This window comes from Sulfuricella sp. T08, from assembly GCF_000971475.1.
Taxonomy (GTDB): domain Bacteria; phylum Pseudomonadota; class Gammaproteobacteria; order Burkholderiales; family Sulfuricellaceae; genus Sulfuricella.
This window is the reverse complement of the sequence record NZ_DF967522.1, coordinates 258173-308314: the sequence shown is the minus strand read 5'-3', so window position 1 is coordinate 308314 and position 50142 is coordinate 258173. Positions and strand designations below refer to the sequence as shown.

Here is a 50142-nt window from a genome sequence, read left to right as displayed (position 1 = left end):
CGGGCTGTTTCAGGCTAATTCCGGTGGAAAAAAGCCTGATGCCGCAATATGTTTAATTCGAGGTCCTGAATGATGACTTGTTCAGGGCTTCCCTTATGAATAAGCTAAATACAGCCAAGTTAATCAGAATTTAGCTTATTCCTAGTCTTTTATCGGTAATAGATTATGAGTTTAGTGCCTGTTTATTAAAAGAATTCTAATTGGATAAATTTTGCTCACATGCGGAAAATTAGCCTATTCAAGCTATGACCTATACTGAAAATAGCCTCGTCGAACAACCCGCCATCCAGCTCTTCGCTGAATTGGGCTGGGAGACGTTATCGGCTTCGGAAGAGGTATTGGGTAATGCGCCCTCTCCCCCAGCCCCTCTCCCGCAAGCGGGCGAGGGGAGCTATTTAGGCCGTGAGACGAAATCCGAGGTGGTGCTGGCCGCACGATTGCGCCATGCGCTGACGCGGCAAAACCCTTCCCTGCCACCCGAGGCAATCAGCGCTGCCGTGGACGAGTTGTCACGCGACCGTTCGGCAATGGCGCCTACCGCTGCAAACCGCGAGCTGTGGCAATTGATGCGCGACGGGGTAAAGGTATCCGTGCCTGATCTGGCAAAAGGCGGAGTAAAGACCGAGCGGGTGCGGGTGGTGGATTGGGCAAATCCCGCTGCCAACGATTTCCTGCTGGTCAGCCAGATGACCATTGTCGGCCAGCTTTATACCTGCCGCCCGGATTTAATTGGTTTTGTGAATGGCTTGCCGTGGGTGGTGATCGAGCTGAAGAAACCGGGCGTACCTGCCAAACAAGCCTTCGACGGCAATCTCGCCAGCTACAAGCACGCGCAGAATGGCGTCCCTGCGCTGTTCTGGCCGAATGCTTTGCTGATTGCTTCCAACGGCACGGATAGCCGCGTCGGTTCACTGACCGCAGATTGGGAGCGGTTCTTCGAGTGGAAGCGCATCGAGAGCGAGGACGAACCGCGCCGCGTGTCGCTGGAAGTGATGCTGCGCGGGCTGTGCGAGCCAGCACGCTTGCTGGATATGGTGGAGAACTACACGCTGTTTTCCGAGCACAAGAGCGGGTTGGCCAAGATTATCGGGCAGAACCATCAGTTCATCGGCGTGAACAATGCCATCCGCGCCATGCTCAAAGCGCGCGAGGAAGGCCACGGGCGCGGCGGCGTGTTCTGGCAGACGCAGGGTTCCGGCAAGAGTTTTTCGATGGTGTTCTTCGCGCAGAAGGTGCTGCGCAAGATGCCGGGCAACTGGACATTCGTAGTTGTCACCGACCGTGTGGAGCTGGACGAGCAGATTGCCAAGACTTTCGCCGCTTGCGGCGCGGTGAGCGATGCGCAGGTCAGCCATGCACAAAGCGGCGCACAGTTGCGCGAGCTGCTTTCCGGCAACAACCGCTACGTTTTTACGCTCATCCACAAATTCCAGACCGCCGAATTGCTGTGCGACCGGCGCGATGTAATCGTGTTGACCGACGAGGCGCACCGCAGCCAATACGACACGCTGGCCATGAACATGCGCGCGGCACTCCCTAATGCCATGTTTGTCGCGTTCACCGGCACGCCGCTGATTGCTGGCGAAGAGCGCACCCGCGAAGTGTTCGGTGATTATGTGTCCATCTACGACTTCCAGCAGTCCGTTGAGGATGGCGCGACCGTGCCGCTGTTCTACGAGAACCGCACGCCGGAACTGCATCTCGACAATCCCGACCTGAACGATAACATCTACGAGTTGATCGAGAACGCTGACCTTTCCGATGAGGCCGAGAAGAAGCTGGAGCGCGAGCTGGGACGGCAGTATCACCTCATCACCCGTGACGACCGGCTGGATACGGTGGCGCAGGACATTGTGAGGCACTTCCTCGGGCGCGGCTTTCAGGGCAAGGCGATGGTGGTTTCCATCGACAAGGCGACTGCGTTGCGCATGTATGACAAGGTACGCAAATACTGGCCGAAAGATGACAACACCGATATGGCGGTGGTGGTCTCGCCGGGGCAGAACGAGATCGAACAGATGGCGGGGTTGGGCATCGACATTGTGCCGCACCGCAAGCGCATGAACGAAGAGAAGCTGGACGAGAAATTCAAGGACACCGCCGACCCACTCCGGCTGGTGTTCGTCTGCGCAATGTGGCTGACCGGCTTTGATGCGCCGAGCTGTTCGACCATCTACCTCGACAAGCCAATGCGCAACCATACGCTGATGCAAACCATCGCCCGCGCTAACCGTGTGTACCCCGGCAAGCACAGCGGCTTGATTGTGGACTACGCCAACGTGTTCGCCTCACTGGAAAAAGCGCTGGCGATCTATGGCAAGGGCGGTGGCGGAGAAATGCCAGTGCGCGACAAGAAGGCATTGGCGGACGAATTACGCTATGCGGTGAATGACGCGAATGTATTTTGTTTGGAACAGGGTGTAGCACTGGCCGAAATCGAATCCATTTCGACGGCCAATTTTGCTCAAGCCGGTGCAATCAGCGCTGCCGCAGACCGACTGATGGCACCAGAGGCAGTCAAACGCGACTTCCTTGCGTTGGAGACATTGGTCAGCAGCTTGTATCGGGCGGTAAAGCCAGACCCGGCAGCAATCGAGTTTTCGCAACGCTGCGGCTGCCTGGCGGCGATTGCCACTTGTATCCGCACCGTGACCGAACCACCGGATATTTCGCACATCATGCAGGGCATTCAGGATTTGCTGGATGAATCCATTGCAGCCGAACCGTTCAAGATTCGCCAGACTACCCAGGACTACGGCCAGATTGATTTATCGAAAATCAATTTTGAGGCGTTACGCAAACGCTTTGAGGACAAAAAACCGAGCAACACCGATGTCGAGCGGCTAAAAGCAGCCGTGCGCGCACAACTGGAGCGCATGGTGCGCCTCAACCCGACACGTGCTGATTATCTGGAAAAATTCCAGGCACTGATCGAAAGCTACAATTCGGGCAGCCGCAATATTGATGAAATTTTCAAGGAGCTGCTAGCGCTATCCACCGTCCTGACGGAAGAGCAGACTCGCCATGTACGCGAGAACCTGAGCGAAGAAGAACTCACAATCCTGGATATCCTCACCCGGCCTGCGCCGGAGCTATCCACCGAAGAGCGCGAAGAGGTGAAGAAGGTCGCGCACCACTTATTGGAGAAACTACGAAAATTACTGGTGCTGGGCTGGCGGCAAAAGATTTCGACTCGCGCCCGTGTGAAAATCGAGATCGAGAACGCGCTTGATGAAGGCTTGCCGCGCGCTTATTCCAAGGAAATTTACGAAGCCAAATGTGCTGCTGTTTTCGAGCATGTGTATCAGAGCTATCAGGGCGAAGGGCAGAGTGTTTATGCTTCGTGACTGGTCAAACAAAATTCAAGCAAAATCGCATTGATTTCGTGCATAGGCTTTCTCAGAAAGTCAGCATTGCGATGCATTTCAGCTTCTATCAAATAGATCATCGATTTCGTCTATCGCAAACATTGCTGGACCTTCTGAGTCCTGATCTGCACCATCTTCAATCGCCCTCGAATTCGCACAACGCAAAAACTTTGTGCCCCTGCTTTTCCAGGCGGGCACGCCCCCCAAGATCCGGCAAATCGATGACAAAGCAACATTCCACAATCTTGCCACCCATGCTCGCTATGAGTTTGCATGCCGCTCCTGCTGTACCGCCAGTCGCAATCAGATCATCCACAAGCAGCACCCGTTCGCCTTTAGATACTGCATCCACATGCATCTCAATGCGATCAGCGCCGTATTCAAGTTCATAGTCGTGGCCAACCGTTTCTGCCGGCAACTTGCCCTTCTTGCGGATGGGCACAAAGCCCAAGCCCAGTTGATAAGCCAGTGCCGAGCCAACAATGAAACCGCGTGCCTCGATACCAGCAACCCGGTCAATTTTTACACCCGTATAGCGTTTAACCAATTCATTGATGGTGACACGGAAACCCACCGGGTCTTTCAACAGCGTTGTGATATCCCGAAACATCACCCCTTGCCTGGGATAATGGGGGACGGTACGAATGCGTGACTTTATTGGCATAATAAATCCCAAAAAACAAACTTTGTTTTGAAATGCCCTTACTCCACCGACCACGAATCAACAGGGCCAGATTCGATTGATCCAGTGTTTATACATGAAAATGTCGGGGTCAGGCCAGGCCCCGAGGGGTCCTCATAGCAAGCTGCCGCCAGCAATAATTCAGGCCGAAGTCCAACGCCTCCCCCGGAAACCAGCCATCATTTTCTGTCACACTATAGTTTTTCCCTGATCGCCATGCTTCCAATGAATCAAGACACCCCGCAAACCATTAACCTGGCCGACTACGCGCAGCCCTCTTTTTTGATTGACACGGTCGATGTTGACGTCAATTTCCAGCGCGGTGAAGCGCTGGTGACTGCGCAGCTCTCGGTGCGCCGCAACCCGGCGGTGAATACGCCCAATGACCCGCTGGTGCTCGATGGCGAGGACCTGGAGCTGATCTCCCTCCGCCTCAATGGCGTGCCCATGGCGCCCGACAGCTACCGCTTGGGCGCCGGACATCTGACGCTGGCCGACTTGCCGGATGCCTTCTGCCTGGAGACGGTGACGCGGATTCACCCTGACGGCAATACCCGTCTTTCCGGCCTTTACCTCTCGGCTAACGGCTATTTCACCCAGTGCGAGGCGCAGGGCTTTCGCCGCATCACCTGGTTTCTGGACAGGCCGGACGTGATGTCACGCTATACCGTTACCCTGCATGCCGACAAAGCGGCGTTCCCGCAACTGCTAGCCAACGGCAATCCCGTCGCCAGCGGTGACGAGGAGGGCGGGCGGCACTGGACGAAGTGGCAGGACCCCTTTCCCAAGCCCTGCTATCTGTTTGCTATGGTTGCCGCCAGGCTCGACGTTCTGCGCGACAGCTATCGAACCACGTCGGGCCGCGAGGTCCAGCTGGCGATCTTTGTCGAGCCGGGCAAGCTGGACCAGTGTGCGCACGCCATGTCGGCCCTTAAAAAGTCGATGCACTGGGATGAGCAGACCTTTGGCCTGGAATGCGACCTCGACCATTACATGATCGTCGCCGTCGGCGACTTCAACATGGGGGCGATGGAGAACAAGGGCCTGAACATTTTCAACACGAAATACCTGCTGGCCCGGCAGGATGTGGCCACCGATATTGATTACGAAAACATCGACCGGGTGGTGGCGCACGAGTATTTCCACAACTGGACCGGCAACCGCGTGACCTGCCGCGACTGGTTCCAGCTGTCGCTCAAGGAGGGGCTGACCGTCTTTCGTGACCAGGAATTCGGCGCCGATGTGCATCACCGTTCGGTGGCCCGTATCCGCGAGGTACGCAGCCTGCGTGCCGCCCAGTTCCCCGAGGATGGCGGCCCGATGGCGCACCCGGTGCGGCCGGCCTCATACATCGAGATCAACAATTTCTACACCGCTACCGTGTATCAAAAGGGGGCTGAGGTGGTGCGCATGATCCAGACCCTGATCGGCAAGCAAGCCTTCCGTCGCGGCATGGATCTGTACTTCGCCCGCCACGATGGGCAGGCGGTGACCTGCGATGATTTCGTCGCCGCCATGGCCGATGCATCAGGCGCCGATTTCAGCCAGTTCATGCGCTGGTACGAGCAAGCCGGTACGCCACACGTTGCTGCGACTGGCCGATATGATGCCGCCAATCATCGCTACATACTGAGATTGAGCCAGTCCTGCGCCACTACGCCCGGTCAACCCGCCAAACAGCTCTACCATATTCCCGTCACCATCGGCCTGGTTGGTCCGGACGGACAGGACCTGCCCATACGTCTGGTCGGAGATAATTCCGGCACCCGTGTCAGCCAGCTAGTGCTGTCGCTGTGCAGCGAGACGCAGGAATTCATCTTCGAAGACGTCCTGGTCGCTCCCGTACCCTCGCTACTGCGTGATTTCTCGGCCCCCGTCGTACTCGATTATGCTTACAGTGACGCAGATCTCGCTCACCTGATGGCGCACGACAGTGATCCATTCAACCGCTGGGAAGCGGGGCAGCGTCTAGCCAATCGCCTGATTATTGCTGCAACCGCCACCCTCAGTGCGGGAGGCACGCCAATCTGGCCAGTCAGTTTCGCCCAGGCAGCGGCGCGGGTGCTGGCGGATGCCGATACGGATCCCGCTTTTGCCGCCGAAGCCCTGTCATTACCGAGCGAAGCAACGCTGGCCGAACAACTGGACGTGGTTGACCCCGATGCCCTGCACGCTGCACGCAACGGCTTGCGCCGCTTCCTCACCGAGCATCTCGGCGCAGAATTTCAGGCTTGCTATGAGCGTTTTGCGCCGAGAGATGGTTATCATCTTGATCTGATCGATGTTGGCCGCCGTGCGCTGCGCAACGTCTGCCTTGGTTACCTGTGCGAAGCGGATAGCCCATCCACCCGTGCGCTGGCGCTGCAACAGTTCGATACCGCTGACAACATGACCGACCAGTTTGCCAGTCTGTCGGCCTTGGCCCAGAGCGAAGGCGAGGAACGACAGCAATCACTGGATGCCTTTTACCAGCAGTGGCAAGGCGAGGCGCTGGTCGTCGACAAGTGGCTTCAGGTACAAGCCACCAGTCGTCGCTCGAGCGTTCTGAATGAGGTCAAGCGGCTAGTCGAACATCCCGCATTCGACTTGCGCAACCCGAACAAGGTCTACGCGCTTCTGCGCGCTTTCGGCAGTAACCATGTGCATTTTCATGCAGCCGATGGCAGCGGTTACCACTTTCTTGCCGAGCAGACGTGTAAGCTCGATGCCGTCAATCCGCAGGTCGCTTCCCGAGTCGCCCGTTGTTTTGACCGATGGAGAAAGTTTGATGCCAGTCGCCAGGCACATGCCCGTGCTGCCCTGGAGACTCTGCGCAAGCATGCCGGTTTGTCGCGTGATTTGTTCGAGATTGTGGATAAACAGCTAGGATGATCCATCTTTCAGAAAGCGGGATGGAATTGGAACAATGTGGCGATTGTCACTCTTGACGGTTTGCATTGTAACCCAGCATTGCTGTGACCTAAAGTGCAACGATATGATTCCCATTGGGTGCAACAATATGGGTTCAGTCCCAAGTCTGGCCTTTTTCATGCCGCCGCACCAAGATCAGTTGCTTGGTCGTTATTTCTTGCGTGCGCGGCACTCGAGCGGCAAGAAGGTATTCGGGATGCTGGTCTGGTTGCCACCCCTGATCGTCATTTTCCCCGGCCCCTCTGCATTGCCGCAGACCCATGTGACAGGCACCACGGGTGCATCGTCCACCACCGCAGGGCGCAGAGTAAGCGTTTTGCCGTTTATTGCCTGATGCGCACGATTGCCGAAGGTAATATGAATGGCGCCGTTTTGCACTGAAAGTGCGCTAACGGTGTTGTTGACGATCTTTTCGCTGGAGGGCAATCCGGCGGCGGCGTTGTCGGGTGGAAAGACTTGCATGGCGGCCCACGATGCAGCGATGGGCTTTTTTGCAATATCGGCCAATGGCAGGGCGGCCTCGATCTGCTGCCGAATGATGCGGCCCTGGTACGATGGAATTGCGAGCAGCGACAGGATGGCGATTACCGCAATGACTACCATCATTTCAACCATGGTGAAACCGCGGCGCCATTTTGCCGCTTTTCCGTCTTGCTGGCTTGCCAATAACGGAATCATCGGGCTCAGCCCCCTTTGTTTGATGTGATGCCCGTCCAGAAATCGTGGTCCTTGCGGAGGAACTCATCGTAAGGGAGGTAATGGGAGCCATCGCAAGAGAAGGTCAGGCCGACGAGGCCGTTAAAAATGTTCAGCGTGCCGGAGCGCAGGTAGAACATCTCGTCCATGAGGCGCAGCGTGCGAAAAGCATCCAGCACGCCGCGGACTTGCTCGGGTGGAACCTGCGCCCCCGTCGGATAGGGGATGCGCGGGTAGGCAAGACAGATGTCCGGATCGATCAGGGCTTCGATATCCAGCAGACGATAACGGTAGGGATCCTCCATTACCCAGACGACGGCGCGGCTGCTGGAGAAGTGCAGCATCACGTGAAACACCCCGTGATAGAGCATGAGTTCGGCCACCACGCCCAGCACCGTGTCGACATGCTGGTCCATCTCGCTTTCAGAGCGGGTCTGGTGGAATACCGTGCCGCGGATAGATGGGTCGCCCTTGATCTGGCGCCAGTATCTCGGCTCTTCATAGAGCTCGCGCGTCAGCGGCAGGTCGCGCAGACCGAAATAGGCGCCGACAAATCCCAATGCCTCGCCTGTAGCGTTGCGCACGATCTGGGTAGCCGTGAGGGATGGGCGCCGCTCGCGCAAGCTGATGTAGGCATCCGAAAGGAAAAAATCGGTGCTGGTCGTGATTTCGCGCAGGTAGGGCCGCCTGGCACGATCCCGGCCAAAGCCTTCTAGCAGCCCTTCATGACTGACGTTATCGCTGATCTGGATAAAGTTGGCGTCCAGCGCATAGAGATGCTTGCAGTAAGGCAATTCCTTCAGCGCCACGCGCAGCAACGCATCCAATTTTTCCCGATCGCCCCATACCGGAACGCATTCTGCCGCTAGCCGTCGCATAGGCTCCTGCAACAGGCTCACCAGTGATTCACGCTGGTGGGCTATGCTTTCCTGCAATGTTTCTTTCGGGGGCTTCATGTCCACGCTATCAACAATTTGGTTTCTTCGAGTCATTCGGTTGCTTAGCTGTATTCTAGGTGATTCTGCTAAACTTGATCAGGAAAATATTCATTAACGCTTACTGCCATCAGGGCACACTACATGGAGTCAATTATGACCACCACCCAAAAAATTCGCAGCATGGCGCTATTCTGCGATTTCGAGAATATCGCCTTGGGCGTGCGCGATGCCAAGTACGAAAAATTCGATATCAGCAAGGTTCTGGAACGCCTGCTGCTCAAGGGCAGCATCGTTGTGAAAAAAGCCTATTGCGACTGGGACCGGTATAAGGAATTCAAGGCCCCCATGCACGAGGCCTCGTTCGAGCTGATCGAGATTCCCCATGTGCGCCAGTCGGGAAAAAACTCGGCCGACATCCGCATGGTGGTCGACGCTCTCGACCTGTGCTACACCAAATCCCATGTGGACACCTTCGTCATCATCAGCGGCGATTCGGATTTTTCGCCCCTGGTGAGCAAGCTACGCGAGAACAACAAGACCGTGATCGGTGTCGGGGTCAAGAACTCCACCTCCGATCTGCTGATCGCCAACTGCGACGAGTTTATCTACTACGATGATCTGGCACGCGAAAACGCCGAAAAGGCGGAAAAAGCCAGGAAGCGTACCACCAAGAAAAAGCCTGCCGCCAAAGGCGCCACGGAGATGGCTCCTAAAACCGCAACCCCGGAAGAGGGCAGCAAGTCACAGGAAGCTCTGGACCTGATGATGGAGACGGTAGAGGCCCTGTTTGCAGAGCGCGGCGAAGAGGAAAAAATCTGGGGGTCAATGGTCAAGCAGGCTCTGAAGCGGCGCAAACCGGGCTTCAATGAAAGCTACTACGGCTTTCGCTCGTTCAGCAAACTACTTGAAGAGGCGGCCGCACGCAAACTGCTGGAGGTGGAGCAGGACGAGAAGTCGGGGGGCGTTATCATCAAGAATTTCAACCCGGAATATTAGGCCGCATTAAAGGCAAAGCCGCATCACAGCTCGATCTGCGTTCCCAGTTCCACCACCCGGTTGGTCGGAATCTTGAAGTAGGCGGAGACGCTGCCGGCGTTGCGAGCCATGCTGATGAACACCTTTTCGCGCCACAGCGCCATCCCCGGAGCTATCGTCGCAATCAGGGTTTCCCTGCTGATGAAAAAAGAGGTTTCCATCATCTGGAATTCCAGTCCGCATTCCTTGCATTGCTCCAGTGTTTTAGGGATGTCTGGCTCGTCCTTGAAGCCGTAACGCACGATAATCCGATAAAAATTGTTGCCCAGCGACTGCACCTCGGCATGGTCGATTTCCGGTACATGGGGCACGTCTTCGGTGATGACCGTCAGCAGCGCCACCCTTTCGTGCAGCACCTTGTTATGAATTAGATTATGGAGCATGGCGTGGGGCACGCCATCGAGATTGGCGGTAAGGAAAACGGCCGTGCCCGGCACGCGTAGTGGCGGGTGAGCGGCTATTCCGGCAAGAAATGGCTCCAGGGCAATCGCGCCATCCCGCAGTCGCTCGAACAGCAACGCCCGCCCTCGCTTCCAGGTAGACAGCAGGGTAAATACCGCGACTCCGACAACCAGGGGGAACCAGCCCCCCTGCGGAATCTTCATGGCGTTGGCGCTGAAGAATGACAGGTCGATGAACAGGAAAAAAGCGGCTACCACCCCACATGTCAACCAGCCCCATCCCCACATCGCACGTGCCACCACTACCGCCAGGATGGTATCGATAGCCATGGTGCCGGTGACCGCAATGCCATAAGCGGCAGCGAGGTTGCTGGAGGAACGAAAACCCAGCACCAGCGCAATGATCGCCACGAGCAGTGTCCAGTTAATTGCCGGCAGGTAGACCTGGCCGATTTCCCGTTCCGAAGTATGCTGCACCTCCAGTCGTGGGCAGTAACCCAACTGCATCGCCTGACGGGTGACAGAGAAGGCGCCCGAAATCACGGCCTGGGAGGCGATCACCGTGGCCATGGTGGATAAGGCCACCATGGGGTAGAGCGCCCACGACGGTGCGAGCAAATAGAAGGGGTTTTCCACCGCGGCGGGATTGTGGATCATCAGCGCGCCCTGGCCGAAGTAGTTGAGAAGCAGTGCAGGCAGAACGAAGAAGAACCATGCCGTCTTGATCGGCATGCGGCCGAAATGGCCCATGTCGGCGTAAAGCGCCTCGCCCCCGGTTACTGCCAGCACCACCGCGCCCAAGGCCAGAAAGCCATGCCACCTGTGTTCCACGAAGAACTGGAAGCCATAAAGCGGGTTCACGGCCTGCAATACCGCCGGTTCGTCGAGGATGTTGCTAATGCCGAGCAATGCCAGGGTGCCAAACCAGACTATCATCACCGGCCCGAACAGTGCGCCCACGCTGGCGGTACCCTTGCGTTGGAACAGGAACAGCCCCGCCAGCACGATCAGGGTGATCGGGATAACATAGGGCTCAAGCGCGGGGGTGGCGATCTTCAGTCCCTCCACGGCGGAAAGCACCGAGATCGCCGGGGTAATCACGCCATCGCCATAGAACAGCGCGGCGCCGAAAATCCCCATCGACATCAACAACCAACGGCTGCGCGTGTCGCCAGGCGAGCTTTTAAGCGTCAGCGCCAGCAACGCCATAATGCCGCCCTCGCCTTTGTTGTCGGCGCGCATGATGAAAATCACGTACTTCAGCGAAACCACGATCAGCAGCGCCCAGAGCACCAGCGACAGCGCCCCGAGCACATTGTCGTGGCTGGTTGCAATGCCGTGGGCGCCGTGAAACACTTCTTTCAGGGTGTAAAGCGGGCTGGTGCCGATGTCCCCGAATACCACGCCGATAGCGGCAAGCATCAGGCCGGAGGATTTGCTCTTACCGCTTACGCCCGTTGAAGCATGGCCGGAATTTTTTTCGTCGGTTGTATTCATCGCTTGCTATTCCTTCTCCACCGGCTGCCGCAGCTTGTTTCGCCACTTTCCAAGGAGAGGAATTCTATTCCTTTTTTGGTCGGCTTAAACCATTTCCCGGAAAAATAGGGCCCATCAGCTCCCATTTTCCACCTTGCCGACGGATATGCCGAGTTGTTTCAGTTTGCGGTAGAGATGGGTACGCTCCAGCCCGACACTTTCCGCCAGGCGGCTCATGTTGCCGCCGACCTTCTTGAGCTGATGCTCGAAATAAATACGCTCGAACTCGTCGCGCGCCTCACGTAACGGCTGATCAAGGGGCAGCGAGTACTGGGCCGCAGATGGCAGAGCGGGGGGGGGGAATTGCCCCAAGACCCGGCTGACATCCTCAGCAGTAATCTCCTTAGACAGGGCTGTCAGTGCCAGTGTTTTCACCGCGTTACCAAGCTGCGGCAAATTGCCGGGCCAGTTTTCATTGCGCAAAAGATTCAGCGCAGCAGCGCTGAAATGGCGCGGGAGCGATTGCCCGGTTTCGATCAGTCGCGCCAGTGCCTGCCTGGCGAGATCGGGAATATCTTCGCTGTGTTCGCGCAGGCTGGGCACCGCCAGTGCCAAGCCATTGATCGCCTGAAACAGCCGGGCATCGAACGCACCCTCATCGACCAGTTGGGGCAGGGGCATGGACGTGGTACACACCAGGCGTACACCATACTTTTCCAGCCTGTTCAGGATCAGCGCCAGACCCTTCTGTTCCAGCTTGCCCAAATTTCCGATCTCATCCAGGTAGAGCAGGCCATCACGCGCCTGTTCCAGCAGGCTCATCGGGTCGTCCGCCAGAACGGACAGGGTTTCCGGCGCAACCCAGGGGGTGTTCGGTCGATGCAGGTAGCGCGCGCACAATTCCATGCCGGATCCGGCTTCCCCGGTCAACAGCAGGGGAGTTATCTGATTGGCCACCTGCGCCAGGCGTATCTTCAGTTCGCTGACGGCGGCACCCGTACCCAGACCAGCCAGCGCCTCTCCATTGCAGGGTAGCGGCTCGCCTTTCTTGAGTGCGCGCTCTATGGTGCTGAGCAGCTTTTGCAGAGCAATGGGCTTTTCCAAAAAGTCTGCGGCGCCGATGCGCGTTGCCTCCACCGCAGTATCGATGGTGCCGTGGCCGGACATCATGATCACCGGCATAGTCAACAGTCCGTGGCTTTCCCACTCCTTGAGCAGTGTAATGCCGTCGGTGTCCGGCATCCAGATGTCGAGTAGCACCAGGTCAGGGCGTTTCTGGCTGCGATAACTGCGCGCTGCACCGGCATTTTCCGCCAGCGCGACAATATAGCCCTCGTCATGCAGGATTTCCCTCAGCAGTTCGCGGATGCCGACCTCATCATCCACTACCAGTATTTCATTCGCTGCCATCTTAAGCTGCTTCCCCGCATGGCAAATAAATGCAGACGCTTGCCCCGTGAGGCTGGCTATTTTCTATTTTCATCTTGCCGTGATGCTCCTCGATGATCTTTTTGACGACGGCCAAGCCCAGCCCGGTGCCTTTCGGCTTGGTCGTGACATAAGGCTCAAACAAGCGCGCCATGAGCGCTTCGGGAAAACCGCAACCGTTATCCCGGACGGTCAGTCTGACCGCGTTTTCTTCCACGGCGGTTTCCACCGTGATTTTGGGCTCTTCCGTTTCGGCCAGAGCATCCTGGGCATTTTGCAGCAAGTTATGCACCACTTGGCGCAACAGGGTCGGATCCCCTGTCACTAGCGGCAACACCGGCGCGAGACGGGTCGAAATCTGCGCATCGGAGTGCTCGTACAATGCCAGGATTTCATACACCAGCTGATTGAGGTCCACCGCCTCCAGATTCAGACTGGGAGCGCGGGCGTATTCGCCAAAAGCGTTCACCATGCTCTTCAACGCCGTTACCTGATTGACGATAGTCTGCGTCGCCCGCTTCAGCACCTCTGCATCCGGCGCGCTGAGTTTGTCCGCAAGCTTGTGCTCGAGCCGCTCGGCCGAAAGCTGAATCGGTGTAAGCGGATTTTTGATTTCATGTGCCAGGCGGCGTGCCACCTCGCCCCAGGCAGCATCACGCTGAGCCTGGAGCAAATGGGTGATATCGTCGAAGACCACGATGAAGTCATTACCCACTGCCGCCGGCAATCTTGTGCCGCGCACCAGCAAAACCTGATTGCCGTTCTTGCCGGCATACTCCATCTGGGTTTGCCATTCTTTTTCTTCATTGTGTCGGAACAGATCTTCGACTGCCACAACGAGCGCCTTCAATGCTTCGTCATTAAGCGCCCACTTGTAGAATCGGCGCTTGCTCAGGACGGACAAATCCACACCCAGGATTTCAGCGGCGGCAGGGTTCATGGTCTTGAGGCTGAGATTTTCATCAAATGCCAGCACCCCGCTCGACAGGTGCGCCAGGAGGCTTTCCAGATAAGCTTTCGCCGTCTCCAGCTGACGCTGGTTGAGCTCGACCACTGCGCGCGCGTCCGCCAGCTGCCGGGTCATGTCGTTGAACGACTGCATCAATGAACCCAGCTCGTCCCGGCTGTGCACAGCCGGCATAATGCTGAAGTCTCCCGAGGCGACAGCCTGAGTCCCCTTCGCCAACAAACCGAGCGGCGCAGAAAGCCGCGCGCTCAACAGGAAGGCCAGGGCGATCGAGGAAAGCAGCGCCAGCAGCAACGCCAGGGTCAGGGTCAGGCCGTAGACCCGTTTCATTCCCAACCGCGACACGGACAGCTCCTGGTAATCGCGATACACCTCCTGCACCGTCTCCGCGTCCTTGGCCAGCCGCTCTGGAACTGGCTGGAACAGCTGTAATACCCGAATATTTTCATTCAGGCCCAGCACATTGACCGGAACAACCACGCGCAAATACAACCCTTTTCCAGGAATTGATTCGATTGCGGCGTAGGGTTGCTGCTGGCGCACCTGGCGCAACAACGAAGGCGCAGGGCGATCAGGTTGCAGGCCGGCGCGCTCACTGCCGGAAAAAGCGATGAGCAAGCCGCGGGAACTGAATAGCGTCGCCTCTTGCACTCCGGCCTGTTCACGCAGATTGTTAAGCAACGTCAAAGGCTCGCCACCGACCGGCTGATCCGCCAGTGCCAGCGCCATGTATTCCCCTTTTTTATTGAGGTCGCGCAACAGGTTGTCGAGCGCGCTGCGGCCCAGGCTCAACCCGCCCTCCAGGGCGTTGTCCACGCGCACGTCGAACCAGGTCTCGATACTCTTGCTCAAAAACTGTACCGAAACCCCGTACACCAATACCCCGGGAAGCACCGCCATCAAAACAAACATCAGGAGTAACCTTAAAGTCAGCTTCGAACCGAATACCCGCGCCTTGAGCTTGCGCCGCAGATTCCACAACTGATAGAGAACCAGAGACAGCAAACACGCGACCAAGGCTCCGTTGAGCCCCAGCAACAAAGTGTAATATTGCGACAATGCCGCGGCGTTGCCGCTGGCGTTTGATAGCAGGTACAGCGCAACGGCGCCAAAACCGACGCACAGGTAGAGGACGTATTTCATTGCTTCCGCCCTGCAGCCGCCATCAAGGGTTTACGTTCCAGCGATGCCATTCCGAATCCAGATTCCAGTCTTTTGACGCCAGTGCATTCACCTGCAAGGGTTTGGGCAGTTGAGTCAGATCCAGCTTCATGCGCAGACCCGCTAGATAACCATCCCGTTTTTTCACCAGCGGTGATTTATCCGGCAGCGGCGTTTTGCCATCAGCCAAAGGCTTGCCGTCCACAAGCGCCTTGTCCACTGCCAGAGGCTTGCTGACTGACAGCGGCTTTTCCGCTACCAGCGCTTTTTCGGCTACATGCCATTCTTGAAGGTGGCCAAGTTCGTGCAGGGCTTCGCTCAATGAGGAGAAATTCTGGTATTTGGCGTTATTGGTAAGTTGAAATTGCCGTGTCAGGGCATGGTAGCTCAAACGGATATGTTGCTGAGCCGTGACCATGACTTCATCCAGCCAGTACCAGCGCGGCTTTTTGAGTTCAAATTCGGCGACAAAATTGAGTGGGACCCCCTTGTTCAGGGCATCTTCGAGCGCCGGGCTGAGGCTGATTTCCAGGTTTGCTTTCAGCACCAGGGCTTCGTCCACCACCATCAGCTCGGCGGATTTAACCTCAATGCCATCCGCCTTGGCGATCAAGGATGACGCCAGGAGCAGGGTCAGAAGGAAAGCTCTGGCAGAGACAAACAGCTTAGGCTTTGAGCAATAATGCATAAAAGAAACCATCATGCTGGAGATTGGGCGTTAACTGTCCGTCCTTCATAGTCGGCAGGGAAAGTGGCAAACATTGGGCATCCTCGTGCCGCACCAGAAATTGGGCGATTTGTTGTTGGTTTTCCTCGGCAAACACCGAGCAGGTGGCATACAGCAATTTACCACCACTACCCAGGACACGCCACAGCGCATCGAGTATTTCCGCCTGCTGGGCGGCAAAGGCCGCAATGTCCACTTCGCGTCGCAGCCACTTGATGTCCGGATGGCGCCGCACTACGCCTGATGCGCTGCACGGCACATCGGCCAGAATACGCTGAAACGGTTTGCCATCCCACCACTCCTCCGGCCGGGCGCCATTCCCCGCCAGGCAATGCGCTTCGAGCTTGAGCCGCTGCAAGGTCTGTTCGATTTTCTTCAGTCGCTCCGGGTCCGAATCCAGCGCGGTCAATGCTATCCTGGCCAGTTCCAGCAGGTGCGCCGCCTTTCCTCCCGGCGCAGCGCATGCGTCCAACACCCGCATCCCATCGGCAACGTCGAGCAACCTGGCCGCGAACTGTGCCCCGGCATCCTGAACTGACGACATCCCCTCGCCAAAACCAGGCAACTTGTCGACAGAAACCGGTTGGTCCAGCAATATCGCATTTTCTCCAATTTGCTGCCCTTCGATCCCCTGTTGTTTCAGCAATTCAAGATAGGTTTCAGTCGATGTCGCTCGAGCATTCACCCGCAACGTCATCGGCGGGTGCTGGTTGTTAATTTCCAGCAGCCTTGCCCAGTCGTCCGGATACTGCCGACGCAATTTGTCTATCCACCATTGCGGGTGGGAGTAACGCCCTTCCTCGCTGGCCGCGGCCTGTTCAAGCAAGCTTATGCGCTGGCGCAGGAAATTGCGCAACACTGCGTTGACCAGCCCCTTGGCCCAAGGTTTTTTCAGGGTCTCAGCAGCCCTGACGGCATGGTCCACCACGGCGTGTTCCGCAGACCGGCTGTATTGCAACTGATAAAGCGCCACCAGCAGGAGGGAACGCACCGCAGCATCCTGCACCGGCTTTTGCAACAGAAGGTCGAGTATGGCGCGCAGCTGGCCGTAGAAGCGTAGCGTGCCGTAGCTCATGTCCTGAGCGGCGGCTCGCTGTTGCGGGGAGAGCGAGGAATGACGGAGCAGCAAACCCTGCAAAACCTGGTTGAGATTTCGCCCAGCCAGTACTTGGGAAACCGCCGTGCTGGCGAGGCGTTGTGATTCAATCAAGATAGTCTATCTGGCCTGGGCCATTATCATCAGGCGGGCGATCCGCTCCTCGGTGGCGGGGTGGGTACGGAACAGGCCAGCCAGGCCGCCGCCGGAAAGCGGGTTAATGATCATCATCTGCGCCGTTTCGGGATGCGCTTCAGCGGGAGAGAGCGGCAGCCCCTGGGCAATACGCTCGATCTTGGCCAGAGCATCGGCCAGCGCGCGCGGATCGCCGCCGATCGCCGCTCCGCCCCGATCGGCCTCAAACTCCCGCGAGCGGGAAATGGCCATCTGTATCAACGCTGCCGCGAGCGGAGCCAGCAAGGCGACGAGTATGCCGGCCAGCGGATTGACCGGACGGCCATCCCCGTCGCGCCCGCCGAAAAACATGGCAAAGTTCGCCAGGGCGGAAATTGCACCCGCCATGGTCGCCGAGATCGTCGAAATCAGGATATCGCGATGCCGGACATGTGCCAGTTCGTGAGCCATTACGCCACGCAGCTCACGCTCGGACAGCATTTGCAGGATGCCGGTAGTCGCCGCAACGGCGGCATGTTCCGGATCGCGCCCAGTGGCGAAAGCGTTGGGCTGGGCTTCATCGATCAAGTAGACACGCGGCATCGGCAAACCGGCGCGCTGCGCCAGATCACGGATCATGCGATAGAAATGCGGGGCGCTGCCCTCGTCCACTTCCTGTGCGTTGTACATCCGCAGCACCATGTCGGCGGAGTTCCAGTAGGCCCAGACATTCATGGCGCCACCGAATAACAGTGCCAGCAGCATCCCCGATGCGCCGCCCAGCATCGCGCCGATTGCACCGAACAGAGCAACGATGGCCGCCATCAAGATGGTAGTTTTAAGCCAGTTCCCGAACATGTCCATCAACCTCGCTTCAAGTTTTTTTCTAAACCGCATCCTGTTAAATGGGTGTTTATCCGCTTAAATTCAAGCTTCAAACCGGTCACCCGGCTGCACCGGGTTCCCCACCAAAAAACTTGACACCGGCAACCTCTTGCCACCGGCTTTCTGAATCTCTTTCAGCAGCAGAGCACCGTCACCGCATCTGACCAGAATGCCATCCTTGTCCGCTTGCAGTATTTCTCCGGGAGATCCTTCGCTCCGCCGCACCGCCTGCGCCTGCCAGATGCGCCAAGTTTCGTCCTGAAACCGGGCCTGCGCCACCGGAAAAGAATTGTAAGCACGCACTGAGCGGGCAAGCTCAGCTGCGCTTTTGTGCCAGTCGATCAAACCTTCCGCTTTGGATAGTTTCGCAGCGTAAGTTGCTGCGCTGTCATCCTGGGGTTGCGCATGCAAAGTCCCATACTCCAGCTGCTGTAGAGCGGAAACGATACTCGAAGCACCCAGGACCGCCAGCTTGTCATGCAGGGTTTGCGCCGTATCATCGTCTGCGATCGGCAGTGCGGCTCGCAGCAGCATGCCGCCGGTATCCAGGCCACGATCCATTTGCATGATGGTAATGCCGGTTTCAGGATCACCCGCCAGAATCGCTCGTTGTATCGGAGCCGCGCCGCGCCAGCGTGGCAGCAACGAGGCGTGGATGTTCAGGCAGCCGAGACGGGGGATGGTTAGCACAGCCGGTGGCAGCAACAAGCCATATGCCGCAACGATCATCGCGTCTGCGTTAACTGCAGCTAGCTGGGCCTGAGCCTCGGCATCCTTCAGCGCCACGGGTTGCAGCACGCTCAATCCGTACTGCAATGCCAATTGCTTGATCGGGCTTGGCGTCAGCTTCATGCCGCGTCCGGCAGGACGGTCCGGCTGAGTCAACACCAGGGCAATGTCATGCCCGGCCTCAAGCAGCGCGGCCAGAGCGGCTGCCGCAAATTCCGGCGTGCCGGCGAAAATCAGCCGCATTACAGGGTTTCCCGCATCAGCTTCTTCATTTTCAGGCGAATGCGATTCAACTTCAACCGCGACAGGTACTCTACGAATACCTTGCCTTTCAAATGATCGATTTCATGCTGAATGCAGATCGCCAGCAACCCCTCCGCCTTCAACGTAATAGATTTTCCCTCGACATCCAGCGCTTTCACGGTGACTCTCTCTGCCCGAGTGACATTTTCGTAAATACCCGGCACGGAAAGACAGCCTTCTTCGTGCTCGATTTTTCCCTCGCTGGCAATGATTTCCGGGTTGATGAACACCTGCAGGCGATTCCGCTCCTCGGAAATATCCACCACCACAACCTGTTTGTGCACATTTACCTGGGTTGCGGCGAGGCCGATACCGGGCGCAGCATACATGGTTTCCGCCATATCGGCAGCCAGACGCCGGATTTCCTCGTTCACTTCGACCACGGGGGTCGCTACAATATGCAGCCGTTCATCAGGATAATGAATGATATTTAATATAGCCATAAGTGCTTGCTTGTTTAATCAATTACATGCAAAATTTAACCCAACCCCTGAATTCATCAAGGATTGTAGAGTTCCATTGATGCCGACCAGGAACAATTCACCCTTTGAGGCCCGCTCATGAAAAAGCCTATTTTAGCTCTGATTTTGCTTTTCGGCTTAAGTTCGCTATCCACAGCCACCGAAATTGCGCTGCAAGACCACCATCCCGACCGCTACGTCGTGGTCAAGGGCGATACACTTTGGGGCATTGCGGGGAAATTTCTCAAGGACCCTTGGCGCTGGCCGGAAATCTGGAAGATGAACAAGCCGCAGATTAAGAACCCGCACTGGATATATCCAGGCGACATGATCGTACTGGACATGTCCAGCGGTTCGCCAGAATTACGCCTGGTCAAGGGTATTGAAACGATTAAACTGAGCCCGCGCGTCCGGGTTGAACCCGCAGAAGCCAGCGCTATTCCCAGCATTCCGCTGGCAGCGATCGGGCCATTCATCAGCAAGCCGCTGGTCATTGCAGAAGGTGAGCTCGAAAAGGCACCCTATATTATCGGCACAGAAGAGAGCCGCGTCATCCTCGGCGCGGGCAACTCCGCCTATGTACAGTCCATCGAGGAAGGCGGGGCGCTGAACTGGCATATTTACCGCCCGGGCAAGGCGCTAGTCGATCCTGATTCCAATGAAACCCTGGGGTATGAAGCGATCTATCTGGGTGACGCCAAAATCAACCGGTTCGGCGCACCGGCCACGATAAATATCACCAAATCCACACAGGAAATTAATGTCGGCGACCGCTTGGTGGAAATGAAGGAAGAGGCTACCAGCGCTTATGTACCCCATGCACCAGAGAAGATGATTCTCGGCAGGATAGTTTCTGCCTATGGCGGCGTCGCTGAAGTCGGGAAAGGCTCGATTGTCACTCTGAACAAGGGAAACCGGGACGGCCTCGAAGTCGGACATGTGCTGGCGCTTTACCGCCACGGCCGTAATATTTCACCTGGCGCGCACGACGACATCTCGCCGGAAATCGTCAAATTGCCCGACGAGCGCTATGGCCTGGTATTCGTGTTTCGCGTATTCGATAAACTGTCTTATGCGCTGGTAATGCAAAGCGAGCGTCCGGTGCAAGTGCTGGACGATGTGCGCACTCCGTAAACGGCATTTTCCAGCAGCCCCTGAGGATGCTCTCACCCGATGACGATATTGCTTCCTGGGTTGGCTTGAGCCTGATCCCGGGGCTGGGTGACGAGTCGTACCGCAAACTGCTGCGCGCCTTCGGCGAACCGAAAGAGATTTACGCCGCTTCCTACACATCCCTATCAGGCGTTGTCGGCAAGGGCGTGGCTGAGGGCATCCGACACGGCGTTGACACGGATAATCTTGCGCCTCTCTTTGCCTGGCTCGGTAATGAACACAACCATGTCGTTACCCTGGCCGATGCCGAATACCCTCAAGCCCTGCTGCAAATTCCCGACCCTCCACCCATCCTTTACATCAAAGGCCGCCTTGATCTTCTGAATCGGCCGGCGATGGCGGTTGTCGGTAGCCGTAATGCAACGCCACAGGGGCAAATGAATGCCGAATCGTTTTCCAGAAATCTAAGCGACAGCGGGCTGTGCATAGTCAGCGGAATGGCGCTGGGCATCGATGCGTCCGCTCACCGAGGGGGACTGGATGGCGCGTCCAGCAGTATCGCCGTGGTAGGAACCGGCCTGGATATCGTTTACCCTTCACGCAACCATGCCTTGGCTCACGAACTGGCGCAGCACGGTACACTGGTTTCCGAATTTCCATTAGGCACATCCGCTTTGGCGCACAACTTTCCGCGCCGCAATCGCATAATCTGCGGGCTGTCTCTCGGCTGCCTGGTGATCGAGGCTGCAATCCGGAGCGGTTCGTTGATTACCGCCCGTTTGGCCGTTGAGCAGGGGCGTGAGGTCTTCGCCATTCCCGGCTCCATCCACTCCCCAGTGTCCAAAGGCTGTCACTCCCTGATCAAGCAGGGCGCAAAGCTGGTCGAGTGCGCCAACGATATTCTCGATGAACTAAAGTGGTCATCACAGCACGATCCGATCGAGGCGAACGAGGAAGGCTTACCCGAGAACGACCGTCATCCACTGCTGGATGCCCTTGGGTTCGACCCTGTCGGGATCGACGCACTGACGGCACGCAGCGGCTTGACGAGCGATAATGTTTGCGCCATGCTGTTACAATTGGAATTGGAAGGGCGAATCGCCTGCCTGCCCGGCGGACTTTACCAACTAATCACCTGACCCAACGGACTCCAGCATTAAAACCACTTGAAGCCAGCACAATGTTCGATATTTTAGTCTACCTGTTCGAAAACTATTTCGAGGCCAACGTTTACCCCGACGAGGGTACGTTGACCCGTGAGCTCAGCGCGGCTGGCTTCGACCGGGACGAGATCAACCAAGCCATGGCGTGGGTCAATGGCCTGGAGAAACTGGCTCAACAAAGCTATCTGCCCAGTCTGGCAGACTCCCGCGCGCAGCGATTCTATTCCGATGCGGAGGAAACCAAGCTCGGGACCGAGTCCCGTGGTTTCCTTTTGTTTCTCGAAACTTCCGGCATACTTAATCCCGTTCAACGTGAATGGGTTATTGACCGAATTATGGCGCTCAACGAACACGAGGTCTCGCTTGAACAGGTTAAATGGACTGTTCTGATCGTGCTCTCGAGCCAAGGCCAGGCAAGCGACTTCATGTTCATCGAGGATCTGCTGTTCGGCGACACCCAGCCCACCATGCACTAACTGGGCAACAGGTTCTTGCCACATTGCCGCCGGTTCTTCATATCATCCGCGCCCAAACCCACTAATTTTAGCGAGAGCGCATGTCTTCCAGCCTCCTGATCGTCGAGTCTCCCTCCAAAGCCAAAACTCTAAAAAAGTACCTTGGCAAGGATTTTGAAATTCTGGCCTCTTACGGCCATGTACGCGACCTCGTACCGAAACAGGGGGCCGTGGACACTGAAAACGATTTCAAGATGAAGTATCAGTTGATCGACCGAAATGCCAAGCATGTCGATGCAATTACCAAAGCGGTCAAGCTTGCCGACAATATCTATCTGGCAACTGACCCGGACCGCGAGGGCGAGGCGATTGCGTGGCATCTTGCGGAAATTTTGAAATCCAAGAAACTGCTCGCCAAAAAGAATGTCAAGCGCGTAGTTTTCCATGAAATTACCCAGTCCGCCGTGCTGGCGGCTATTGCCAATCCGCGCGATATTCTCATGCCCCTGGTGAATGCCCAGCAGGCGCGGAGAGCGCTCGATTATCTGGTTGGCTTCAATCTTTCGCCGCTGCTTTGGCGCAAAATACGTCGCGGACTTTCTGCCGGCCGGGTACAAAGTCCAGCGCTACGTCTGATTTGCGAGCGTGAAATTGAAATCGAAGCATTCAAAACCCAGGAATACTGGAGCATTCATTTCGATTCACACAAAGGCAAACAGAAATTTTCTGCCAAGCTGTTCCAGTACAAGGGTGAAAAGCTGAACCAGTTCAGCGTCGGCACCGAAGCCGCGCAGGCCGATATCATTGACTATATTTCACAGCGTGCCGGTGGCAATGCAACGGTCGTCCAGGTCGACAAAAAACGCAAACAGCGTCAAGCTTCCGCGCCATTTACCACTTCCACCTTGCAACAGGAAGCCGTACGCAAGCTAGGATTTACCACCGACCGTGCGATGCGTGTAGCGCAACAGCTTTACGAAGGAGTAGATACCGGTGGCGGGGCCGTTGGTCTGATCACCTACATGCGAACCGACGCGGTTATCCTCGCCAACGAGGCCTTAACGGAAATCCGCGATTACATCTCCGCCAAGTTCGACCCTGACTATCTGCCCAAAGCGCCGGTCCTGTATAAAAACAAATCCAAAAACGCCCAAGAGGCGCACGAAGCCATCCGGCCAACCTCGATCCTGCGTACACCGGATGACGTTCGCACCTTCCTTACCGCAGACCAGATTAAGCTTTATGAAATGATCTGGAAGCGTACCCTGGCTTGCCAGATGAGCCCGGCCAAGTTCGACACAGTCAGCCTGGATCTGGCGGTTGCGGACGATGGCACGCTGTTTAGAGCTTCTGGTCAGACCCTGGTTTTTCCAGGGTTCATCGCGGTTTACCTGGAAAGCGAGGACGACCAGGAGGAAGAAGGCGAAAGCAAGCTGCCCCCAATGGAAACGGGTGATCGGATTACCGTGGACAAGCTATACGGCGACCAGCACTTTACTCAGCCGCCCCCACGCTACACTGAAGCCAGCCTAGTCAAGGATCTGGAAGAGCACGGCATAGGCCGCCCGTCTACTTACGCCAGCATCATTTCGACACTACAGGCTCGGGAATATGTGAACCTCGACAAAAAGCGGTTCTTCCCTACCGACGTGGGCTCAGTGGTTAACAAATTTCTTACCGAGCATTTCACGCGCTATGTCGATTACGACTTTACAGCCAAGCTAGAAGACCAGCTGGATATCATCTCAACCGGCGAAAAGGAGTGGATCCCGGTACTGGCGGACTTCTGGAAGGGTTTTAGCCAGCAGATCGAGGAAAAGAAAAATATCGAGCGTGAAAAACTTACCCATGAGCTGCTAGATGAAGCCTGCCCGAAATGCGGCAAACCGCTGTCAGTAAGGCTAGGGAAACGCGGGAAATTCGTTGGCTGCACCGGTTATCCTGAATGTGACTTTACCCGCAGCATGGACGGTGAGGTCAAGCCGGATGAACCGGTGGTTGTTGAAGGACGCCTGTGCCCGAAATGCGAAAGCCCTCTGCACATAAAATCCGGCTCATACGGCAAGTTCATCGGTTGCTCGGCTTATCCAAAGTGCAAATTTCTCGAACCCCTGGAGAAACCCAAAGATACGGGGGTAGCCTGTCCAGAATGCAAAAAAGGTAGCTTGATCGAACGTAAAAGCCGCTACGGGAAACTATTTTATTCCTGCAATACCTACCCGGATTGTAAATATGCGGTCTGGAACCCTCCCGTCGCCGAGCCCTGCCCAAAATGCAACTGGCCGGTGCTGACCATCAAGACGACCAAACGTCGCGGCACCGAAAAAGTTTGTCCGCAGAAGGAATGCGGCTATATCGAACCGGTTGCTGCCGCTGACGAATAACGGGTTCGCAACAAAAAGGGGCTCAAGGCCCTTTTTTATTGCTCAGCGACTTCGTTTTTCTTGATTTCAGGCCGCGACACGGCGTTTGAATTCACCGGTTCGGGTATCAATTTCGATTTTGTCACCAATCTCGCAAAACAGCGCAACCGGCAACTCAAACCCGGTTGCGACTTTTGCCGGCTTCATTACTTTACCTGAAGAATCGCCGCGTACTGCGGGTTCCGTGTAAATGATTTCGCGTACCACGGTGGTCGGCAATTCAACGGAAATGGCCTTGTCCTGATAGAAAACCACTTCGCAAGGCATGCTGTCTTCAAGATAGTGAATGGCATCACCCAGATTTTCCTGCTCGACTTCGTGCTGATTGAAATCAGCATCCATGAAGACATACATCGGGTCAGCGAAGTATGAGTAGGTCACGTCCTTGCGTTCAAGCTGCACCACTTCAAACTTGTCGTCCGCCCGGTAAATAGCTTCACTAGGGGAGTCGGTCAAAAGATTCTTCATTTTCATCTTGACCACGGACGCATTGCGACCGGATTTGGTGTACTCGGCTTTAAGGACCACCATAGGGTCATTGGCGATCATGATTACGTTTCCTGGGCGGACTTCTTGTGCGGTTTTCATGGTTCTTCCTGCAGAATATTAAAAGTTGAGCGGATCAAAGCCGATTATTTTAACTTATTATTACAAAATTTTACTAGATTTGTAGTCAAATCTTCTTTTTTTATCAGTCTGTTTGCCCATTCCTGGGCATGGTTTTCCAAAGCGGTACGGTGCCTCCATAGGCTTTCCCAATCCGGAACGCCCGATCCACCTCCGTTCCACGCCTCAAAAAATGAATTCAGTGCTGCTGCTGTTGGCTTGGGTAAGTCGGCACAATAACGATCCAGAAAGGCTCTCAGTTTTGGCCAATGCGCACCGGCTTCCTGAGGATATATTTGCCAGGCCATCGGTCGCGCAGCCCACTGGGCGCGGACAAAAGAATCTTCGCCCCGTACTAAATTGAAATTGCACGCCCACAAGAGCTTGTCATACCTATCCTGTTCCAGAAATGGCAAAACCCTGACAATAAGACTCCCATTTTGAAAAAGGTTCCCCTTTACCGGGAGGGGCTCCCCAAAAAAAGCGGATATTTGTGTAGTTGCCACCCCTTCCGGGATTATGCACATCACCGATGTTGCACCTTTTGCCCAGTCCGTGAATAGGCTTATCGCTGCATTGTTGTCATAGCAAAACAGGGAAATCCGGACTTCGTTTTTTTCGGGGATGGGGATGCCTAGTTCCTGCCAAAAGGCTGTATACAGTTGAGAGTCTGCCTTGAAAAGTGCCCGTTGCACCAGCCTGTTTTTTTCCACCAGCAAGCCTCCCGTACTTGGGGAAAACCCGGGGAAAAAGAAGTATTTGATCAGAGGTAATCTGGGGTGAGGGGAGGGGAGACCATGATGGCTGTCAACCCACCCTTCGGCACTAAGATATTCCAGATTTACCCAGGCATGCCTGCGTCCGCTCTTTGCCATAGAGGCCACATAAGCTGCCGGCAGTTCGCAGGCGAAGGCTTCTATCACCACATCCGCCGGCTCAACGGCCAAGTTGGATTCTGCCCACTTCCTTATTTCCACGCCACGGGAAACCTGTACCGGCGAGCGAGGGTCAATTTCTGGGTTAATCTTTTGAAAGCTCGTCAGGTCGTCTATCCAGAGACGGACCCTTAGGCCATGCTCGGCGACCAGTTGTCGGGCGAGCCTCCAGCAAACGCCAATATCACCGTAATTGTCGACTACGGCGCTGAAGATGTCCCATCTTGGTTCGGGATTATCAGATATCGAGGTTTCTTGCTCCAAGTGCGTTTTTTTCGATAAAAGCACGTCGTGGTTCTACCTGATCGCCCATCAAAGTGGTGAAAATTTCGTCTGCTGCTATCACGTCTTCAATCTGCACCCTAAGTAGCCTTCTTACCTGGGGATCCATGGTGGTTTCCCAAAGCTGTCCTGGGTTCATTTCGCCCAACCCTTTATAGCGCTGGATTCCCAAGCCGCGTTTCACTTCTTCCAGCAGCCAATCCATTGCAGCCTTAAACTCGCTTACAGGCTGGGATCGTTCTCCACGCTTGATGCTTGCCCCTTCTTTAAGCAAACCATGCAGCACTTGAGATGTTTTAAACAACTGTGCGTAGTCCCCGCTTTGCTGGAAATCCCGGTCCAGATAGCTGATCTGTAAATTGCCGTGCACCATCTTGCTTATCTTCAATCGGCAGTTTTCCGTTGCTTCGTCGTAGTAAGCCTCAACAGTATATTGCTCGTTAGCCAAGGCTTTTTTAAGCTGCTCCGCGCTCTCGTTCGCGGACGCAAGATCACTCAGGTCAAGTATGATATTTTTAAGCAGTGCGTAGAGGATTGGCTCTGCGATAATGCGGCTCAAGCGCTCGACAATCGCTTCGGCCAGAAGGAATTCTTTTGCCACTTCCTCTAGAGCGGCCTTGCTAATCGGTTCTTTGCCACCCTCCGTAACCAGTTCAGCCTCGCTCAACGCCATTTGCAGCATGTATTGCTTCAATTCATGGTCGTCCTTCAGGTAGCGTTCCTGCTTACCATGTTTGACCTTGTACAGCGGAGGCTGGGCTATGTAGATATGACCCCGTTCCACCAGTTCAGGCATTTGCCTGTAGAAAAAAGTGAGTAGCAGGGTGCGAATATGGGAACCATCCACATCCGCGTCGGTCATGATGATGATGCGGTGATAGCGCAATTTCTCTGCGGAGTATTCATCCTTGCCGATGCCTGTACCCAGAGCAACGATCAGAGTCGCGATTTCCTGGGAAGACACCAGTCGGTCGAAGCGGGCTCGCTCAACGTTGAGAATTTTTCCTTTCAGGGGAAGGATCGCTTGGAATTTCCTGTCCCTTCCCTGTTTTGCCGAGCCCCCAGCAGAATCTCCTTCTACCAGGTAAATTTCAGACAATGCAGGGTCTTTTTCCTGACAGTCGGCCAACTTGCCCGGCAAACCCATGCCGTCCAGCACGCCTTTTCGACGCGTTATTTCTCGTGCTTTTCGCGCCGCTTCTCGTGCACGCGCCGCATCAACAATTTTGCCACAAATAATTTTAGCGTCATTCGGGTTTTCCAGCATATATTCTGCAAGTTTCGCAGAAACGATTTCCTGTACTACTGGCATCACTTCGGAAGAAACCAATTTTTCCTTGGTCTGTGATGAAAATTTTGGATCAGGGATTTTTACTGATAATACGCATGTCAGTCCCTCGCGCATATCATCGCCGGCAGTTTCTACTTTTGCTTTCTTTGCCTGCTCGCTTTGTTCTATATACGTATTTAATGTACGTGTCATTGCGTTACGGAGTCCCGTCAAATGACTTCCTCCGTCACGCTGTGGGATGTTATTAGTAAAACATTGAACAGATTCCTGATAGGAGTCATTCCACTGCATTGCTACTTCCACAGTCATGCCGTCTTTTTCACCAATTGCATAAAAAACCTTGGGGTGCAGGACAGTTTTACTGCGGTTTACATATTCCACAAACCCCTTTACGCCACCACTAAAAGCAAAGTTATCGCTTTTCCCTGTTCTCTGGTCAACGAGTTCAATGTGCACGCCATTGTTAAGAAACGACAGTTCGCGCAATCGTTTAGCCAGAATCTCATAATGATATTCGACCAAACCAAATATTTCCTCATCTGCAATAAAATGCACATCAGTACCATGTTTTTCAGTCTGACCAACAAGCTTTAGTGGTTCGACTGGTACGCCACAACGAAACTCCATGGAATGCGTTTGCCCATCACGCCGAATAGTTAATTTCAGCCATTTTGAAAGGGCGTTGACGCAGGATACGCCTACACCATGCAACCCCCCTGAAACCTTGTATGAATTGCTGTCGAATTTTCCACCGGCATGCAACTCCGTCATGACGATTTCTGCCGCAGACCGCTTGAATTCGTCATCTTCCTTGATCCCAGTGGGAATCCCGCGGCCATTGTCATGTACGCTGATGGAATTATCCGGATGAATAACGACTTTTATTTCGTTGCAATGGCCGGCAAGTGCTTCATCTATGGCGTTGTCCACCACCTCAAATACCATATGGTGCAACCCTGAACCATCACTGGTATCTCCAATGTACATGCCGGGCCGTTTGCGCACGGCTTCCAGACCCTTCAGTATTTTGATGCTATCGGAAGTATATTCAGACATTATTTATGGGTTCCACGTGAAACAATTTATTTTAAATACGCATTGGCATGACAACATACTTGAAGCATTCATTATCGTGAATAGTGAATAAGCCGCTACTGTTGGCGTCACCAAACGAGAGAGTAATGGATGGGATGCTTAGATTAGTTAGAACATCCAGCAAGTAGTTGACGTTGAAACCTATATCCAGCGGTTCTCCACTATAGTTAACTTCAATTTCCTCTTGAGCTTCTTCCTGCTCATTATTGTTACAAATTATACGCAGGCTATTTTGTGTTAATACGAGCCTGACACCACGAAACTTTTCGTTGGATAAGATGGACGCACGCTGCAGAGATTGCAACAGGAGTATACGATCAATCTGAATGTGGTTCTGATAATCAGAGGGGATAACGCGATTATAATCTGGAAACTTTCCTTCTACTATTTTTGATACCAGAACAACGTTAGAAAAAGAGAAGCGAGTTTGATTTTGGCCAATTTCAATTGTTACTTCCTCATCGTTATCAGCAAGCAATTTGATTAATTCAATTACCGTTTTACGCGGGAGAATCACCTCTTGGGTCGATCCTTCTGCCATGTCCTCAGTATTTTCCAGGAGGGAACAAGCCATACCAAGTCGATGGCCATCTGTAGCCACAACCCTAATCAATTTGCTTTCTACCACTAACAATAACCCATTTAAATAATAGCGTATATCTTGTTGTGCCATTGCATACTGAACAAGATTGAGCAGATTTTTCAGGGTTTTTTGGGTTGTTTTTAAGTAAGACCTGTTTGCTCCTGAGGGAGCTAATATTGGAAAATCATTTGCCGGTAATGTTTGAAGGTTGAAGCGGCTTTTTCCAACTTTTATTTGCAGTCGCGAATCATCTTTTTCTAACGCAATTTTGGAATCCTCTGGAAATGCACGGCAGATATCCTGAAGTTTTTTTGCTGATGCTGTTACCGAAAAATCCGGGAGTTCATCCTGGCAAATGGATGTCGCTGTAATCTGTATTTCCAAGTCTGTGGCAATAACTGAAAGATTTTCCCCGTTTTTTTCTATCAGGATATTGGAAAGAATGGGAAGTGTATGCCGCCGTTCCACAATACCAATTACGGATTGAAGTGGCTTTAAGATGGCATCCCTGTTTGTTTGAATTAATAACATATATATATCCTAAGACTAATAGTAAGCCTAATCAATTACCGGTATAGTTAATATTTCTACTTATTAATCAACTTGTTATTATCTCAATAAGACTGTGGACAATCTCGCTGAGGCTTGTGGATTAAATGGGGTAAAAAATTTCCTTAAGTAAGGAAATAAGCTTTATCAACATTTGATCCATATGATTTAGCTACGCAGAATTTGCAACAATATTTCAAAGTCTCTGCTAATTGTAGGGTCGGAAATTTTTAATTCCGTAATCTTTCGGCATGCATGTATTACTGTTGAGTGGTCACGCCCACCGAATGCATCGCCTATTTCCGGATAACTCGATTGTGTAAGTTCTTTTGCGAGTGCCATAGCGACTTGTCGTGGTCGAGCTACATTTCTGGAGCGTTTCGGAGAGAACATTTCAGCAACTTTGATTTTATAGTAATCCGCAACGGTTTTTTGAATATTATCTAGTGAAACCTGACGATTTTGAACAGCCAGTAAATCCTTGAGGGCTTCTTTGGCCAATTCCAGGTTAATTGGATGTCCCGTGAATCGAGAATAAGCCAGAACTCGTTTTAGTGCGCCTTCCAGTTCACGCACATTAGAACGTATTTGTTTGGCGATGAAAAAAGCGACTTCTTCTTGTAATTTTATTTCTTCTGCTCTTGCTTTCTTTAGCAAGATTGCTACACGCATTTCCAGTTCTGGAGGCTCAATTGCAACGGTCAGTCCCCATCCGAAGCGGGATATGAGGCGATCTTCCATCCCCGCAATTTCTCTGGGAAAGGTATCGCAGGTGATGATTACCTGTTTGTGGTCTTCTATCAATGCGTTAAAAGCGTAAAAAAACTCTTCCTGGGTACGATTTTTGCCAGCAAAGAATTGAATGTCGTCAATTAACAGTAAATCCAGGGAGTGGTAATATCGTTTGAAATCATCAAAAGCTTTATGCTGGTAAGCACGCACTACGTCAGAAACATAGCGCTCTGCGTGTAGATAGCTGATTTTTGCCTTGCTGTTTTGTTCTTTAACCAGATTGCCGATTGCTTGTATTAAATGGGTTTTACCCAGCCCCACTCCGCCATAGACAAATAAAGGGTTGTAAGCGGTACCTGGATTTTCCGCGACTTGAATGGCGGCAGCCCGGGCAAGTTGGTTCGCTTTGCCGGTGACAAAATTGGAAAAAGTGAACAGAGGATTGAGGCGGGATTGATCAGGTTTTGTATTTTGTCGAACAGGTGTTTCCGTGGCAGCTATTATAGGTTGTGCCGTGTTTTTTTCAGGGGTGTCCGGCTGTGAAAGTACCAGTGTCAGCGGCTCGGAAAAATGGGATTCAGCCATTTCTTCGATGCGAGCCAGGAACTTATCTTTGATCCACTGCAGAATAAAGCGGTTTGGTGCAATCAGGCGAGGGATGCCGTCCGTTGAGTCGAACTTAAGCGGCTTGATCCAGGTATTGAATTGCTGGGGAGGCAGGTCTTCTTTAAATCTATTTAAGCAATCAAGCCAAAAACTTTCCATTGGGTAATCCAAATAGCTTCCATAAAATATTCGTTGGCGTTGTTTCGGTTAGGCGGCAAGGGGCGGGGGGCCCAACAGCAACTACGGATTCTATTCTTTTTGGATAAACTTATCCACAGGAAGGAAGTATAAATATCATTTGACAGAAACACCATAAAGATAGTCTAATTGCGCGTTTTAGCTAAACAAGTATTTGGGGTAACAAAATGAAACGGACTTATCAACCTTCTGTTGTTAAACGCAAACGCACCCATGGTTTCCGCGCACGGATGAAAACCAGCGGCGGTCGCGCCGTGATCAGAGCTCGTCGCGCCAAGGGACGGTCGAAGCTCAGCGTTTAGCTGTTGATTGGCAGTGCCTGCTATCTATGCTTTTCAGAAAAGCAAACGGTTAAAAGAAACGGATGAAATTTCATCCGTTTTTTCGTTTAAATGCCAGGTATATGGTGATTACTTACGCATACTGGCTAAACCGAATGAGCTGAATCACCCGCGTTTTACCGGGATTATCCGAAAAAAAACGGCAGCTCATGCGGTAACTAGGAATTACATCAAGCGCAGTCTGCGAGATATTTTCAGGCGGCACCAGAACCTATTTGACAGTTTGGATATTGTTGTTCTGGCACACAAAAGCTTTACCGGGAATGCGTTCCGTCAGGTAGAGGAAGAGTTCTTGCGGCTAATGGATGACCTGCAAAAAAGGTTGGTGCGAAGATAATGAAACAATTGTTTATCGGCTTGATCAGGGTTTACCAATACTTGATCAGCCCCTTGCTAGGGCCGCGTTGCCGATTTACACCGACTTGTTCCGAATATTCTTGCCAGGCATTAAGCAAGTTTGGCACTCTCAAGGGCGGCTGGCTTGGAATAAAAAGGCTTTGCCGTTGTCACCCCCGGCATCCGGGCGGATATGATCCGATACCCTAATTATGATTGAGGCAACATGGACACCCAGCGTCTGATACTTTTCATCGTTTTTTCCTTTTCCATTCTGATGTTATGGGATGCCTGGCAAAAGGAACAGCATCCTGCTCCGGTTGGCCAAATCACGCAAGAAAAAACGGAAATCGCACAAACACCTACTCCCACGGCGCGGGCGGTTGACGCGCCGACCAAGGATTCTGGTGGACCGCTGCAATCAGGAGAACGGGTAAAGGTACAAACAGATTTGATTTATGCCGAAATCGACACTCTTGGTGGCGACGTACGCAGGCTGGAACTGTTGAAGCACCATGACACCCAGGATAAAAGCAAAAATTTTGTCTTGCTGGAAGACGACCCGAAACAACTCTATATTGCTCAATCGGGCCTAATAGGCAATGATTTGCCAACTCATAAATCGCTGTTTTCTGCCGTAGCAACCCATTATAAACTCAGCGAGGGGGCGAATGAAGTACAAGTTAGATTGACTTGGGCGGGTGCGAACGGGATCAAGGTTGACAAAATTTTCACTTTTCGCAAGGGTAGCTACGTGGTTGATGTGACATACGAGATACTCAATGGCAGCCCAACCCGACTTGAGCCGCATGCCTATTTCCAGTTAGTGAGAAATGGCCAGCCCCCACTCGGCAATCCCAAGTTTGTCTCGACCTATACTGGGTTTGCTATTTACACCGAAAAAGATAAATTTAACAAAATCAGCTTCTCCGATATCGATAAGAATAAAGCGAGCTATCCGAAACAAAGTGATGACGGTTGGGTCGCCATGGTCCAGCATTATTTTCTTAGCTCATGGCTTCCTGCCAACCAGCCGCGTGAATATTATGCAAAAAAACTAGGGGAGGACCTTTACGACGTAGGGGTGGTTCTGCCGGTTGGCGCTATCGAGCCAGGAAGTATGAAAAAAATAACCGTGCCTCTTTATTCCGGACCACAGGAACAGGATCACCTAAGCAAGGTTGCGCCCGGTTTGAATCTTGTAGTTGATTACGGCATTCTGACAGTGATTTCGGCCCCACTGTTCTGGGTCTTGGCATGGCTTAACAAGCTGGTTCAAAACTGGGGGGTGGCGATTATTCTGCTGACCGTCCTTATTAAGTTGGCTTTCTATCCGCTGTCCGCAAAAAGCTACCGCTCCATGGCGCAAATGCGCGTGCTAGGACCTAAGCTGCAAAAACTCAAAGAGCAATATGGTGACGATCGCCAGCGTTTACATACGGCCATGATGGAGCTATACAAGACCGAGAAGGTCAACCCTTTGGGGGGGTGCCTGCCGGTCGTGGTGCAGATCCCGGTGTTTATCGCGCTTTACTGGGCGCTGCTGAATAGTGTGGAAATGCGCCAGGCACCATTCATGCTGTGGGTCCACGACCTGTCCGCTCCCGATCCCTATTACATCTTGCCGATCGTAATGGGGATCACCATGATCATCCAGACCAAGCTTAATCCGACGCCACCCGACCCTATCCAGGCCAAGGTGATGATGATCATGCCTATTGCGTTCAGCATTTTCTTCTTTTTCTTCCCCGCCGGCCTGGTCCTGTACTGGGTGGTGAACAACACGCTTTCGATTGCCCAGCAATGGTATGTCACGCATGGTGTTGAGCAGGCAAAAGCCGCCGCCAAGGGGCATGGTAAACACTGACACCATCGCCGCAATTGCTACTGCCCATGGCCGCGGCGGCATCGGTGTGGTTCGAATTTCTGGCGAAGATCTGCGGGATTTTTCGCTGAATATTCTGGGGAGAATTCCTGCTCCTCGCGTTGCGGCGCTGACCAATTTCCTGGCAGTGGATGGGGAGGTGATTGACCAGGGTATCGCCCTGTATTTCCCTGCCCCGCATTCCTATACTGGCCAGGATGTTCTCGAGCTGCAAGGCCACGGTGGCGATGCGGTGATGCACCGGTTGCTGGCCCGTTGCCTGGAATTGGCCGCGCGCCCCGCAGAGCCCGGAGAATTTACCCAACGTGCTTTTCTCAATGACAAGATGGATCTGGCTCAGGCGGAAAGCGTGGCCGACCTGATCGATGCGGCCACCATTGAGGCGGCCAAAACCGCAATGCGTTCTCTGCGCGGTGAATTTTCCCGCACAATCCACCAATTGGTGGATGCTCTGACCAGCCTGCGCATGCTGGTAGAGGCGACCCTGGACTTCCCGGAAGAAGAAATTGATTTCCTCGAGGAGTCCAATGCGCTAAACCAGCTAGCCGCTATAGATTCTCAGCTGGATAAGGTATTCCGTCAGGCAAATCAGGGCAGTTTACTGCGCGAAGGCTTACATATTGTCCTGATCGGGCAGCCAAATGTGGGTAAATCCAGTTTGCTTAACCAGCTTGCGGGCGAGGAAGTGGCAATCGTCACCCCCGTGGCGGGAACCACCCGTGATGCGATCCGTCAGCACATCGAAATCGAGGGGGTTGCCCTGCATTTCATCGACACTGCAGGGCTGCGCGACACCGATGATGAAGTAGAGGAAATCGGCATTGCCCGCACTTGGAGCGCGATTCAGCAAGCCAACGTGGCCTTGCTCTTGATCGATGCGGCGCAAGGAATCGTGCCGGCCGACTTGGAAATTATTGCCAAATTGCCGGCAGGCCTGCCGCTGCTTCGTGTATTCAACAAGGTCGACCTTCTCGGTGAAGAGCCCAGGGTGGATGCTTCTGGCGGCGTTGCGGATATTTATCTCTCAGCCAAGACTGGCGCTGGAATCGAACTGCTGCACGAGCATCTTCTGCGCGTCGTCGGCTGGCAGACCGGGGGCGAGGGTGTATTTATGGCGCGCGAACGCCATTTGAGCGCGTTGCGTGTAGCCAAGGAGCGATTGTCTCTTGCGGCTGCGTGTAAGGGCCGAGTTGAGTTTTTTGCTGAGGAGCTCAGATTGGCCCAGAACGCGCTTTCCAGTATAACGGGTGAGTTTACATCGGATGATTTGCTGGGCGAGATATTTTCCCGTTTCTGCATCGGAAAATAGCGTTTCACGTGAAACAATAGCCATTTTGGGTTATGATTCGCACTCATTTCGTACACCCGGTTGACCATGCTTTATCCCTCCCAATTTGATGTCATCGTGATCGGCGGCGGCCATGCCGGAACGGAAGCCGCGCTGGCCAGTGCCCGAATAGGCCTGAAAACGCTGTTGTTGACGCATAACATCGAAACTCTCGGTCAGATGTCGTGCAACCCCTCGATCGGCGGTATCGGCAAGGGCCATCTGGTGAAAGAGGTCGATGCCTTGGGTGGGGCCATGGCCGCGGCGACAGATGAAGCAGGAATCCAGTTTCGCATCCTCAATTCCAGCAAGGGTCCAGCAGTACGAGCAACGCGCGCGCAGGCAGACCGCGTTCTTTATCGGCAGGCGATCCGGGGTCGACTGGAGAATCAACCCAATCTGTGGTTGTTCCAGCAGGCGGTGGATGATTTGATTCTTGAGCGTGACCGTGTAGTGGGCGTGGTTACCCAGCTGGGTTTGCGCTTTCAGGCCAAGGCCGTGGTGTTGACGGCAGGCACGTTCCTGGCGGGCCTGGTCCATGTTGGACAATCGAATTACCAGGCCGGGCGCGCTGGGGATCCTCCCTCGATCACCTTGGCGCAACGACTGCGCGAGATTCAATTGCCAGTGAAGCGTTTCAAGACGGGTACTCCGCCGCGTATAGACGGCCGCAGTCTTGATTATTCAGTGATGGTGGAGCAGCCTGGCGATGACCCGGCGCCAGCATTTTCCTTTCTTGGTTCTTCCGCACAGCATCCGCGCCAATTGCCGTGCTGGATTACTCAGACCAATCTGCACACACATGACATCATCCGTGGCGGGCTGGACCGCTCGCCGCTTTACACGGGCGTGATCGAGGGAGTGGGGCCACGCTATTGTCCGTCTATCGAGGACAAGATCATGCGTTTTTCTGGCAAGGACTCACACCAGATTTTCGTTGAGCCGGAGGGGTTGAATACCCACGAAATCTATCCCAATGGGATATCCACCAGCCTGCCTTTCGATGTGCAGGTAGAACTGGTGCGGTCGATACAGGGCTTTGAAAATGCACATATTACTCGGCCAGGATACGCAATCGAGTATGATTTTTTCGACCCGCTCGGGCTGAAACACTCATTGGAAACCAAGGGAATTCAAGGACTGTTCTTCGCCGGCCAGATCAATGGCACCACCGGCTATGAAGAAGCCGCAGCGCAGGGGATCCTGGCGGGCATTAATGCCGGGTTATTGGCACAGGGTAAAGAAGCCTGGTATCCAAGCCGGGATCAGGCCTATCTCGGGGTGATGGTGGATGACCTGATTACCCGTGGCGTGGTTGAGCCTTATCGCATGTTTACCAGCCGTGCCGAATACCGGTTGATGTTGCGCGAAGACAATGCCGACCTGCGATTGACCGAAGCGGGGCGGATGCTGGGTGTGGTCGATGATGTGCGGTGGCAGAATTTCGTGGAAAAGAGGGAGGCTATCGCGCGCGAACAGGAACGCCTGAAAAGCGTCTGGGTGAACCCGAAGTTGTTGCCCCAGGACGATGCGGAAAGGGTGCTGGGCAAGGGTATCGAGCGTGAATATTCATTATTGGACTTGCTGCGCCGGCCGGATGTCAGCTACCGTGACTTGCTGACGTTGCCAGGCGCCGGTGTGGGGGTCGAGGACTCTAAGGTGGCCGAACAGGTTGAGATCCAGGCCAAGTACCAGGGTTACATCGCGCGTCAGCAGGAGGAGGTTGCCCGTCACCAGCATTATGAAGCCATGGTCCTGCCTCTGAGTCTAGATTACCGCGAGGTGCATGGACTATCCATAGAAGTGCAGCAGAAGCTTAACCAGCACAAGCCAGAAACGCTGGGGCAGGCCGGGCGTATTTCCGGGGTGACACCCGCTGCGATTTCGGTACTGCTGGTTTACTTAAAACGCGGCCAGAGCATTAGTGACGACAAGAAAAGCGCATGAGTCTGGAAGAAAAATTAGCCGGTGGCCTGGTGGAAATGGGTCTTGATTTAGAACCGGCGACGCGATCGCGCTTGCTGAATTATGTCGCGCTCATGCAGAAATGGAACAAGGTTTATAACCTGACGGCCGTGCGTGACCCGGATAAAATGGTAACTCAGCATTTGCTCGATAGTCTGGCGGTTTTGCCACACATCGTCGGGCGCCGAGTCATCGACGTCGGGACTGGGCCCGGTCTGCCGGGAATCCCGCTGGCGCTGGCGAATCCAGCGCTGGAAGTTACCCTGCTGGACAGCAACCATAAGAAAACCAGTTTTCTACGGCAGGCCTGTCTGGAGTTAGGCCTGAATAATACCACGGTAGTCTGCGAACGGGTTGAGTCCTGGCGGCCGGAAGAAAAATACGATGTGGTGATTTCCAGGGCATTTTCCGATTTGGCCGAGTTCGCCAGCCTGGCGCTGCATTTATGTGGTGATTCGGGGCTAATGCTGGCAATGAAGGGGGTTTACCCCCATGAAGAGTTGACTCGATTGCCGGCTACGGTTGTATTGCAGGGCGTAGAGCCGCTCAAGGTGCCGGGCCTGGATGCTGAACGGCATCTGGTATTGCTGCGACCGATCAAAATGGAAGCAATGGGTTAGGGTGAGGTGATGGCAAAAGTACTCGCAATTACAAATCAAAAAGGCGGGGTGGGGAAAACCACCACCACGGTCAATCTTGCGGCCAGCCTGGCGGCAACCAAGCGCCGTGTGCTGCTGATCGACCTCGACCCGCAAGGCAACGCCACTATGGGTTGCGGTGTCGACAAAATGGCCCTGACGCAGACGGTATACCATGTGCTGCTGGAGGAAAAGAGCATCGCGGAGGTGCGCGTCACCAACACCTGCGGCAAGTTTGACCTGATCCCTGCCAACCGCGAATTGGCAGGTGCGGAGGTCGAACTGGTGGATTTGCCACACCGGGAAAAGCGTCTCAAGAACGCCCTAGCGAACATTGAGGCAGATTATGATTTTGTGCTGATCGACTGCCCCCCGGCACTCAACCTGCTTACAGTGAACGGTCTTTGTGCTGCGCATGCGGTGATGATCCCGATGCAGTGCGAATATTACGCCCTGGAGGGATTGAGCGATCTGGTGCAGACCATCAAGCGGGTACGTGCCAGCCTTAACCCACAACTGGAAATCGAGGGGCTGCTGCGGACCATGTTCGATCCGCGCAATACCTTGGCGCAGCAGGTTTCGGAGCAGCTGCAACGACATTTCGGCGATAAGGTATACCGTACTGTGATTCCGCGTAATGTGCGGCTGGCGGAAGCGCCCAGCTATGGTGTGCCGGTGTTGTATCACGACAAAACATCGAAAGGCGCGCAGGCGTATTTGGCGCTGGCTGGCGAACTGGTAAGAAAGTGAGAGGGAAATGGTAAAAATGAAGGGATTGGGGCGCGGTCTTGACGCGCTGTTGGCTGGCGACAGCGAAGAAAATAATAAAGATACGCTACAAAACCTGAAGCTGGATCAGCTCCAGCCCGGAAAATATCAGCCGCGTACCCATATGGATCAGGAATCACTGGCTGAGTTGGCCGAGTCCATCAAATCCCAGGGGATCATGCAGCCGATACTGGCAAGAGCGCTGATTGCGGGTAACTATGAAATCATTGCCGGCGAGCGGCGCTGGCGCGCAGCCCGCCTCGCAGGGTTGGCAGATGTGCCGGTGCTGGTGCGGGTAGTGGCGGATGAGGCGGCATTGGCAATGTCGCTGATCGAGAATATTCAGCGTGAGAACCTCAATCCGCTGGAGGAGGCTACGGGAATCCAGCGCCTGATTAACGAGTTTGATATGACCCACCAGCTCGCCGCTGAAGCGGTAGGGCGATCGCGTAGCGCGGTAAGCAATCTGCTGCGCCTGCTCAATCTGGCAGCGCCAGTGCAGGAGCTGCTGATGCATAATCAACTCGACATGGGGCATGCCAGAGCGTTACTAAGTCTGCCTAATGTGGGACAAATTACGGTGGCCAATGAGATTGTGGGCAAAGGCTTGTCAGTGCGCGAAGCGGAAAGGCTGGTTCAGCGTCAGCAACAACCGGCGGACTCGAAGCCCAAGGCCAAGCCGGACCGGGATATTTTAAGGCTACAGGAAGACTTGGCGGAAAAACTGGGCGCCATAGTAACGCTAAAAACACAAAATAAGGGCCGGGGCAAACTGATCATTAATTACGATAGCTTGGAGCAACTGGACGATATTATTGGCCGACTGAGCGAAAGGTGATGTGTAGAAATTCTTATGGGCATATAAGAATATAATTATTTGCCTATGTATTAAATTGCCTGTAATCTGATGTTTAGGTCCTAAATGAAATGCCCGGCTGAGCGAGCATTCTGCAATGCCCTTAAATTGACGAGCGGGTCAAGGAGGGATTAAAATCGCGTCTCTTTAATTTCTGACTGCGATTGGCAAATGGGCGTAGCTTACGGAGCGGTCGGTGTGCAGGCTGTTACGGTAATACTTGGCGCATCGTTGTTGTTAATCTGGCAGGGAAGAAGTGTTGCTGTTGCGGCATTTTTTGGTGGCGCGGTAGCTGTGGCGAATGCGCTGTTTTTGATCTGGTGCATGCGTGCCGGTGCGCAGCGGCCAGTGCAGGAAGCGCGTCAGGAACTGGCTTGGCTGGTACGCTTCAGCATGGAACGTTTTTTGATGGTCGCGCTGCTGATAGTGGCGGGATTGGGATGGTTGAAGCTGATGCCGGTGCCTTTGCTGATCGGTTTTGTTCTGGGGCAGATGACCCTGGTATTTTCGACAATATTCAGTGGAATAGAGAAACAATAAATGTCTGCAGAAACACTCACATCTTCAGAATATATCAGGCACCACTTGCAGAATCTGACTTTTGGCAAGCTGTCAGATGGTTCCTTGGGTATTGCGCGAAGTGCAGAGCAGGCTAAGGAAATGGGGTTCTGGGCCATAAACCTGGATACCATGTTTTTTTCCTTTGTCCTTGGCGCACTATTCTTGTTCTTTTTTTCGCGTGCAGCTCAAAAAGCTTCGGCGGGAGTGCCTAATGGACTGCAGAATTTCGTAGAATGGATCATTGAATTCATTGATACCAGCGTGCGGGGTTCGTTTACCGCAAGAAATAACATGGTGGCGCCTCTCGCCCTGACAATTTTCGCCTGGATCCTGTTAATGAATCTGATGGATCTGCTGCCCATTGATTATCTGCCCTTAATCGCCCATGCGGCCGGTATTCCATTCCTAAAAATTGTTCCCACGACCGATCCCAATGCCACCTTCGGCATGTCTATCGGGGTATTTGTGCTGGTAGTGTATTACAGCATCAAGATGAAGGGCCTGGGCGGATTTGTGGGCGAATTAACGCTGCAACCCTTCGGTAAATATGGTTTGCCTGCCAACATCTTCCTGGAGGGCGTGAACCTGATTGCCAAGCCGATCTCTCTGGCTCTGCGGTTGTTTGGCAACATGTACGCGGGTGAAATGATCTTCATCCTGATCGCGCTCATGGGCGCCTCCTGGGCGAGCGTCACCTTTGGCAGCACGCTGCTGTTCGGTTCGCAGATCGTGCTATCTCTGGGATGGGCAATTTTCCACATTCTGATCGTGACGCTACAAGCGTTCATTTTCATGACGCTGACCGTGGTTTACCTAGATATGGCTCATCAGGAACACCATTAAGTTATTCGAACCCCTTATTTTTTAAATTAACCAGGAGATACACAATGGAACATGCACTGCTTTTCATCGCTGGCGCGATCATGATGGGTCTGGGCGCACTGGGTGCGGCAGTCGGTATCGGTATTTTGGGTGGGCGCTTCCTTGAAGGCGCTGCTCGTCAGCCCGAGCTGATTCCGATGTTGCGTACCCAGTTCTTCGTGGTCATGGGTCTGGTTGATGCGGTGCCGATGATTGCGGTTGGTATCGCCATGTACGTCCTGTTTGCGGTTGCAGGCTAAGGCGGATAGTCATTCTTAATACAAGAAAGGTTCATGCATGAATATCAATGCAACCCTTCTCGGGCAAACGATCATGTTCATCATGTTCGTCTGGTTCTGCATGAGGTTCGTCTGGCCGCCCATTATGCAGGTGTTGACCGCTCGTAAGCAGGTGATCGCTGATGGATTGGCCGCCGGTGAACGCGGAAAGCACGAACTGGAGTTGGCCTCCCGTCGTGCTACTGAGGGCATGCATGAGGCCAAGCAGAAAGCGGCTGATGTGATCGCCCTGGCAGAGAAGCGCGCAACCCAGATCATCGAGGAAGCCAAAGAGCATGCCAAGGAAGAAGGCGACCGCCTCGTTGCTGGAGCCAAGGCGGAAATTGAGCAGGAAGTTCATCGGGCCAAGGAAAGTTTGCGCCAGCAGGTAGCCGATCTGGCGATAGCCGGTGCGGAGAAAATCCTTCGTCGCGAAATAGATGCCAAGGTTCACGCCGAGCTCCTGGCGTCAATCAAGAGCGAGCTATAGAGACATCATGGCAGAAGTCACTACCATAGCCAGACCCTATGCTGAAGCGGTTTACCGCATCGCCGAGCAGGGTGGCACACTCGACAAGTGGTCGCAGATGCTGGAGTTTGCGTCAACGGTTGTTAGCGACCCGCAGATGCAGGCGCTGATCGGCAACCCCCGGCTGACGGCGGAACAGCAGAGAAACGTGTTTCTCTCCGTGTGCGAAAAGAGTCTCGATGCACAAGGCGTAAACATGGTGCAACTGCTGCTGGAGAATGGACGGCTTACTTTGCTGCCGGTGATCCGCGAGCAGTTCGAGCTGCTTCGGGCACTGCACGGCGGCGTCATGGACACCGAGATTTTCAGTGCCTATCCCCTGAGCAACGCAGAGAAAGAAGATTTAGTGCGTCGTCTGGAAGCCAAATACAAGCGCAAAGTTGAGGCGACCGTAACCCTGGACCCCGAACTTATCGGCGGCATCAGAATCGTGGCGGGAGACGTCGTAATTGACGCGTCGGTGCGCGGCCAATTACAAAACATGGCGTTTACGCTCAATAGTTAGGAGAGATCATGCAGTTGAATCCTTCAGAGATCAGTGAGCTGATCAAGAGCAAAATCGAAAACCTGGCCACCACGGCCGAGGCGCGTAATCAGGGCACGGTAGTGTCGGTTACCGACGGTATCGTCCGGGTTCATGGCCTGAGTGACGCAATGCAGGGCGAAATGCTGGAGTTTCCCGGCAACACCTTCGGTCTGGCTCTCAACCTTGAGCGCGACTCGGTCGGCGCCGTGGTATTGGGCGAATACGAGCACATTACAGAAGGCGACACCGTCAAGTGTACCGGCCGCATCCTGGAGGTGCCGGTCGGCGAAGCGCTGATGGGCCGCGTGGTGAACTCATTGGGTCAGCCGATCGACGGCAAGGGGCCGATCCACACCACCGAAAAATCCCCAATTGAAAAGATTGCTCCCGGTGTTATCGCTCGCCAGTCTGTGTCCCAACCAGTACAAACTGGCCTCAAGTCGATCGACGCCATGGTACCGATTGGCCGCGGCCAGCGTGAACTGATTATTGGCGATCGTCAAACCGGCAAAACCGCCGTGGCTGTGGATGCTATCATCAACCAGAAGGGCACCGGGGTAATCTGCATCTACGTGGCTATCGGCCAGAAAGCGTCGAGTATTATCAACGTGGTGCGCAAGCTGGAAGAACACGGAGCCATGGGCCACACCATCGTAGTGGCCGCAACCGCCTCCGACTCGGCGGCAATGCAGTACATCGCACCCTATTCAGGTTGCTCGATGGGCGAATATTTCCGCGACCGTGGTCAGGACGCTCTGATCATTTATGACGACCTCACCAAGCAGGCTTGGGCCTATCGCCAGATTTCCCTGTTGCTGCGGCGTCCCCCTGGTCGCGAGGCTTACCCGGGTGATGTGTTCTACTTGCACTCCCGTCTGCTCGAGCGCGCTGCGCGCATCAACGCGGAAGACGTGGAAAAGCGTTCCGGGGTAAAAGGCAAGACCGGCTCACTCACCGCGCTGCCGATCATCGAAACTCAGGCCGGCGACGTCTCGGCGTTCGTTCCGACCAACGTGATTTCTATTACCGACGGTCAGATTTTCCTGGAAACCGATTTGTTCAACGCCGGCATTCGTCCCGCAATCAACGCCGGTCTTTCCGTGTCCCGCGTCGGTGGTGCGGCGCAGACCAAGGTGATCAAGAAGCTGGGCGGCGGAATTCGTATGGCGCTGGCGCAGTACCGCGAGCTTGCCGCTTTCGCCCAGTTTGCCTCCGATCTTGACGAGGCAACCCGCAAGCAGCTGGAACGCGGAAAAATGGTTACCGAGCTGATGAAGCAGGCCCAGTTCGCTCCGATGACCGTGGCGGACACGGCGCTCACTTTGTTTGCCGTGAACAAGGGTTATCTTGACGATGTCGACGTGAAAAAAGCGCTGGCCTTTGAGGCTGCTTTGCACGCTTTCATCAAGAGCAAGTACGGCGCGTTGCGAGACAAGATCGAAGAAACCAAGGAAATGGACGCTGAAGCAGAAAAAGCATTGAGCGCGGCGATCGATGATTTCAAAGCCAGTGCCGTTTATTGAGCGCAGACGAATTCACAGCGGAGTTGACTGATGGCTGGCGGTAAAGAAATTCGGACCAAGATCAAGAGCGTCCAGAATACCCAGAAGATAACCCGAGCCATGGAAATGGTTGCGGCCTCCAAAATGCGCAAGGCGCAGGATCGGATGCGTGCGGCCAGGCCCTATGCGGAGAAAATTCGTAATGTAGCGGCACACTTGAGCCATGCCAACCCGGAATACAAACATCCTTTTCTGGTAAAGCGTGAGAACCCGAGCCGCATCGGGGTGATCGTGGTGACCTCTGATAAGGGGTTGTGCGGCGGCCTGAACACCAACGTCCTGCGCATGACCCTAGCCAGGATGAAGGAATGGGAAGGCGGCAAGCATGGCGTTGAGGTTTGCGCCATAGGCAACAAGGCTCTTGGTTTCATGCAGCGCATTGGCGCCAGTGTTCTGTCACAGGCGACGCACCTGGGCGATACGCCGCACATGGAAAAGCTGATCGGGCCGGTTAAGTTGATGCTGGATGCCTATAATGATGGCCGCATCGACGCGTTGCATATCTGTTTCACCCGCTTCGTCAATACCATGAAGCAGGAGCCGGTGATGGAGCAGCTTCTGCCCATTAGTGGTGAAGCGTTGGGAAGCGCAAGCGGCCATTGGGATTATATTTATGAGCCAGATGCAAAGCAGGTCATTGACGAGCTGCTGGTGCGGTATATCGAGACCCTGATTTATCAGTCAGTGGCTGAAAATATTGCCTCCGAGCAAAGCTCACGGATGGTGGCGATGAAGGCGGCCTCGGATAATGCCGGGAACGTGATAGACGAACTCAAGCTGATTTATAACAAAACTCGTCAGGCAGCCATCACCAAGGAACTATCCGAGATCGTCGCGGGCGCCGCAGCGGTTTAATCGAATGAATTGTATTTATTAAGGAAGTGATGATGAGCCAAGGTAAAATCGTGCAGATTATCGGTGCGGTGGTTGACGTAGAGTTCCCGCGCGAATCTCTGCCCAAAGTTTACGATGCGCTGAAGCTGCCTGATGTGGGCCTGACACTGGAAGTGCAGCAGCAACTGGGCGATGGCGTGGTGAGAACTATTGCAATGGGCACAACGGACGGTTTACGCCGCGGTATGGAAGTAACCAATACCGGTGCGCCTATTTCCGTACCGGTGGGTACCAAGACCCTAGGCCGTATCATGGACGTATTGGGTAACCCGATCGACGAGTTGGGCCCGATTGGTAATGAACATAGCTGGGCAATTCATCGCAAGGCCCCCGCCTTTGATGAGCTGTCACCCTCGACCGAGCTGCTCGAAACCGGTATCAAGGTGATCGACCTGATTTGCCCGTTCGCCAAAGGCGGCAAGGTTGGTCTGTTTGGCGGCGCTGGCGTGGGCAAGACCGTGAACATGATGGAGCTGATTCGCAACATCGCGGTCGAGCACAGCGGTTATTCGGTTTTCGCTGGTGTCGGCGAGCGCACCCGCGAGGGCAACGACTTCTATCATGAAATGAAAGAAGGCGGTGTGCTGGATAAAGTGTCACTGGTCTACGGCCAGATGAACGAACCGCCTGGCAACCGTCTGCGCGTAGCCTTGACCGGCCTCACCATGGCGGAATTCTTCCGCGACGAAGGCCGCGATGTGCTGCTGTTCGTGGACAATATTTACCGCTTTACGCTGGCCGGCACGGAAGTGTCCGCGCTGCTGGGCCGTATGCCTTCCGCGGTGGGCTACCAGCCCACCCTGGCGGAGGAAATGGGCCGCTTGCAGGAGCGCATTACCTCGACCAAGAAAGGTTCAATTACTTCTATCCAGGCCGTATATGTGCCTGCGGATGATTTGACCGATCCGTCTCCGGCCACCACCTTTGCCCACCTGGACGCAACCGTGGTGTTGTCGCGGCAAGTGGCGGAACTGGGCATCTATCCAGCGGTCGACCCTCTCGATTCCACCTCCCGCCAGCTCGATCCGCTGGTGGTGGGTGAGGAGCATTACAACGTTGCCCGTGGCGTGCAGTCGACGCTGCAGCGCTACAAAGAGTTGCGTGACATCATTGCGATTCTGGGCATGGATGAGCTTGCTCCGGAAGACAAGCTGGCGGTATCTCGTGCACGTAAAATTCAGCGCTTCCTGTCCCAGCCGTTCTTCGTTGCCGAGGTGTTTACCGGCTCCCCCGGCAAGTTTGTGTCACTCAAGGATACGCTCGCGGGCTTCAAGGGCATCGTCAACGGTGATTACGATCATTTGCCGGAACAGGCCTTCTACATGGTTGGCACCATCGACGAAGTCGTGGAAAAAGCAAAAACCATTTAAGGCAAATCAACCATGGCAATGACAATGCATGTGGACGTGGTCAGTGCGGAACGTTCGCTTTTCTCCGGAGTGGTAGAATTCCTCGTTGCTCCGGCGGCAATGGGAGAAGTGGGTATTTACCCACGTCACGCGCCGATGATTACCAAAATCAAGGCGGGCTCGGTTCGTCTCAAGTTGCCTGACCGCGACGAAGAAGAACTGATCTACGTTTCCGGTGGCTTGCTCGAGGTTCAACCCTCGGTGGTGACCATACTTGCTGACACCGCGGTCCGGGGCAGAGATCTGGATGAGGTGAAGGCAATGGAAGCCAAGCAACGAGCTGAGGAGGCCATGCGTGATCGCACGGCGTCGATCGATTACGCTCAGGCCCAAGCCGAGTTGGCCCAGGCCATTGCCCAGTTACATGCGATTCAACGACTGCGCAAGCAGAGGTAATGCTTGTGCGAGTGGGTCGGTAGTGTTGAAATGGCAGCCTTCTAGGGCTGCCATTTTTTTTATAGGCAAAACAAACTCATGATATCCAAACTTAACATCGTTATATTGGCGGCTGGAAAAGGTTCGCGCATGCACTCAGCCCGCCCGAAGGTTCTGCACCCGCTTGCAGGCCGTCCTCTACTCGGGCATGTTATCAATGCCGCGCGAGAACTTGACCCGGCAAAATTGCTGGTGGTTTATGGGCATGGTGGTGAGGCCGTGCCGCAGACATTCGCTGACAGCGACATCACCTGGGTCAATCAGGTGCAGCAACTTGGAACCGGACATGCCTTACAGCAGGCGGCGGCAGAGTTGGATGATGACGGGGTGACCCTGATTCTGTATGGTGACGTGCCGCTGATCTCCGTCAGTACTCTACGTAACCTGCTTGACTCAATGAATGGAGATTCGGTTGGCTTGCTGACGGTACCGTTACCGGACCCGGAGGGGTACGGCCGAATCCTGCGCGATGCGCAAGGCCAGGTGAAATCCATTGTAGAGCACAAAGATGCGAATGAGGCGGAGCGCGCCATACATGAAGTGAATACGGGCATCATGGCACTACCCAATGCTCAGATGAAAAAATGGCTTAGTGCTTTGCGCAACGACAATGCCCAGGGAGAGTACTATTTAACTGACGTTATCGCCATGGCCGTGGTTGATGGCGTGAGAGTGAATGCTCGCCACCCTGGCCACCACTGGGAGGTGATAGGGGTAAACAGCGCCGCTCAGTTGGCGCATCTGGAACGTCTGCACCAGCATGAAGTTGCCACCAGGCTGATGGAGCGAGGCGTAAGGTTGATGGATCCAAAGCGCATCGACGTGCGTGGCGAATTGGTCTGTGGCCGAGATGTCAGCATCGACGTCAACTGCGTTTTTGAAGGCAAGGTGGTTTTGGGCGATAATGTCACCGTTGCCGCCAACTGCGTACTGCGTGATGTCAGTGTCGGAGAGGGGACCCAGATTGCGCCATTCAGCCTGATTGAAGAGGCGCAAATCGGTGACAATGGACGTATCGGACCGTTTGCCCGTATCCGTCCTGGTACCGTACTGGCAGAAGAAGTGCACATCGGCAACTTCGTTGAGTTGAAGAACAGCCAGGTTGACCGTGGCAGCAAGATCAACCACCTGAGTTACATAGGCGATACCACGGTAGGGAAAAACGTGAATATCGGCGCCGGTACTATTACCTGCAACTACGATGGCGCCTACAAGCACCGGACGGTTATCGAGGACGACGCGTTTATCGGTTCGGACACCCAACTGGTAGCCCCGGTCACCGTAGGCAAGGGTGCGACCATCGGCGCGGGAACGACGATCACCAGAGATGCGCCGGCGGAGCAACTTACTCTGTCGCGAGCAAAGCAGGTTACAATCCCAGGCTGGAAACGGCCTCAAAAAAACAAACCTTCTCCCTGACGGAGTCTAGATATGTGTGGAATCATCGGAGCGGTCGCACAGCGCAATGTTGTGCCTATCCTGCTGGAAGGCTTGAGGCGGCTGGAATATCGCGGCTACGATTCGGCGGGTCTGGCCGTGGTGATCGATGGCGGGCTCACTCGGGTGAGGAAGCCCGGCCGCGTAGCTGAGCTGGAAGCGGAAATCAAAACCCAGAAAACACATGGCAGCCTGGGCATTGCCCATACTCGCTGGGCGACTCATGGCATACCCAGCGAACGCAATGCCCACCCCCATGTCAGTGAGGAATCACTTGCCGTGGTGCACAATGGCATTATCGAAAACCACGAAGCGTTGCGCCAGCGGTTAAGCGAAATCGGTTACCAATTCACTTCCGATACCGACACCGAAGTCATCGTCCATTTGATTCATTTTCATTTCCATCAGGAAAAAGACCTGTTCCAGGCTACCCGCAAGGCTGTCACCGAACTCAAGGGTACGTACGCGATAGGTGTGATCTGTGCCGCTGAGCCAAATCGACTGGTGTGCGCGCGCGAGGGCAGTCCGCTGTTGATCGGTGTCGGCATCGAGGAGCACTTCATCGCTTCCGATGTTTCGGCATTACTCCCGGTTACGCAAAAAGTGGTTTACCTGGAAGAGGGTGACGTGGCGGATATCGGCCTGCTCGACTTCAGGATTGTTGACCGCAATGGCGAGCCAGTATCCAGGCCGGTACAAATCAGCGAACTCAGCGCGGACCGGGCGGAGCTGGGCGGTTACCGGCACTACATGCAAAAAGAAATTTTCGAGCAGCCTCGCGCTTTGGCCGAAACCCTGGAAGAGGCGCTGAGCCATGGTGACCTCAACCCGACAATATTTGGTGATCACGCGAGCAAAGTGCTCAGCGTAATCGACAGTGTAACCATCATTGCTTGCGGTACCAGTTATCACGCCGCAATGGTGGCACGCTACTGGATTGAGAGTGTTGCGGGAATTCCATGCAACGCTGAAGTGGCGAGCGAATACCGCTACCGTGACAGTGTGCCCAATCCCAATGCGCTAATCGTGACCATTTCCCAGTCGGGCGAAACGGCGGACACCCTGGCAGCGCTAAAGCATGCCAAATCCCTCGGCCATGTACATAGCCTGTCTATTTGTAATGCCCCTGAAAGCGCTCTGGTACGCGAATCAGGTCTACGCTTTCTGACTCGTGCTGGCCCTGAAATTGGTGTTGCCTCTACCAAAGCTTTCACCACCCAACTGACCGCATTGCTTTTGCTGGCACTGGTGTTGGGCAAGCTGCGCGGCCGCATCAGCGCCGCGCAGGAAACAGCGCACCTCGATGCGCTGCGCCACTTGCCTGCGATGGTCAACCAAGTGCTGCTGCTCGAGCCGCAGATCGAGCTTTGGGCGGAGCGCATGGCATTCAAGCAGCATGCCCTGTTTCTTGGGCGTGGATTGCATTATCCGATCGCCATGGAAGGCGCGCTAAAGCTGAAGGAAATCTCCTACATCCATGCTGAAGCCTATCCTGCAGGCGAACTGAAGCATGGCCCGCTGGCACTTGTCGACAGCGACATGCCGGTTGTCGCGATCGCACCCAACGATGCCTTGCTGGAAAAACTGAAATCCAACCTGCAGGAGGTCCGCGCTCGCGGCGGCGAGCTGTACGTGCTTGCTGATCAGGATAGCCAGATGCAAGCACAGGAAGGCGTCCACCTGATCAAACTGCCGGAGCATGCCGGACTGCTGAGCCCGATTTTGCACACGGTGCCGCTACAGTTGCTGGCCTATCATGCCGCCTTGCAAAAAGGAACCGACGTGGACAAGCCAAGAAATCTGGCAAAATCCGTCACAGTGGAATAGTGAGGGCAAAAATATGGCGGTGATAGCGGTCTTCAACCAGAAAGGCGGAGTGGGTAAAACCACTACCACCCTGAATCTGGCGGCCGCCTTGGCGCACTTGGAAAAGCGGCCGATCGTGATTGATCTCGACCCTCAGGCGCATCTGACACTTTCATGCGGAGTCCGCGCAGAAAACCGGGATGAGACTGTCGCGGCGTTTTACCGCGATGAGACTCCGTTGGCTAGCCTGGTGCGTGAGGTCGCTGACGGAATGCGGCTGATTCCAGGCCATCTGGAGTTGTCGAAAATCGATGCGCTAT

44 protein-coding genes (1 of these 44 running past the window's edge) are annotated in these 50142 nt (G+C 54.4%); 28 read left to right on the top strand and 16 right to left on the bottom strand.

The window, feature by feature from the left end; genetic code table 11:
* Positions 1-245: 245 nt before the first annotated feature.
* Positions 246-3347: a type I restriction endonuclease subunit R gene (locus tag SCT_RS01740; RefSeq protein ID WP_059418235.1), complete on the top strand. Its 3102-nt coding sequence runs from the start codon at positions 246-248 to the stop codon at positions 3345-3347.
* 157 nt (positions 3348-3504) lie between these two features.
* Here SCT_RS01740 and SCT_RS01735 read toward each other — a convergent pair whose 3' ends face one another.
* A complete protein-coding gene (locus SCT_RS01735) occupies positions 3505-4032 on the bottom strand; it encodes an adenine phosphoribosyltransferase (protein ID WP_059418233.1) in 528 nt (175 codons plus the stop codon).
* A 243-nt stretch (positions 4033-4275) separates the two neighbouring features.
* On the opposite strand from SCT_RS01735, the gene pepN reads away from it, so the two are divergent.
* On the top strand, positions 4276-6921 hold the full coding sequence (gene pepN / locus SCT_RS01730) for an aminopeptidase N (RefSeq protein WP_059418231.1): 2646 nt from the start codon (positions 4276-4278) through the stop codon (positions 6919-6921).
* Between the two features lie 189 nt (positions 6922-7110).
* On the opposite strand, the gene SCT_RS01725 is transcribed toward pepN, so the two are convergent.
* Both SCT_RS01725 and SCT_RS01720 read right to left on the bottom strand, forming a co-directional pair.
* A complete protein-coding gene (locus SCT_RS01725) occupies positions 7111-7638 on the bottom strand; it encodes a pilin (RefSeq protein ID WP_059418230.1) in 528 nt (175 codons plus the stop codon).
* Positions 7639-7643: 5 nt separating this feature from the next.
* Entirely contained in the window at positions 7644-8612 is a 969-nt protein-coding gene (locus SCT_RS01720; protein WP_059418228.1) for a hypothetical protein, read from the bottom strand.
* A 135-nt stretch (positions 8613-8747) separates the two neighbouring features.
* Here SCT_RS01720 and SCT_RS01715 point away from each other — a divergent pair, with 135 nt between their 5' ends.
* Positions 8748-9590, top strand: coding sequence for an NYN domain-containing protein (locus SCT_RS01715; protein WP_059418226.1), 843 nt, complete (start codon positions 8748-8750; stop codon positions 9588-9590).
* Positions 9591-9613: 23 nt separating this feature from the next.
* Here the strand turns inward: SCT_RS01715 and SCT_RS01710 are convergent, their stop codons facing one another.
* The 8 genes from SCT_RS01710 to def form a co-directional block, all read right to left on the bottom strand.
* Positions 9614-11527, bottom strand: a complete 1914-nt coding sequence (locus SCT_RS01710; protein WP_059418220.1) for a potassium transporter Kup — start codon at positions 11525-11527, stop codon at positions 9614-9616.
* 114 nt (positions 11528-11641) lie between these two features.
* Positions 11642-12916 carry a sigma-54 dependent transcriptional regulator gene (locus SCT_RS01705; RefSeq protein WP_059418217.1) on the bottom strand — a complete coding sequence of 425 codons (1275 nt, stop codon included), beginning with the start codon at positions 12914-12916 and terminating at the stop codon, positions 11642-11644.
* Position 12917: 1 nt separating this feature from the next.
* Positions 12918-15044 (bottom strand): ATP-binding protein, encoded by a 2127-nt coding sequence (locus SCT_RS01700; RefSeq protein ID WP_059418212.1) that lies wholly within the window; start codon positions 15042-15044, stop codon positions 12918-12920.
* Positions 15045-15066: 22 nt separating this feature from the next.
* The gene (locus tag SCT_RS17445; protein WP_159107868.1) at positions 15067-15750 is read right to left on the bottom strand and encodes a DUF4390 domain-containing protein; all 684 of its coding nucleotides are present in this window, start codon (positions 15748-15750) and stop codon (positions 15067-15069) included.
* Positions 15728-16999 carry a 16S rRNA (cytosine(967)-C(5))-methyltransferase RsmB gene (rsmB, locus tag SCT_RS01690; protein WP_059418209.1) on the bottom strand — a complete coding sequence of 424 codons (1272 nt, stop codon included), beginning with the start codon at positions 16997-16999 and terminating at the stop codon, positions 15728-15730. The genes SCT_RS17445 and rsmB overlap by 23 nt, the downstream gene beginning before the upstream one ends.
* A gap of 6 nt (positions 17000-17005) precedes the next feature.
* On the bottom strand, positions 17006-17857 hold the full coding sequence (htpX, locus tag SCT_RS01685) for a zinc metalloprotease HtpX (RefSeq protein WP_059418332.1): 852 nt from the start codon (positions 17855-17857) through the stop codon (positions 17006-17008).
* A 69-nt stretch (positions 17858-17926) separates the two neighbouring features.
* A complete protein-coding gene (gene fmt, locus SCT_RS01680; RefSeq protein ID WP_059418206.1) occupies positions 17927-18856 on the bottom strand; it encodes a methionyl-tRNA formyltransferase in 930 nt (309 codons plus the stop codon).
* Positions 18856-19359, bottom strand: a complete 504-nt coding sequence (def, locus tag SCT_RS01675) for a peptide deformylase (protein ID WP_059418204.1) — start codon at positions 19357-19359, stop codon at positions 18856-18858. The genes fmt and def overlap by 1 nt, the downstream gene beginning before the upstream one ends.
* Positions 19360-19476: 117 nt before the next feature.
* On the opposite strand from def, the gene SCT_RS01670 reads away from it, so the two are divergent.
* From SCT_RS01670 to topA, 4 genes are all read left to right on the top strand, one after another.
* Positions 19477-20511: a LysM peptidoglycan-binding domain-containing protein gene (locus SCT_RS01670; RefSeq protein WP_059418202.1), complete on the top strand. Its 1035-nt coding sequence runs from the start codon at positions 19477-19479 to the stop codon at positions 20509-20511.
* Between the two features lie 26 nt (positions 20512-20537).
* On the top strand, positions 20538-21629 hold the full coding sequence (gene dprA, locus SCT_RS01665; protein WP_059418201.1) for a DNA-processing protein DprA: 1092 nt from the start codon (positions 20538-20540) through the stop codon (positions 21627-21629).
* Between the two features lie 41 nt (positions 21630-21670).
* Entirely contained in the window at positions 21671-22129 is a 459-nt protein-coding gene (locus tag SCT_RS01660) for a DUF494 domain-containing protein (RefSeq protein ID WP_059418195.1), read from the top strand.
* 80 nt (positions 22130-22209) lie between these two features.
* Positions 22210-24492: a type I DNA topoisomerase gene (topA, locus tag SCT_RS01655; protein WP_059418193.1), complete on the top strand. Its 2283-nt coding sequence runs from the start codon at positions 22210-22212 to the stop codon at positions 24490-24492.
* Between the two features lie 66 nt (positions 24493-24558).
* On the opposite strand, the gene efp is transcribed toward topA, so the two are convergent.
* The 5 genes from efp to dnaA all read right to left on the bottom strand — a co-directional run bounded on the left by efp (position 24559) and on the right by dnaA (position 31369).
* On the bottom strand, positions 24559-25119 hold the full coding sequence (gene efp / locus SCT_RS01650; protein ID WP_059418192.1) for an elongation factor P: 561 nt from the start codon (positions 25117-25119) through the stop codon (positions 24559-24561).
* 44 nt (positions 25120-25163) lie between these two features.
* Entirely contained in the window at positions 25164-26336 is a 1173-nt protein-coding gene (gene earP / locus SCT_RS01645; RefSeq protein ID WP_237759547.1) for an elongation factor P maturation arginine rhamnosyltransferase EarP, read from the bottom strand.
* A complete protein-coding gene (gene gyrB / locus SCT_RS01640) occupies positions 26311-28701 on the bottom strand; it encodes a DNA topoisomerase (ATP-hydrolyzing) subunit B (protein WP_059418190.1) in 2391 nt (796 codons plus the stop codon). The genes earP and gyrB overlap by 26 nt, the downstream gene beginning before the upstream one ends.
* Positions 28702-28732: 31 nt before the next feature.
* Complete coding sequence (gene dnaN, locus SCT_RS01635) at positions 28733-29854, bottom strand: DNA polymerase III subunit beta (protein ID WP_059418187.1); 1122 nt, start codon at positions 29852-29854, stop codon at positions 28733-28735.
* Between the two features lie 186 nt (positions 29855-30040).
* On the bottom strand, positions 30041-31369 hold the full coding sequence (gene dnaA / locus SCT_RS01630) for a chromosomal replication initiator protein DnaA (RefSeq protein ID WP_059418186.1): 1329 nt from the start codon (positions 31367-31369) through the stop codon (positions 30041-30043).
* A gap of 206 nt (positions 31370-31575) precedes the next feature.
* On the opposite strand from dnaA, the gene rpmH reads away from it, so the two are divergent.
* The 21 genes from rpmH to SCT_RS01535 form a co-directional block, all read left to right on the top strand.
* Complete coding sequence (rpmH, locus tag SCT_RS16600; RefSeq protein WP_082098132.1) at positions 31576-31710, top strand: 50S ribosomal protein L34; 135 nt, start codon at positions 31576-31578, stop codon at positions 31708-31710.
* A gap of 13 nt (positions 31711-31723) precedes the next feature.
* The gene (gene rnpA / locus SCT_RS01625) at positions 31724-32086 is read left to right on the top strand and encodes a ribonuclease P protein component (RefSeq protein WP_059418184.1); all 363 of its coding nucleotides are present in this window, start codon (positions 31724-31726) and stop codon (positions 32084-32086) included.
* On the top strand, positions 32086-32295 hold the full coding sequence (gene yidD / locus SCT_RS16595) for a membrane protein insertion efficiency factor YidD (protein WP_082098130.1): 210 nt from the start codon (positions 32086-32088) through the stop codon (positions 32293-32295). Before rnpA ends, yidD begins: the two co-directional genes overlap by 1 nt.
* Positions 32296-32311: 16 nt before the next feature.
* Complete coding sequence (gene yidC / locus SCT_RS01620) at positions 32312-33952, top strand: membrane protein insertase YidC (RefSeq protein ID WP_059418182.1); 1641 nt, start codon at positions 32312-32314, stop codon at positions 33950-33952.
* Positions 33939-35279, top strand: a complete 1341-nt coding sequence (gene mnmE, locus SCT_RS01615) for a tRNA uridine-5-carboxymethylaminomethyl(34) synthesis GTPase MnmE (protein ID WP_059418179.1) — start codon at positions 33939-33941, stop codon at positions 35277-35279. The genes yidC and mnmE overlap by 14 nt, the downstream gene beginning before the upstream one ends.
* A 66-nt stretch (positions 35280-35345) precedes the next feature.
* A complete protein-coding gene (gene mnmG, locus SCT_RS01610; protein ID WP_059418177.1) occupies positions 35346-37244 on the top strand; it encodes a tRNA uridine-5-carboxymethylaminomethyl(34) synthesis enzyme MnmG in 1899 nt (632 codons plus the stop codon).
* Complete coding sequence (gene rsmG, locus SCT_RS01605) at positions 37241-37882, top strand: 16S rRNA (guanine(527)-N(7))-methyltransferase RsmG (protein ID WP_059418174.1); 642 nt, start codon at positions 37241-37243, stop codon at positions 37880-37882. Before mnmG ends, rsmG begins: the two co-directional genes overlap by 4 nt.
* Before the next feature lie 9 nt (positions 37883-37891).
* Entirely contained in the window at positions 37892-38650 is a 759-nt protein-coding gene (locus tag SCT_RS01600) for a ParA family protein (RefSeq protein WP_059418173.1), read from the top strand.
* A gap of 7 nt (positions 38651-38657) precedes the next feature.
* Positions 38658-39506, top strand: coding sequence for a ParB/RepB/Spo0J family partition protein (locus SCT_RS01595; RefSeq protein WP_059418171.1), 849 nt, complete (start codon positions 38658-38660; stop codon positions 39504-39506).
* A gap of 189 nt (positions 39507-39695) precedes the next feature.
* Positions 39696-40064 carry an ATP synthase subunit I gene (locus tag SCT_RS01590; RefSeq protein ID WP_059418169.1) on the top strand — a complete coding sequence of 123 codons (369 nt, stop codon included), beginning with the start codon at positions 39696-39698 and terminating at the stop codon, positions 40062-40064.
* The gene (gene atpB / locus SCT_RS01585) at positions 40065-40928 is read left to right on the top strand and encodes a F0F1 ATP synthase subunit A (protein WP_059418165.1); all 864 of its coding nucleotides are present in this window, start codon (positions 40065-40067) and stop codon (positions 40926-40928) included. It abuts the gene before it with no gap.
* A 44-nt stretch (positions 40929-40972) separates the two neighbouring features.
* Positions 40973-41206 carry a F0F1 ATP synthase subunit C gene (gene atpE / locus SCT_RS01580; protein WP_009207213.1) on the top strand — a complete coding sequence of 78 codons (234 nt, stop codon included), beginning with the start codon at positions 40973-40975 and terminating at the stop codon, positions 41204-41206.
* Between the two features lie 37 nt (positions 41207-41243).
* Positions 41244-41714, top strand: a complete 471-nt coding sequence (locus tag SCT_RS01575) for a F0F1 ATP synthase subunit B (RefSeq protein WP_059418160.1) — start codon at positions 41244-41246, stop codon at positions 41712-41714.
* Positions 41715-41721: 7 nt separating this feature from the next.
* Positions 41722-42258, top strand: a complete 537-nt coding sequence (locus tag SCT_RS01570; protein WP_059418158.1) for a F0F1 ATP synthase subunit delta — start codon at positions 41722-41724, stop codon at positions 42256-42258.
* 8 nt (positions 42259-42266) lie between these two features.
* Positions 42267-43802 (top strand): F0F1 ATP synthase subunit alpha, encoded by a 1536-nt coding sequence (gene atpA, locus SCT_RS01565; RefSeq protein WP_059418152.1) that lies wholly within the window; start codon positions 42267-42269, stop codon positions 43800-43802.
* A gap of 30 nt (positions 43803-43832) precedes the next feature.
* Positions 43833-44696, top strand: a complete 864-nt coding sequence (atpG, locus tag SCT_RS01560; RefSeq protein WP_059418149.1) for a F0F1 ATP synthase subunit gamma — start codon at positions 43833-43835, stop codon at positions 44694-44696.
* Positions 44697-44728: 32 nt separating this feature from the next.
* A complete protein-coding gene (gene atpD, locus SCT_RS01555) occupies positions 44729-46105 on the top strand; it encodes a F0F1 ATP synthase subunit beta (protein WP_059418144.1) in 1377 nt (458 codons plus the stop codon).
* 12 nt (positions 46106-46117) lie between these two features.
* Positions 46118-46540, top strand: coding sequence for a F0F1 ATP synthase subunit epsilon (locus SCT_RS01550; RefSeq protein ID WP_059418142.1), 423 nt, complete (start codon positions 46118-46120; stop codon positions 46538-46540).
* A 78-nt stretch (positions 46541-46618) separates the two neighbouring features.
* Positions 46619-47998, top strand: coding sequence for a bifunctional UDP-N-acetylglucosamine diphosphorylase/glucosamine-1-phosphate N-acetyltransferase GlmU (glmU, locus tag SCT_RS01545; RefSeq protein WP_059418137.1), 1380 nt, complete (start codon positions 46619-46621; stop codon positions 47996-47998).
* Between the two features lie 12 nt (positions 47999-48010).
* Complete coding sequence (glmS, locus tag SCT_RS01540; protein WP_059418134.1) at positions 48011-49843, top strand: glutamine--fructose-6-phosphate transaminase (isomerizing); 1833 nt, start codon at positions 48011-48013, stop codon at positions 49841-49843.
* Positions 49844-49856: 13 nt separating this feature from the next.
* Positions 49857-50142, top strand: partial view of a ParA family protein gene (locus tag SCT_RS01535; RefSeq protein WP_059418129.1) — the 5' portion only. It continues 479 nt past the right edge of the window; only the first 286 of its 765 coding nucleotides appear in the window; its start codon is at positions 49857-49859; its stop codon lies beyond the right edge, outside the window.

Excerpts from the sequence above, each read along its gene's own strand:
- SCT_RS01550 (WP_059418142.1), top strand. The coding sequence starts at position 46,118 with ATGGCAATGACAATGCATGTGGACGTGGTCAGTGCGGAACGTTCGCTT.
- glmU (WP_059418137.1), top strand. The coding sequence starts at position 46,619 with ATGATATCCAAACTTAACATCGTTATATTGGCGGCTGGAAAAGGTTCG.
- SCT_RS01575 (WP_059418160.1), top strand. The coding sequence starts at position 41,244 with ATGAATATCAATGCAACCCTTCTCGGGCAAACGATCATGTTCATCATG.
- SCT_RS01670 (WP_059418202.1), top strand. The coding sequence starts at position 19,477 with ATGAAAAAGCCTATTTTAGCTCTGATTTTGCTTTTCGGCTTAAGTTCG.
- SCT_RS01595 (WP_059418171.1), top strand. The coding sequence starts at position 38,658 with ATGGTAAAAATGAAGGGATTGGGGCGCGGTCTTGACGCGCTGTTGGCT.
- topA (WP_059418193.1), top strand. The coding sequence starts at position 22,210 with ATGTCTTCCAGCCTCCTGATCGTCGAGTCTCCCTCCAAAGCCAAAACT.
- yidD (WP_082098130.1), top strand. The coding sequence starts at position 32,086 with ATGAAACAATTGTTTATCGGCTTGATCAGGGTTTACCAATACTTGATC.
- SCT_RS01705 (WP_059418217.1), bottom strand. The coding sequence starts at position 12,916 with ATGGCAGCGAATGAAATACTGGTAGTGGATGATGAGGTCGGCATCCGC.
- SCT_RS01740 (WP_059418235.1), top strand. The coding sequence starts at position 246 with ATGACCTATACTGAAAATAGCCTCGTCGAACAACCCGCCATCCAGCTC.
- SCT_RS01590 (WP_059418169.1), top strand. The coding sequence starts at position 39,696 with ATGGGCGTAGCTTACGGAGCGGTCGGTGTGCAGGCTGTTACGGTAATA.
- mnmG (WP_059418177.1), top strand. The coding sequence starts at position 35,346 with ATGCTTTATCCCTCCCAATTTGATGTCATCGTGATCGGCGGCGGCCAT.
- yidC (WP_059418182.1), top strand. The coding sequence starts at position 32,312 with ATGGACACCCAGCGTCTGATACTTTTCATCGTTTTTTCCTTTTCCATT.
- SCT_RS01660 (WP_059418195.1), top strand. The coding sequence starts at position 21,671 with ATGTTCGATATTTTAGTCTACCTGTTCGAAAACTATTTCGAGGCCAAC.
- SCT_RS01600 (WP_059418173.1), top strand. The coding sequence starts at position 37,892 with ATGGCAAAAGTACTCGCAATTACAAATCAAAAAGGCGGGGTGGGGAAA.
- SCT_RS01700 (WP_059418212.1), bottom strand. The coding sequence starts at position 15,044 with ATGAAATACGTCCTCTACCTGTGCGTCGGTTTTGGCGCCGTTGCGCTG.
- SCT_RS01725 (WP_059418230.1), bottom strand. The coding sequence starts at position 7,638 with ATGATTCCGTTATTGGCAAGCCAGCAAGACGGAAAAGCGGCAAAATGG.
- mnmE (WP_059418179.1), top strand. The coding sequence starts at position 33,939 with ATGGTAAACACTGACACCATCGCCGCAATTGCTACTGCCCATGGCCGC.
- atpB (WP_059418165.1), top strand. The coding sequence starts at position 40,065 with ATGTCTGCAGAAACACTCACATCTTCAGAATATATCAGGCACCACTTG.
- atpD (WP_059418144.1), top strand. The coding sequence starts at position 44,729 with ATGAGCCAAGGTAAAATCGTGCAGATTATCGGTGCGGTGGTTGACGTA.
- rpmH (WP_082098132.1), top strand. The coding sequence starts at position 31,576 with ATGAAACGGACTTATCAACCTTCTGTTGTTAAACGCAAACGCACCCAT.
- rsmG (WP_059418174.1), top strand. The coding sequence starts at position 37,241 with ATGAGTCTGGAAGAAAAATTAGCCGGTGGCCTGGTGGAAATGGGTCTT.
- SCT_RS01715 (WP_059418226.1), top strand. The coding sequence starts at position 8,748 with ATGACCACCACCCAAAAAATTCGCAGCATGGCGCTATTCTGCGATTTC.
- dnaA (WP_059418186.1), bottom strand. The coding sequence starts at position 31,369 with ATGGAAAGTTTTTGGCTTGATTGCTTAAATAGATTTAAAGAAGACCTG.
- atpA (WP_059418152.1), top strand. The coding sequence starts at position 42,267 with ATGCAGTTGAATCCTTCAGAGATCAGTGAGCTGATCAAGAGCAAAATC.
- efp (WP_059418192.1), bottom strand. The coding sequence starts at position 25,119 with ATGAAAACCGCACAAGAAGTCCGCCCAGGAAACGTAATCATGATCGCC.
- SCT_RS01735 (WP_059418233.1), bottom strand. The coding sequence starts at position 4,032 with ATGCCAATAAAGTCACGCATTCGTACCGTCCCCCATTATCCCAGGCAA.
- atpE (WP_009207213.1), top strand. The coding sequence starts at position 40,973 with ATGGAACATGCACTGCTTTTCATCGCTGGCGCGATCATGATGGGTCTG.
- htpX (WP_059418332.1), bottom strand. The coding sequence starts at position 17,857 with ATGTTCGGGAACTGGCTTAAAACTACCATCTTGATGGCGGCCATCGTT.
- def (WP_059418204.1), bottom strand. The coding sequence starts at position 19,359 with ATGGCTATATTAAATATCATTCATTATCCTGATGAACGGCTGCATATT.
- atpG (WP_059418149.1), top strand. The coding sequence starts at position 43,833 with ATGGCTGGCGGTAAAGAAATTCGGACCAAGATCAAGAGCGTCCAGAAT.
- SCT_RS01720 (WP_059418228.1), bottom strand. The coding sequence starts at position 8,612 with ATGAAGCCCCCGAAAGAAACATTGCAGGAAAGCATAGCCCACCAGCGT.
- SCT_RS17445 (WP_159107868.1), bottom strand. The coding sequence starts at position 15,750 with ATGCATTATTGCTCAAAGCCTAAGCTGTTTGTCTCTGCCAGAGCTTTC.
- SCT_RS01710 (WP_059418220.1), bottom strand. The coding sequence starts at position 11,527 with ATGAATACAACCGACGAAAAAAATTCCGGCCATGCTTCAACGGGCGTA.
- fmt (WP_059418206.1), bottom strand. The coding sequence starts at position 18,856 with ATGCGGCTGATTTTCGCCGGCACGCCGGAATTTGCGGCAGCCGCTCTG.
- dprA (WP_059418201.1), top strand. The coding sequence starts at position 20,538 with ATGCTCTCACCCGATGACGATATTGCTTCCTGGGTTGGCTTGAGCCTG.
- dnaN (WP_059418187.1), bottom strand. The coding sequence starts at position 29,854 with ATGTTATTAATTCAAACAAACAGGGATGCCATCTTAAAGCCACTTCAA.
- gyrB (WP_059418190.1), bottom strand. The coding sequence starts at position 28,701 with ATGTCTGAATATACTTCCGATAGCATCAAAATACTGAAGGGTCTGGAA.
- glmS (WP_059418134.1), top strand. The coding sequence starts at position 48,011 with ATGTGTGGAATCATCGGAGCGGTCGCACAGCGCAATGTTGTGCCTATC.
- SCT_RS01570 (WP_059418158.1), top strand. The coding sequence starts at position 41,722 with ATGGCAGAAGTCACTACCATAGCCAGACCCTATGCTGAAGCGGTTTAC.
- pepN (WP_059418231.1), top strand. The coding sequence starts at position 4,276 with ATGAATCAAGACACCCCGCAAACCATTAACCTGGCCGACTACGCGCAG.